Raw genomic sequence first — 57,149 nt, forward strand, 5'->3', positions numbered from 1 at the left:
GCCGCGACGCGCGACCAGGTCCACTCGGGGCTGGTGGGGCTGGGCTACTCCAGCAAGGACGCCGACGAGGCGATCGCCGCCGTGGACCGCGCGGCCAGCCGCTCCAGCCCGGCGAGCTGGACCTCCGCCCGCTCCAGGTCGCCCAAGGCCACCAGGGCGTCGATGAGCAGGTCGAGCCACTGCACGATGCCCGGCTCGTACACGATGTCGTGCACCTTCACCGCCAGCAGCGGTTCGAGGGCCTCGATCGTACGGCCGTGGTCGCCCCTGGCGGCGGCCAGGTGGGCGGCGGCGCTGCAGGCGTGCGCGAGCGAGGCCACCGCCGCGGGGCTCGCGCCCTTGCTCGACAGGGCGGCCTCCACGTGCGACTCCGCCAGCGCCCAGTCGCCCCGGGCGGCCGGGACCAGCGCGGCCAGGGAGTGGCAGACGGGCGACAGCCAGCGCTGGTCGGCGTCGTCGGCCACGGACGCCGCCGTCTCGGTGTGCAGGCAGGCGTCGTCCCAGCGGCCCGCCCGGTACTCCGCCTGCCCCAGCATGGCCATGGACAGCATGCGGAAGGGCACCGAGCGCTCTCCGCACGCCGCGACCGCCGCCGACAGGTCGGCCAGCCCGCCGGCCAGGTCGTCGCTGCAGGTCCGCAGCAGCCCGCGCCCGAGCAGCGCGTCCAGCTCGTCGATCGAGGCGGCCGACGGCGCGGGCAGGTCCCTGGTCGCGGCCAGCGCGGCCTCGATCTCACCCGAGATGCCCAGCCCGATGATCTGGGTGTAGCGGTTGTAGTCGATGCTGAAGCGGTGGCCGGGGGAGCTCGTGGCACGCTCCGACCAGCGGGCCGCCTGCCTGCCCTCGGCCCTGACCAGGCAGAGCATGGCGAGCTGCTGGGCCGCCCGCGCGGCCAGGCCCGCCTGCTGGGGCCCCGCGCGCTCCCAGGCGGTGATGAGCTGCACGCGGGCCTCCTCGATCTGGCCGCGGACCATGGCCAGGTGGCCCAGCGCGTAGCCGCGCACCGCCGGGTGCGCCTGCTCGGGCAGGTTCGCGGTCAGCCGGGCCGCCTCCTCCACCCGGCCGTCCAGCAGCAGCGCCTCCACCGCCTCGGCGGCCAGCGGAGCCGGATCGCCGGACAGCTCCGCCGCCGCCTTGAGGTGCTCGGCGGCGCTGCCGAACGCGCCGAGCCGCACCTGCGCCCGTCCCAGGCCCGCCAGCTCCGCGGCCAGCTCGGGGCTCGGGCCCGCCACCGCCTCGATGCGGTGCCGCAGCCGCGCCTGCTCGCCCTCGGCCACCAGCGCGGCCCGCGCGTGCAGCGCCGAGCGGTGCGCCGGGCCGAGGTCGCGGTAGACGGCCGCCCTGACCAGCGGATGCGCGAACGCCGCCACCGGGCCGTGCGCGGAGGATCGCTCCAGCAGCACGCCCTCCCGTACCGCCTGCTCCAACGCCTGCAGCGGCTCCTCCACGCCGGCCACCCTGGCGGCCAGGTGCAGCGGGCACGACAGGCCCAGCACGCTCACCGCACTGATCAGCTCGCGCACCGGCGGCGCGCACCTGGCCACCTTGGCCAGCACCAGCAGCCCGTACGAGCGCGGCGCCGGCAGCGGCTGCCCCAGGTCGTCCAGCGCCGCCGCGGGCACCTCCTCCAGCAGCGCCCGCAGGTGCAGCGGCACGCCCTCGGTGTGGTCGACCAGCCGCGCCACCGCCCGCTGCGACACCGGGCCGCCGCCCAGGCCGTTCACCAGGGCCGCCACCTCGGGGCCGCGCAGCCCGCGCAGCCGCAGCCGGCGCGTGGTGTCGGAGGCGACCAGCCGCAGCAGCCCCGAGGGGCCCGGCAGCATGGCCGCGTCGCGCAGCATGAGCACCGCCAGCACCCGGTCCACGCGCAGCCTGCGCAGGCAGAACGTCAGCGCCCGCAACGTGGGCACGTCGGCCCAGTGCACGTCGTCCACGATCAGGCAGAGCGGCTCGGCGAGCTGCCGCTCGGTCACCACGTCGAGCAGCGCCGCCCCGACCGCCAGCGGGTCGGGCAACTGCGCCGGATCGTCCAGACCGGGTGACGCCAGCGCGGCCAGCCGCGGCGGCAGCCCGCCGGGCCCGCCGAACAACCTGATCAGCGTCCCGTACGGCAGCAGCGTCTCGCCCTCGTCGCCGTCGGTGAACAGCACGTCCGCCGTCTCGCACGTCTCCAGGAACCGGTGGATCAGGGTCGTCTTCCCGATGCCCATGGCCCCCTCGACCACCACCAGCCTGGGCAGACCGGCTCGGGCACGCCCGAATTCCTCGCGCAGGCACGCCAGCTCGAAATCCCGCCCGACGAACGTGACGATCGGCTCAGCCATGATGGCCTCCCCATCCTGGATATATAACGTTTTCGCGGTCCGGCGGGCGACTCAAGTAAGACTTGCCTGTCTACATGTCCAGAGCCCGGCCGAAAATCAGGGGTTATCCCCAGGTGCCGCCCCGGGCCACGCCTCCTACGATCATGGTTGACCCGGGAGGCGTGATGCGCTTCATTCTCGACCTGGAGTACGGCGGTGACGGGGTTCACGGGCAGGTCACGCGGGAGGGGTGTGACCGGCCGGAGCCGTTCCACGGCTGGCTGGAACTGCTGCGCGTGCTGGAAGGCCCGGAGTCCAGGGGTAATCCCTGGGACGGTCCCTGACGCGCCGGACGCCGGAAGACCGGAACATATGAGGTGTCCCCGTGGGAGGGGCGCAGGTGAAGACCTTCCGGCCGTTCGCGGAGGGACGGCCAGGGTCTTCGCCGCGCAGGGGGCGGTGCCCGTCGGCCCCCCGTGGAGCAGCTGCCACGTCAGCGCGCCGGTCCTCGCCATGCCGGCGCCGGTTCCGGCGGTCACACCGGGGCGGTATTCCGCACGGTAGCCATGCGGCGACCGCCCCGGCGCACCGCCTCCCACCCGCCCCCTTCCGCCCGCGACCACCCGCCCCCTTCGCCGGAGCGCTCGCCCGACACCGGGCCGCTTCCCGCGCCGGGCAGCCACTCGCGAACCGCGATTCCCGAACGGGCGACACCTCCCAACGTGCGGTTCCTCCCGACGGCGGCCCCGTAACGGGCGATCCTTCGGCGAAGTGCGGCCCGGGAGCGTGACCCCCGGAGGGGTCCCTTTTCCCTGAAGGACCTTGGCGAAGTGTGGTGGGGCGGAGAAGAAGGGCGGTCATTGAGGGCAGACGGAAAAGGGGGCATTGGGCACACCCGGGCCTTTACCTTTCAGCCCCTGACGCCATCATTGCACTGTGTGATAGTAATGTGACACTGTGTATCCGGAGAGGTTCGGGAGATCTTCATGTTGGCGTACACGCTCTCGATCTTGGCGGCGGTAGGCGCGGTCGCGCTCACCGCGCTGGTGTTCAGGCGGGTGAAGACGGCAGGCGAGGACCGCGACCCCAACGGCCCGTCCGCCGCGCACGCGGGGGCGATGTTGTCGGCCATGTTCCTGCTGGTCTTCGCCATCGCGATCATCGTGCCGTGGACCACGGCCGACGCGGCCCGGCTCAACACCCACGCCGAGAGCCAGTCCGCGGTCGACGCCTACTGGGCGGCCTCCGCCCTGCCGGGCACCGCGCCCGAGGAGGTGCGGGCCGGGCTGCGCGACTACATGGCGTTCGTGGTCAAGGACGAGTGGCCGCTCATGGCCGACGGCAAGATGCACCCGGTCGGCGCCGCGCGGATGGACGAACTGCGCGGGCGCGTCAACGGGCTCGAACCGCGCGACGCCGAGGAGGAGGACGCCAAGGCCTCCGTGCTCGAGCACCTCAGCGGCATGTCCACGGCCCGCGCCCAGCGCACCGCCGACGCCGCCGCGTCGCCGCCCGACGGGCTGCTGGTCCTGACGGTCCTCACCGGCGTGCTGGTCATCGTCTTCCCGTTCCTGGCCGGCGCCCGGCCACGCGGGCTGGCCATGCTGCCGCTGGTGGCGACGGCGGCGCTGCTCGGGTTCGGCATCTACCTGACGTGGGACATCTCCCGCGCCTTCGCCGGGCCGCTGGCGGTCGGCCCCGAGGCGTTCCAGGGAACGCTGCAGGAGTTCGCCCGGATCGCCGGGGGGATGTGACCGTGGGCGTCAGGCGCGCGCCGCTGCTCCTGGCCGCCGCCCTGCTGGCGGCCATGGCGGCGGGCCCGGCTGCGGCCGAGCCCGACCCGTGGCCGGTCCCCAGGATCTCGGTACGCCCACCCGAGCCGCCCAAGGGTGTCACCGTCGGCCCCAGGGTGCGGGTGCCGAGGGTCTCGGTCCAGAGCTCTCCGGTCCCCAGGGTGTCGATCGCCATGCCGAAGAGGAAACGGCGGGCCACGCCCAAGGTCACCGTGCCCCACGTGACCGTCTATCCCGACGGGGTGTGCACGGGCGAGGTCCAGGTGGGGGAGTGCCCGCGCCGCGCGCCCCGCACGGTGCACCGGGCCGTGCCCCCCGCCGGGCCGGTCCTGGTGCCCGCTCCCGCTCCCGCGCCCGCACCCTCGCCCGAGCCGACCCCCGAGGAGCCGACCCCGAAGGCGACGGTCCGGGGGCAGGCCAAGCGGCTCGAACCGCGGCCCCGCAGGCGAAACCCGATGACCAGCGTCGCGCTCACGGTCGTGCTGGTGACGGCGATCACCTCGACCACGGCCGTCGCCTTCAAAGCCCGCCGGTGATCACGCGACCGACTTGAGCGCCTCGGTCCGGGTCTTGAGCGTGACGCCCTCGTTCAGGGTGTACGCCGACAGCGCCCGCTCCAGCGGGCCGGTGGGCTGCCGCCGGGCGGCGGTTCGCGGTGCGGGGTGGCGTGCTCGTGCTCGTGGAGCCGCTTGACGCCGGCGTCCTTTGACAGTGAAGGCGGGCATAGGCCGAGGGCTGAGTGGGCTCGCCCGCCGCGCCCGCCGAAGGCGATGGCCAGGACCTCGTTGAGCAGGGTCCAGGACTGCGCGGCGGCCGGGCGTACGGCGAGTTGTGAACGGCGCTCAGGTGCGCGACGGGAGGACGACGCAGAACGTCGCGCCCGCGCCGGGGCGGCTCCGCGCCTCGATGCGGCCGTCGTGCGCCTCGACCACCGCCGCCCTGCCGCTCACCTCACCCCCGGCATGCACCTCACTCCGGCCGCACGCCTCGCCCCTGCCGCGTACCTCACCCCCGGTACGCACCTCGCCCCCAGCGCTTGCCTCCGCTCCAGCGCTCGCCTCCGCTCCGGTGTGCGCCGCGGTCTCTGTCCGGCCGTCGTCGGGTAGTTCGTCCACCAGGACGCGGACGGCCGTGCCTGGGGGAGCGTGGGCGACGGCGTTGCCGACCAGGTTGGCGACGACCTGGTGGAGCCGGTGCTCGTCCCCGGCCACCCGCACCGGCCGTTCGCCCAGCACCAGCTCGATGTCCCGCCCTGGATCGCGCGCCCGCGCCCCGTGCGCCACGTCGCCCGCGATGAGGCGAACTCCGTGAGCTGCGTGTCCACCCGGTCCAGCAACAGCACCCCCGCCGCCGCGAACACGGTCAGCACGCTATGGTCCAGCACGCTCTGGTTGCGCAGGCTCTGGCCCAGCACGCTCTGGTAGCGCAGGCTCCGGTCGCGTAGGGAGTAGCCCGCGCCGCGCCGCGTGTGGATCAGTGGCGGGCCCTCCTGTGCGCCCGAGGCGGCCGTGCGCATCCGGAGATCGTTGCGCGCGAGGGCGTCGAGCGGCAGTTCGCGGATGGCGGGTTCGTCGTCCGCCACGAGCACCACGGGGCCTGCGTTCATGACGCCTGTTGTACCGGGTCCGTCTGGGAGCCCCCATAAAACCACCTGCGACGCCGTCGCGGCGGCTGCGACACTGACCGGACCTGATCGAGGAGGGGCGTTGCCCGACGAAGAGGTGCTGACCGGCGGCGGCGTCAACCACGTGGTCAAGGTGGGCGACACGGTACGCAGGCCCGCGGGCCCCTGGACGCCCGCCGTGCAGGCCCTGCTGCGGCACCTGGCCGCGCGCGGGTTCACCGGTGCGCCCAGGAGCCACGGGATCGACGGCGAGGGGCGCGAGATCCTCGACTTCGTGCCCGGCGAGACGGTCGGCCATCCGCTGCCGGACTGGGTGCACTCCGACGGCGTCCTGGCCGCCGCCGGGCGGTTGCTGCGCGACTACCACGACGCCACCGCCGGCTTCCCGGTGCCGCCGGACGCCACCTGGTATTTCCCGCCGGTCGGGCCGGCCGAGGTGATCTGTCATGGGGACGTGGCGACGTACAACTGCGTGTTCAGGCAGGAGCGGCCGGTGGCGTTGATCGACTTCGACACCGCGCACCCGGGGCCGCGGATCTGGGACGTGGCCTACGCCGCGTACCGGTTCGTCCCGCTGGCCGCGGACGGGCCGCCGGTGGGGGAGCAGGGGCGGCGGGCGCGGGTGTTCGCCGACGCGTACGGGCTGGCGGCGGCCGACCGGCTCGCGCTGGCCGGCACCGCGCGAGCCCGCCTGGACGGGCTGGTCCGCCACATGCACGAGCGGGCCGCCGCGGGCGACGCGGCCTTCGCCGGCCACATCGCCCGCGGGGACGACCGCCTCTACCGGACGGACATGGACCACCTCGCCCGGCACGCGTCCCTGCTGACGGCCGCCCTCACCTGACCTCGTCCCGAGTCGCGGCCCTCCGCGGGCCCGGGACGGTCAGGGCAGGTTGTAGTTGGTGTCGAGCGCCGCGCCCCGATGCGGTTTGTACAGGTCGAACCCGCGCGGATCACACTGCAGCCCGCCGTTGACGCAGTGCCGGACCAGGGCCCGCAGGATCGCCGGCTCCCAGGCGTTGAAGAAGTCGTAGTGCCAGGAGTACCCCCGCCCGCTGGACAGCCGCGCCTGCGACAGATCCCCGTCCGCCGGGAAGGCGATCTTGAACTCCAGCATCGGCACCGGCACCGGATGACTTCCGGGGCAGTAGCCGGACACCGGGTAGGCCATGTGCCGCTTGTGGTCGGAGCTGTCGAGGTTGACGCCGTCCCAGCAGCTCGGAGCCTGGAAGCGCACGTTCACCTGGGTGCCCGCCGGGCAGGAGCGCGGCAGGTCGTAGTTGTGGAAGCTGTCCCCGCACTCGAACCCCTCGACGGCGCCAGGCGCGTTCCTGAACTCCTCGAGGCTCTGGCCCGGGCTCCCGACCACGAACCGAAGCCCCTGCGGGAACGTCCTGACCGTGGTGTAGTCGAGGACGCCGGACTTGTAGTAGACCACCTGCGGTCCCACCGGCTGGACGAGCTGGTCGCCCTTGAAGAAGCTGGGGAACCAGTACGCCGACCGGTCGTGCGGGTTCGTGCAGGAGGTGCCGCCGGCCAGCAGCGAGGCGAGCGTGCTGTGGGCGTTCGTGGTGGTGTTGCCGATGAACGTGTGCAGGTGCGACGCGCCCGGCAGCCCCGGCAGCACGATGGGGTCGTCGGGACGGTTGGCGGTGACCGAGCAGTTGGCCTGGAACTCGTGGTGGGTGGCGTGGTCGATGCCGGTGGCCTCGCCGTGGACCTGCAGCTCCCACAGCGAGTACCCGTACGGCGTGCCGCGCTGGGTGCCGGTCAGCCGGACGTGGCGGCCGGTGCCGGACACCGCGATCGTCTGTGTGCCGCCGGTGCCCGCCGCCGTGGTGTGCAGCGTGGTCCAGGAGGTGCCGTCGGCGGAGGACTGGAGGGTGAAGGACCTGGCGTACGCCTGCTCCCAGCGCAGCACCACGCGCGCCAGCCTGGCCTGGACGCCCAGGTCCACCTGGAGCCACTGGGGGTCGGAGAAGGCGCTGCTCCAGCGGGTGGACAGGTCGCCGTCGACCGCGGCGTCCGCCGTGGCGCCGCCGCCCTCCGAGGAGGAGGCGGTGGCGGCCTTGCCCTGGGACAGCAGGGTGTCGGCCGCCGAGGCCGGGGCCGCGACGGCGACCAGGAACGCCGCCGCCAGCAGCACGATGGCGGCGCAGGATCGGATGGGGGACGAACGCGTCATGGCATCTCCTCATGCGGAAGGTGAGATGTCGGAGAGCGCTCTCCCAGTAGAGGTCCGCCGCCCTGGTTGTCAATACGCGCTCAGGCGGAGTCGCGTACGACCAGGGACGGCTCGAAGATCCTGGAGGTGACCGGCTGCCCGGGATCGCCGAGGTGGGCCAGCAGCAGCCGCCCCATCTCGGCCGCCATGTCCTCCACGGGGTGCCGGACCGTGGTGAGCGCCGGTACGCAGGCCGTCGCCGCGCTGCTGTCGTCGAACCCCACCACGGCCACGTCGTCCGGCACCCGCCGGCCGTGCGCGCGCAGCGCCGCCAGCGCGCCCTGCGCCATCACGTCGTTGGCCGCGAACACCCCGTCGAGCCCGTCGTGCCCGGCCAGCAGTCGCTCCATCGCCCGCTCGCCGCTGGGCAGGGTGAACCCGCCCTCGGCCACCGGCACGTACGGATGCCCGTGCACGGCCATGGCCTCCTGGAACCCGGCCAGCCGGTCCTGGGCGGCCGGCACGTCGAGCGGCCCCGAGATGGTCGCCACCCGGCGGCAGCCCCTGGCCACGAGGTGGTCGGCGGCCAGTCGTGCGCCCGCCCGGTGCGCGAGGTCCACATAGCTGATCGGCAGCGGCTCGGCGGGCCTGGCGAACAGCACCGCCGGCAGCCGCGCCTCCGCCAGCAGCCGGGGCAGCGGGTCGGCGCCGTGCGTGGAGACCAGGAGCGCGCCGTCGGCGTTGCCCTGCCGCAGGTAGGTCACCACCTGCCGCCTGGCCTCCTCCGTCTCGGCGAACATGAGGACCGGATGGATCCCGAGCGGCCGCAGGAACCCCACCACGCCGCCCGCCACCCGGCCGAAGAACGGGTCGGCGAAGACCCGGCTCGGGAAGGGGTCCTCCTCCGGCCCGCCGCCCGCCCCCGACACCACCAGGGCCACGGCCCCCGTACGCCGGGTGACCAGCGAGCGCGCCGCCTGGTTGGGCACGTAACCGGTCTCGGCGATGGCCCGCCGCACGGCCTCCTGGATGGCCGGATCGACGTTGCGGATGCCGTTGATCACCCGGGAGACGGTCGCGCGGGAGACCCCCGCCGCCCTGGCCACGTCCTCGAGTGTGGGTGGGCCGCTCATGCCGCCCTTTATAGCACAGAGTTGGAGAGCGCTCTCCGAAGCTCTGGCGGTGTGAGCTGCGGCGATGTCACGGGCGTGTTTCGGGTCGGTCAATGGGGGCTTGACAGGCCGCCCGCAGGGCGGGACGCTTCGGCCATCGGAGAGCGCTCTCCCCCTGTTGTCACCGATGGAGGAGAGTCCGTGCGTTCCTTCACGAGCCAGGGCCTGGTTGTGGCCCTTCTGGTGTGGCCGCTGCTGTGGGCCGGTCCCACGGCCGCCGCTGACACGCCGCTGTCGCAGGGCAGGCCGGCGACCGCCTCCTCCGCGGAGGGCGCCGCCTGGTCGGCCGCCGCCGCGTTCGACGGCGACCTGTCCACCCGCTGGAGCAGCGCCTTCTCCGACCCGCAGTGGATCCAGGTGGACCTCGGCGCCCAGGCCGCGCTCACCCAGGTGGTCCTGCGCTGGGAGAGCGCCTACGGCAGGTCCTTCACCGTCCAGTCGTCGGCCGACGGCACGACCTGGACCACCCTGCACTCCACCACGACGGGCGCGGGCGGCACGCAGACGATCCCGGTCTCCGGCGCCGGCCGCCACGTCCGCCTGCACGGCACCGCCCGGGGCACCGGCTACGGCTACTCCCTGTGGGAGTTCGAGGTGTACGGCACCACGGGCGGGCAGCAGGACGGCTGGACGGAGCTCTGGAGCGACACCTTCGACGGCCCGGCGGGCACGTCGCCGTCCGCCGCGAACTGGATCCTGCGCACCGGCACGAGCTACCCCGGCGGCCCCGCCCGCTGGGGCACCGGCGAGGTCGAGACGATGACCGCCGACCCCGCCAACGTCGCCCTCGACGGCCAGGGCCGCCTGGCGATCACCGCGCTCAGGGACGCCGCGGGCGGCTGGACCTCCGGCCGCGTCGAGACCCGCCGCGCCGACTTCACGCCCCAGCCGGGCGAGCAACTGCGCTTCACCGCCCGGCTCAGGCAGCCCTCCGTGGCCGACGGCTCGGGCTACTGGCCCGGCTTCCGCGCCACCGGCGCCGCCTTCCGCGACGGGTTCACCGGCTGGCCCGGCATCGGCGAGAGCGACATCATGACCGACGTCAACGGGCGCGGCCAGGTGTCGAACACCCTGCACTGCGGCACCGCCCCCGGCGGCCCCTGCGCCGAGTACGACGGCCGTACCAGCAGCCTGGCCACCTGCGCGGGCTGCCAGAGCGGCTACCACGAGTACACCCAGATCATCGACAGGACCAGGACCGACGAGGAGATCCGCTTCTACCTGGACGGCACGCAGACCTGGGTCGTCCGCCAGAGCCAGGTCGGCCTGGCCGCCTGGCGGCAGGCCGTGCACCACGGCTTCTACCTCGGGTTCGACCTGGCGATCGGCGGCTCGCTGCCCGACGCGGTGGCCGGGCACGCCACCCCGACGGCGCGGACCACCCCGGGCGGCGTGCTGAGCGTCGAGTCCGTCTCCGTCGCCAGGAGGGCCGGGACCCTCCCGCCGCCGCTCACCGACCCGCCCGTGCCCGCCGGGCCCAGCGTCGTCACGGTCGCCGGCGGCCAGGGCGACTGGCGGCTCACCGTGAACGGGCAGCCGTACCTGGTCAAGGGGCTGACGTACGGGCCGCCGCAGGCCGCGGCGGACGCCTACATGCGGGACCTGAGCTCGATGGGGGTCAACACGATCAGGATCTGGGGCGTGGACGACGCCCACACCCCGGCCCTGCTGGACACCGCGGCCCGGCACGGCATCCGGGTGATCGTCGGGCACTGGCTCAACCAGGGCGCCGACTACGTGAACGACGCGGCGTACAAGGCGTCGGTGAAGGGCGAGATCGTGGCCCGGGTCAACGCGCTCAAGGGCCGGCAGGGTGTGCTGATGTGGGACGTGGGCAACGAGGTCATCCTCACGATGCAGGACCACGGGCTGCCGGCGGACGTGGTGGAGGCGCGGCGGGTGGCGTACGCGAGGTTCGTCAACGAGGTGACCGAGGCGGTCCACGCGGCCGACCCGAATCACCCGGTGACCTCGACGGACGCCTGGACCGGGGCGTGGGCGTACTACAAGGCGCACACTCCGGCGCTCGACCTGCTGGCCGTGAACTCCTACGGCGCCGTCGGAGGCGTCAGGCAGGCGTGGATCGACGGCGGGCACCGCAGGCCGTACATCGTGACCGAGGGCGGGCCCGCGGGGGAGTGGGAGGTGCCCGCCGACGTCAACGGTGTCCCCGACGAGCCGTCCGACCTGGCCAAACGGGACGGTTACCGGGCCAACTGGGCGGCCGTCGCCGCGCATCCCGGCGTGGCGCTGGGCGCGACCGAGTTCCACTACGGGCTGGAGAACGACTTCGGCGGCGTCTGGCTCAACACCCTGACCGGCGGCTGGCGGCGGCTCGGCCATCACGCGCTCAGACAGGCCTACACCGGGCAGCCCGGCGGCAACACCCCGCCCGAGATCACCGGCATGACCGTCGGCTCACGCACCGCCGTCCCGGCGGGCGGCACGTTCCCGGTCGAGGTGAGCGCCGCCGACCCGGACGGTGACGCCGTCCGCCACAACCTGATGGCGAGCGACAAGCACATCACCGGCGACCGGGGCCTGCGCCACCTGCGCTTCACCGAGACCGGCCCCGGCCGGTTCACGGTGACGGCGCCCGAGCGGCCCGGCGTCTGGAAGGTGTACGTCTACGCCTACGACGGCCACGGCAACGTCGGCATCGAGCAGCGCTCCTTCCGCGTGGTGCCGCCCGGCTGACGGCTCACTTGCCGAAGCCCGCCGTCAGGCCGCTGAGGAGCTGGCGGCGGCCCACCACGTACAGGACGAGGATCGGCAGCGTGGTCAGCACGACGGACGCGAGCACCGCGGGCACGTTGATGCTGTACTGGCCCTGGAACGACCACAGCGCCAGCGGCAGCGTGCGCTTGTCCGGGCTCTGGGTGAGGATCAGCGGCAGCAGGAAGCCGTTCCAGATCTGCAGCGAGTTGTAGACCGTCACCGTCACCACGGCCGGGCGGGTCAGCGGGAACGCCAGCCGCCACAGCGTCACCTGCTCGCTGGCGCCGTCGATCCGCATCGAGTCGAACAGCTCCTTCGGCACGTCCCTGATGAAGTTGGCCAGGATCAGCACCGACAGGGGGATGGCGAAGGCGATCGACGGCAGGATGAGCGCCATGAGCGTGTCGTACAGGCCGAGCTGGATGATGATCAGATAGATCGGGATCACCGTGGCCTGCAGCGGGATGGCCAGGCCCATCAGGAACAGGGAGTTCGTCCAGCGCAGGAAGCGGGCCCGCCCACCGCGCACGATCGCGTACGCCGCCATGAAGCTGAACAGCACCGCGGGCACCACCGCGCCCAGCGTGGCGATGACGCTGTTGATGAAGTACTGCGGGAAGTCCGACTCGATGACGAGCCGGTAGTTCGCCAGCGTCGGCTCGCCGGGGGGCGCGAGCGGGTTCTCGGCGTAGTAGTTGCTCTGCGACTTGAAGCTGGTGATGACGATCCAGTAGATCGGCACGATCACGATCGCCAGCCAGAACACGCTGGTCAGACCGGCCAGCCAGTTGGGACGCTCGCTGGCGCGGCGGGCCGCGCGGCGGTGGTGGGGCTCGGCCGGGGGCGTGGCGGCGCGTTCGTGGACCCTGGTGGGGACGGTCGTCATGCGTCAGGCCCCTTCGAGCTGGCTGTGGCTGGCGTCGCGGCCGCCGAGCCGGCGCAGCAGCAGCGCCAGGACGAGGCCCACGAGGACGAGGATGACCGCGATCACGCTGGCCGGACCCATGAGGTTGGCCTGGAAGCCGCGCTTGTACATGTCCAGGGCGAGCACCCGGGTGGCGTCACCGGGACCGCCCGCGGTCAGCACGAAGATCAGGTCGAAGAAGGTCAGCGAGCCGACCACCATGAGCGTCGAGGACGTGATGACCGTGTACTTGAGCTGCGGCAGGGTGATGCTGAAGAACTTGCGGACGCGGCCCGCGCCGTCGAGTTCGGCGGCCTCGTACATCGAGCGGGGGATCTGCCGCACGCCGCCCTGGTAGATCAGCGAGTGGAACGGGATGAACTGCCAGGACACCACGAAGATCACCACGCCGAAGGCGAGCACCGGATCGCCCAGCCAGTCCTGCACGAGCAGCGGGATGCCCAGCCCGGCGCCGAGCCCGAAGTTCGGGTCGAGCAGCGCCTTGTACGTGATCGCCAGCGCGGCCGAGCTGAGCAGCAGCGGGATGAAGTAGAACACCGACAGGACCGCCCGGTAGCGCTGCTGCCCGGCCAGGAACACGCCCATCAGGATGCTCGCCGGCGTCTGCACCGCCCAGGACAGCGCCATGACCAGGAACGTCACCCACAACGCGTGCGGCAGTTGCGGGTCGGCCAGCACGGCGCTCCAGCTCTCGACCCCGGCGAAGTGGATCGAGCCGAGCCCGTCCCACGAGGTGAAGCTGAGGACCAGGACCCCGATGAGCGGGATGACACCGAAGCCGACGAAGAGCACCAGCGCCGGGACGGCCAGCCAGCCGAGGGAACCACCACGGCCCGCGCGAGCGGCGGGCCGGGTGGTGGTGACCGCGCTCACTTGCCGATGACCGCGTTCAGGTTGGTGGCGAACTGCTGCGGCGAGACCGACATCTGGAACAGCTTGGAGATGTTGTCCAGCAGCACCTCGGCGGCGGTCGGGCTGAGCGCCTGGTCCCAGGACTGGGCGAAGGACTTGGCGTTGCTGGCGATGCCGTAGACGAAGTTCAGGAAGTCCTTGTCCTTGGAGGCGGCGAACTGGGCGTCGGCGCCCTTGACGATCGGCACCGCGCCGGTCTCGACCCACTCCTTGATGGCCTGGTCGCCCATGAGCTCGGTGGAGAAGAACTTCTTGGCGATCTCCTTCTGCTCGGCGGTCGCCTTGGAGGAGATCGAGATGTACTGGCCAGGATTGCCGACGGTGTTGCCGGGGTCGCCCTTGCCGCCGTCGATCGGCGGGAAGTTCATGTAGCCGAGGTTGCCGCCGGAGACGAAGTCACCGCCGTCGGTGGACATGCTGCCGTACGTCCAGCCGCCGTGCAGCATCATCGCGGCCTTGCCCGTGTAGAGCAGCGCCTGGTCGGCGTTGGAGTCGGCGGTGATCGAGGAGAAGCCCTTGATGAACCCGTTGGCCTTGATGAGCTCCTGCATCTTGCCCAGGGCGTCGATGGCGATCGGGTTGCTCCAGGCGTCCTTCTCGCCGTCGAACACGGCCTGGAACACCTCGGGGCCGCCGAGGCGGTCGAAGAGGAACTCCAGCCACATCATGTTCGTCCAGCGCGACTGCCCGCCGAGCGAGAACGGCGCGATGCCCTTGGCGTTGAACTTGGGCACCAGGTCCATGATGTCGCCCCACGTCTGGGGCGGCTCGGCGCCGATCTTCTCGAAGGCGCGCTTGTCGTAGTAGAGGACGATCGGCTGCATGGTCTCGCACGGCATCGCGTAGATCTTGCCGTCGATGGTGGCGGCGCCGAAGGAGGAGGGGAACAACTTGTCCTTGACGGCGGCGTTCTGGTCGAACCAGGAGGTGAGGTCGTCGACCTGGCCCGCCTGCACGTAGCTGCGCAGCGTGCCGCCGCCCCAGCCCCAGATGAGCGTGGGCGCCTGGCCCGCTCCGATGGCCGTCTTGATCTTCGTCTTGTAGGCGTCGTTCTGGAAGGTCGTGCCGGTGATCTTGCCGTTCGGGTTGGCCTTGTTGAACCGCTCGATGGTCCTGGTCCGCACGCCTTCCTGCGGCTGCGTCGACAGGTACCAGTAAGTGGCACCGCCGCCCCCGCCGCCTCCGGCGGTGGCGGCGGTGCCGCCGCCCGCGCCGGTCTGGGTGGGCCCCGAGCCGCCACAGGCGGCGAGCGCGGCTCCGAGGGGAAGGCCCATGGAGAGGCCGAGGAAGGTGCGGCGAGAGGTTGTCCTGGACTCCACGCTGATCTCCGTACTCGAGTGCCGCGGGCTGGGGGCGCGGCTCGTTGATCACTGGATGCGGCGGCCGACGGCCGTGGCGCGGTTGGGTGACCGTGCCACTCGTCCACTCCTCCTAATGTCAGCTCGTCGAAACATTTTCGACATGACCGGAGGCTCGCCAATCTAGATTTCGTGAAAAGTCGTGTCAAGACCTGGTACGTCGGAAAGCCTCTGGATTTCCACAGGGCCGCGTGTAAAGTATTTTCGCGCGCTCCTACCAGGTGATCTGCTGATGAAAGCTTCCGTCCTGAGGTCGTCCATCGGTGTCGAAATATTTCGAAAGAGTTACGACAGAACCGCACCGCTTTAAGGAGAGCAGTAGATGACGGCTCTAGATCGGACCCCCACGGACCGGGCCCTGCGCCCGTGGCAGGACCCGGCGCTCGCCGTGGCCGACCGAGTCGACGCCCTGCTCGCCGAGCTGACGCTGGAGGAGAAGATCGGGCAGCTCGGCAGCCGGTGGATCGGCAACGACATGCGGCAGGCCGAGCCGGAGCCCGGCGCCGAGCCGCTGAACGTGGCGCCGATGCAGGACGTGTTCGCGGCGTCGGGGACGGTCCCCCTCAAGGAGGCCGTCCGCCACGGGCTCGGCCACCTGACGCGCGTGCACGGCAGCGCCCCCGTGACCCCGGAAGAGGGCGCGGCCGAGGTCGTACGGCTGCAGCGGGCGGTCGTCGAGGCGTCCAGGCTCGGCATCCCGGCGCTCGTCCACGAGGAGTGCCTGACCGGCTTCACCACCTACGGCGCGACCGTCTACCCGGCGGCCATCGCGTGGGCGGCCACGTTCGACCCCGAGCTCGTCGAGCGCATGGCCGCCGCCATCGGCGCGGACATGCGGGCCGTCGGCGTGCACCAGGGGCTGTCACCGGTGCTGGACGTGGTGCGCGACTACCGGTGGGGGCGGGTCGAGGAGACGATGGGCGAGGACCCGTACCTCGTCTCGATGCTCGGGGCCGCCTATGTGCGCGGGCTGGAGAGCGCCGGGATCATCGCCACCCTCAAGCACTTCGCCGGCTACTCCGCCTCGCGGGCCGCCCGCAACCACGGCCCCGTGCCGATGGGCCGCCGCGAGCTGATGGACATGATCCTGCCGCCGTTCGAGACGGCCATCGCGCTGGGCGGCGCCGGTTCGGTCATGAACTCCTACGCCGACGTGGACGGCGTGCCGGCCGGGGCCGACCCCTGGCTGCTGACCGAGGTGCTGCGCGAGGAGTGGGGCTTCACCGGGACCGTCGTCTCCGACTACTGGGCCGTCCCGTTCCTGGCCACGATGCACCACCTGGCCGCCGGCACCGGCGAGGCGGGCGTGCTGGCGCTCACCGCGGGCATCGACGTCGAGCTGCCCGACACGCTCGGCTTCGGGCAGCACCTGGCCGAGCGGGTGCGCCGCGGCGAACTGCCCGAGGAGCTGGTCGACCGCGCGGTACGCCGCCTGCTCACGCAGAAGGTGCGGCTCGGGCTGCTCGACCCGGACTGGACGCCGGAGGGCTCGGTCGCCGGGGCCGCCGCCGCGGACCTCGACTCGCCCGCCAACCGCGCCCTGGCCAGGGAGCTGGCCGAGCGCTCGGTCATCCTGCTCGACGCGGGCACCGCGCTGCCGCTGCTCGGCGAGGGCCGCGCCGCCCCACGCCGGGTCGCCGTCGTCGGGCCCGCCGCGCACGACCCGCGCACGTTCATGGGCTGCTACGCCTTCCCCAACCACGTCCTGCCCCGCCACCCCGGGCTCGGGCTCGGCGTCGAGGCGCCCACCGTCCTCGACGCGCTGCGGGCCGAGCTGCCCGGTGCCGAGATCCGCTACGAGCGCGGTTGCGAGGTGCGCGGCGACGACCGCTCCGGCTTCGCCGCCGCGGTGGCCGCCGCCCGCCAGGCTGACGTGTGCGTGGCCGTGGTGGGCGACCTGGCCGGGCTGTTCGGGCAGGGCACCTCGGGCGAGGGCTGCGACGCCGAGGACCTGCGGCTGCCGGGGGCCCAGGCCGGGCTGCTGGCCGAGCTGGCCGCCACGGGCACGCCGGTCGTCGTCGTGGTCGTCTCCGGCCGCCCGTACGCGCTGGGCGAGGTGCACGCCGGGGCCGCCGCGCTCGTGCAGGCGTTCATGCCCGGCGAGGAGGGCGGCGCCGCGATCGCCGGCGTGCTGTCGGGCCGGGTGCAGCCGGCCGGGCGGCTGCCCGTGCAGATCCCGCGCGGGCCGGGCGGGCAGCCGGGCACCTACCTGCAGCCGCCGCTCGGGGCCGACAGCCACGGCATCAGCAACCTCGACCCGACGCCGCTGTTCCCCTTCGGGTACGGCGCCTCCTACACCGCCTTCGAGCTGTCCGGCTTCGCGATCAGCGACGCCGAGGTCCCCACGGACGGCGAGTTCACCGTCTCCGTCACCGTGCGCAACACCGGCGGCCGGGCCGGCGAGGAGGTCGTCCAGCTCTACCTGCGCGACCTCGTCGCCCAGGTCACCCGGCCGGTGCGGCAGCTCGCCGGGTTCGCCCGGGTCCGGCTGGAGCCCGGGGAGAGCGCCGACGTGCGCTTCCTGGTGCACGCCGACCGGACCGCCTTCACCGGCCGCGACCTGCGGCGGATCGTGGAGCCGGGAGACGTCGAGGTGCTGGCCGGGACGTCGGCGGCGGACCTGCCGGGCCGGGGCGTCGTACGATTGACCGGCCCGGCGCGGCAGGTCGGCCACGACCGGCGGCTCGTCACACCCGTGGAGGTGAGCGCCGCCGAGCGAGCGCGGCAAGGGGGTGGAGATGCCGGCCAGTCCTAGGCGCGCCACGCTGGCCACGGTCGCGGCCTCGGCCGGCGTATCGGTCGCGACCGTCTCGAAAGTGCTCAACGGCCGCAGCGACGTCTCGCCGGCCACCCGCTCTCTGGTGCAGTCGCTGCTGCAGCAGCACGACTACGTCGCGCCCGCGCCGCGCCGCGAGCCCGCCGGGCAGGCCACCGTCGAGGTGCAGTTCGACACGGACCTGAACGCCTACTCCACCGAGATCATCCAGGGCGCGGTGGCGGCCGGGGCCGAGGCCGGGGTCGGGATCGTGGTCAGCATCCGGAGGGGCGCCGACCGTACCACCGCGTGGGCCCGCGAGCTGGTCGCCTCGGGGCGGCGCGCGCTGATCGCGGTCACCAGCGAGCTGACCTCGGGCCAGCCCGCCGCCCTGGCCCGGGCCCGGCTGCCGCTGGTCCTCATCGACCCGCTCAACCTGCCACGGACCCGCGTCACCAGCATCGGCTCCACCAACTTCGCCGGCGGCCTGGCCGCGACCCACCACCTGCTTGCCCTCGGGCACCGGCGCATCGCCTACCTGGGCGGTCCCGCGACCGCGGCCTGCAACCAGGCGCGGCTGCACGGCTACCGCGCCGCCATGGAGGCCGACGGGGCACCGGTGCTGCCGGGATACGTGCGGTCGGGCCACTTCCGCTACCACGACGGCGTCATCGGCGGCGCGGCCGTGCTCGACCTGCCGCGCGCGCCGACGGCCATCTTCGCGGGCAGCGACGAGATGGCGATAGGGATCATGGAGGCGGCGCGGGCGCGCGGGCTGCGCATCCCGGCGGACCTCAGCATCGTGGGCTTCGACGACACCCAGATCGCCCAGGTCACCTCGCCGCCCCTGACCACGATCCGCCAGCCGCTGCGCGAGATGGGCGGCGTGGCGCTGCGGACGGCGCTGCGGCTGGCGGCCGGGGAGAAGATCGACTCCCACCACGTGGAGCTCGCCACCGAACTGGTCGTCCGCGGCTCGACCGCCCCGGTCCCGGTCGCCCGAGCCTGACCGCCCTGGTCCCGGCCGCCCGAGCCTGACCGCCCTGGTCCCGGCCGCCCGGACCTGACCGCGCGGGCCTGACCGGTTTGTCAGCCGCCCTGGCCGTTGTGCTTCCAGTAGCCGCCGAAGTACCTCGATCAGCGCCCGCACCCGGACCGTGGCGGGCAGCGACCCGAGGATGGCCGAGATCGCCGGCAGCGCGGTCTCGTCCCCGGCCACGAGCTGCCAGGACGCGCCTCGCGGCCGGTACTCGACCCCGGCCGGCGCGACCACGCCCGCCCGCGGCCCGATGACGTCGCCCACCCCGGCCTTGAGCGCCCACGCCGAGGCCGGCCCGTGGTCGCCGTGCAGGACGAAGTCCACGTCGACCTCGCCCGCCTCCGGCCGGTGCGCCCGGATCGTGTACGTCCGCATGATCGGCCGCACCTCCTCCGGCACCTCCTCCGGCATCGCCTGGTAGTCCCCGTACCGGTCGGCGGCCCCCGGCAGCCGCGGCACGAGCTGCCCGCCCCGGAGGAACAGCAGCTCACCCGCTGGTCGAACCCGCCCGAGCCGAGCCCGGCCGCCTCGGGCCCGCCGAGCGTGAAGCGGGCCACGTGCGGCGTGATGAGCCGCCTGGCCAGCACCCGGGCGTGGACGACGACGGACGTGGGCGGTTCAGCGCTCATCGGTGACGGTCCTTTCGGGGTGGAGATGGTGGCGGCCGACCGGTCCGACGAGCGGGGTGCCGGACACCGGGTCGTCGATGACCCGGCAGGACATGCAACGGCCGACCATCAAAAGTTAGCTAGGCTAACCTAATGCGCTGGCAGCGCCAGGACGCGGGGGTCCGGGAAGACCCCGGGGGTCGCGGCGGTTGCAGCTCAACGTGGTGGAGAGCGATGTCGTGGTCATCGGCGCGGGGCAGGCGGGCCTGTCCAGCGCGTACTTCCTGCGGCGGTTCGGGTTCGAGCCGGTGGTGCTCGACGCGGCCGAGGGCGCGGGAGGGGCGTGGCGTCACCGCTCGCCCTCGCTGACCATGGACAAGGTGCACGGGGTGTTCGACCTGCCGGGCGTACGCCGCAGCCCGGGCGCCGACGGCGGGCGGCCCGCCGCCGAGGTGGTCCCGGCGTACTACGCGGACTACGAGCGCGAGGCCGGGTTCGGCGTCGTGCGGCCGGTCCGGGTCACGGCGGTGCGGCGCGGGACCGGCGACCGGCTGCTGATCGAATCGGACGCGGGGGAGTGGGCGGCCAGGGCCGTCGTCAACGCGACCGGTACGTGGACGCGCCCCTACTGGCCCTACTACCCGGGCGCGCCGGGCTTCGCCGGCCGTCAGCTCCACTATGCCGGTTACCGGGGGCCGGAGGAGTTCGCGGGGCGGCGCGTGGTCGTGGTGGGCGGCGGGGCGTCGGCGATGCACGTGCTGTCCGAACTCGCCGGAGTGGCCGCCGCGACGACCTGGGTCACCCGCCGGCCGCCCGTCTTCAAGGACGGCGACTTCGGCGAGGAGGCCCGGCGGGAGGCCGTGGCCCTGGTGGAGGAGCGCGTACGCGCGGGCCTGCCGCCGCAGAGCGTGGTCAGCGTGACGGGCCTCGGCTACAGCACGGTCGTCCGCGAGGCGCTGGCGAAAGGCGTCCTGGAACGACTGCCGATGTTCGACCGCGTCACCGAGCACGGGATCGCCTGGGACGATCGTGGCTACTGGGCGGCCGACACGATCATCTGGGCCACCGGCTTCCGCTCGGCCCTGGACCACCTGGCCCCGCTACGCCTCAGGGAGCCGGGCGGCGGCATCCGGGTGGACGGCACACGAGTGATCAAGGAGCCCCGCCTGCAACTCGTCGGCTACGGCCCCTCGGCCAGCACGATCGGCGCCAACCGAGCGGGCCGCACCGCCGCCACGAACATCCGCACCCACCTGACCGCCCAACCCTCCCGCCCAGCCCGCGCCCCCGCGCGCCCGCCGCCGTCACCACCGACAGCTCATGCCCGTACGCGTCATGCCGCTTGATCCCCACCCCCGCCCAGTGCTCGCCCGTCTCCGGATCAACGGCCACCAGCACCTCCCCGCCGAAGCCGCCGACCAGGCCGAAGTCGCCGAGCCCGCCGACCACGCCGAGCCCGCCGATCTCACCGGCCGCGCCGATCTCACCGACTCCGCCGCCCGCGCCGACCCGGCCGACCGCACCGACTCCGCCGAAGACCCGGAGCCAGTCGGGTACCCCGGGCGCGTCGGCGGGTACCCATTCCCCGGCGTCCGCCAGTGGCGCTGGGCGGGTGGTCCAGCGGAAGACGGCCTCGAACCAGGCGCGATCCCCGTACCCGATCAGCTCGGGCACCTCCGTCAGCGAGCGGGCCGCGCGTACGCGCGTCACGTGCTCCGGTGGCACCGACAGGACCGCGCCGTCCGGAGTGCCGACGCCCAGCGCCGGATGGACGCGGCCGTCCCACCCCGGCGTGGCACGCCGTTCCGACCCTGTGACCTGCAGTTTCTCCTGGGGCGGCCACGCGCCGAGCCACTGACGGAGATGATCGGTGAGCGACACGGAACTACTATAAAGAGTAGTAAAAATACCGATTGGGCCAGGTGTGTCGTTACTCCGGCGAAGGGGCTCGACACACGGTGTGACGCCGGGTTAGCGTCCTGACATAAGGATCTTTATGGCCATCAGGAGGTCCCACCATGGAAGTTCCCGGCTACACCGAGCTCCGGGAACTCGGACACGGCGGCACCGGCAGGGTGATGCTCGCCGTACGGGACTCCGACGGTTTGGCGGTCGCGATCAAGCACTTGTCCGAGCCGCTGCGCGAGAACGCCGACTTCGTCGCGAGGTTCAGGGCGGAGGCCCTGGCCATCAAGGAGATCGACAGCCCCCACACCGCGCGGGTGCTCGACTACCAGGAGGGTGACGACGACGCCGTCATCGTGATGGAGCTGGTCGACGGCGTCACGCTCCGGCGGCTGCTGGACCACGAGGGCGCGACCGGCTCCGAGGCCGCGCTCGTGGTGCTCAAGGGGGCGCTGCTCGGGCTGGCGGAGGCGCACCGGCACGACATCGTGCACCGCGACTTCAAGCCCGAGAACGTCCTGGTCACCGAGGAGGGCGACAGCAAGCTCGTCGACTTCGGGGTGGCCGCGCACGTCGGCGAGTCGGGCTCGTTGTCCGGGACGCCCGCGTACATGGCGCCCGAGCAGTGGGACGACGCCCCGGCCGGCCCCGCCACCGACGTCTACGCCGCGACCCTGGTCTTCTACGAGTGCCTGACCGGCCACCGCGCCTTCCGCGGCGAGAGCGCGGCCGCCCTCGCCTACCAGCACCAGCACGCCGTGCCGGCGCTGGAGGACGTCGAAGAGCCGCTGCGCCCGCTCGTCGAGCACGGCCTGGCCAAGGACCCGGCGCTGCGTCCCGCGTCGGCGCAGGCGTTCCTGGACGAGCTCGAGGACGTCGCGCGCGGCGCGTACGGGGACGAATGGGAGCTGCACGGGCGGACCGGGCTCGGCATCCTGACCCTGCCGCTCGCCGCCCTGCTGCCGAAAGCGCGGCCGGCCGCGAACGGCGCCGGCGCCACCACCACCCTGTTCCACACCGCGCTCTCGCCCACGCGCAGGCTCGCGGTGACGGCCGCGCTGGTGGTGGCCACCGGGGCCGCGGTCGTCGCGGCGTTCGTGATCTGGCACGACGCTCCCGGTCAGAGCCCCGGTATGGCCCTGCCGCCCGCCATGTCCCCGCCGCTCACCGAGCCCCCCGCCTCACCCGCGCCCGCCCAGCCGTCGGACGCCGAACCGTCGGACGCGTCGTCCCCGACGTGGAGCGAACCCGCCGGGAGCGCGCCGCCCGCCACCTCCGCCGACCGGCCTGCGGCCCCGCCGACGGGCGGCGAGTCCACCCGCGAGCCGGCCCGGTCGAGCCGGCCGGATCCGACCGGCACCCGGCCCGCGGCGAGCGACCCGCCGAGGAGCGACCCCCCGAAGAACGACGATCCGCCCAAGGCCGACCGTCCCCAGACCGATCCCCCCAAGACCGACCCGCCCCAGACCGACCCGCCCGCCACCACGCAGCCCCCGGCCACGAATGACCCCGAGCCGCCCCCCGTCAAGGACCCCGGCCCGCTGGTCTCCCTCTCGGTCGGCGTGTCGCTCGGCCTGCCGGTGCTCGGCGGCGACGGCGACGGGCTGGTGGACGCCGACCTGGGGCTGGGCCTGGGCTCCAGCCTTCTGGGGCTGGTGCTGGTGCCGGGATCCGTGCTGCTCGGACGGCATCTGGTGGTCCGCCGGGTACGCAGGCGCGACAAAGACGGATACAGGTGAGTTTCGTACCCGGTGGTCGGATCCTCTACTATCGTGCGTCGGATAGAGGGCGTTCCCCGGCCTGAATACTTCGTGACCGGAACCTGCCCTGCGTCTCAGGGTAAGGAGAAGAGTGGCGGCAACGTCCTCCGCCGACCGGCCTCGCGGCCACGCCCGCGCGTCAGTCGCCAAGGTCCGGCGGGGCCTGGCCACCGCATTCACCACCGCATTCGCCACAGCATTCACCACAGCGCTCACCGGCGCCCTCCTGTGCGGGCCCGCCGCGCCGGCGCAGGCCGAGCCCAAGCCCACGGTCAAGCGGCTGAAGAAGGAGCTGGCCGCGCTGCAGAAGGACTCGGACAAGCTCATCACCGACTACTACGGCAGCCGCGTCGCCTACCAGAAGGCGGAGAAGGCCGAGAAGTCGGCCCGCGAGAAGCTGGCCTCCGCCCAGGAGGTCTACGACCGGCACTCCGGCGAGTTGCGGGCCATGGCCGTCGCCCAGTACACCGGCGGTGAGCCGGGACAGCTCTCCCTGGTCACCGGCGAGCAGGACCCCTCGGCCCTGCTCGGGCGGATGGCGCTGGCCCAGCACCTGATCGACGCCCAGGACGCCAAGCTGCGCGGCTACGCCGAGGTCAGGAACGCGCAGCAGCGGGCCAAGGACGAAGCGGTGGCCCGCGCCAAGGAGCTCGAGGAGACGGTCGAGGACCTCGAGAAGCGCAAGGGCAAGGCCGAGAAGCAGATCGAGCGGATCAAGGACAAGATCGACCAGCTCTACACGGCGCCGGGGGCGCGTCCCGACGGCACGTGGGTGCCGCAGCTTCCGGGCGGGTCCGACAACATCACGCCGAGGATGCAGCTCGTCAAGCAGCTCATCCAGGAGCGGTTCGAGGTGCCGTACGGGATCGGGTGTTTCCGGGCCGTCCAGGACGGCGGCGAGCATCCGCTCGGGCGGGCCTGCGACTTCATGCTGAGCCGGGGCGGCGCGATGCCGTCGGGGGCGGAGCTCAAGCGTGGCGACGAGATCGCCGCCTGGGTCACCAAGAACGCCAAGCGGCTGGGGATCATGTACGTCATCTACCGGCAGCGCATCTGGCACGTCAGGACGGGCGCATGGCGCACCATGACCGACCGCGGCGGCACGACGGCCAACCACTACGACCATCCGCACGTCTCGGTGTACTAGTCCTTCGCCAGGGCGGCCAGCAGGCGGTCCTCGGTGACCTCGGGGCCGGTGAGCCGGTCGGTGATCGCGCCGTCCCGCAGCACGACCACGCTGTCGCAGTTCTCGACGAGCTCGGCCACGTCCGACGAGATGAGCAGGATGGCCAGCCCGTCGACGGCCAGCTCGTCCAGCAGCGCCTGCATCTCGAGCTTGGTCGCCACGTCCACCCCGCGGGTCGGCTCGTCCAGCAGCAGCACCTTGGGGTGCATGGCCAGCCATCGCGCCAGCAGCACCTTCTGCTGGTTGCCGCCGGAGAGTTCTCCGGCCGGCTGGCGGGGCGAGACCGCCTTGATGCCCAGCCGCCGCATGAACGTCGAGACGATGGCGTCCACCTGCGCGTCGGACACGATGCCCGCCCGTGACAGCCGGGGGAGCGCGGCCAGGGCGATGTTGTCGCGCACCGACAGCGTGGGCACGATGCCCTCGGTCTTCCTGTTCTCGGGCACCAGGCCGATCCCGGCGCGCACGGCGCTCCTGATCGACCACTTGCGGGCCGCCGATCCGGCGACCGTCACCTGCCCGGCGTCCACCGGCAGCACGCCCGCGATGGCCCGCGCCGTCTCGCTGCGCCCGGCGCCGAGCAGCCCGCCCAGCCCGACGACCTCGCCCGCCCGCATCGCCAGCGACACCCCGGCCAGCACGTGGTGGCGGGTCAGCCCCTTGGCCTCCAGCACCGGGACGTCGGCGGGCACGTCCGGCTCGCCCTCGTGCGGCGTGGCCGCCACGGGGTGGAACGGCCGGCCCAGCATGAGCGAGACCAGCCGCAGCCGGTCGAGGCCGGCCAGGGGCCCGGTGTGCACGACCCGGCCCTCGCGCAGCACGGTGACCCGGTCGCAGATCCCGTAGAGCTCCTCCAGCCGGTGCGTGACGTAGACGACCGAGCGGCCCTCCTCGCGCAGCCGTGTCACGGCGCCGAACAGGGTCTCCAGCTCGGAGTGGTCGAGCGCCGACGTGGGCTCGTCCATGATGACCAGGCGGGCGTCCGCCGAGGCGGCCCGGGCCAGCGCGACGATCTGGCGGGCGCCCTCGCCCAGCGACCCGAGCGGGCGGCGCACGTCGACCTCGAGCCCGTACGCGGCCAGCGTCTCCTCGGCGCAGGCGTGCACGGCCGCCGCGTTGATCAGCCCGAACCGGCCCCGGGGTTCCCGCCCCAGCAGCAGATTCCTGGCCACGCTCATCGTCGGTACGAGGTTCGTCTCCTGGTGGATCGTGGCGATCCCCGCCCGCTTGGCCTCGGCGGGCCCCGCGAACCGCACCGGCTCCCCGAGGAGGCGCAGCTCGCCCGCGTCCGGCTGGTGGACGCCGGACAGCACCTTCACGAGGGTGGACTTGCCCGCGCCGTTGCCGCCGATCAGCGCGTGCACCTCGCCGGGACGTACGGACAGGGTGACGTGGTCGAGGGCGGTGACACCCTGGAACGTCTTGAGAACGCCAGCCACCTGTAGCACGGTTGCCTCCGCCTCGATCGTGGTCGAGTAAGGAAACATTCTAGTAACGGGATTGTCACATTCGATCAGAAGCGGCGATCAGAACTGGCCGACATGGAGCCGCACACCCCGTGCGCTCAGGTCGTCGAGCACGTCGCGGGGCGCGGCGTCGTCGGTGACGAGGTGGTCGATCCGGTCGGGCGCGACCGTCTGCACCATCGTGTCCACGCCGATCTTGGTGTGGTCGGCCAGCACCACGACCTCCTCCGCGGCGGCGGCCAGCGCCCGGTCCATGCCCGCGACCTGCATGTTGGGGGTCGAGAGCCCACGCTCGGCGGTCAGGCCGTTGCCCGAGATGAACGCCCTGCGCACCCGCAGCCCGGCCAGCGAGTGCTCGGCCGCGCTGCCCACCAGGGCCAGGATCGAGCCGCGCAGCGTGCCGCCGGTCAGCATCACCTCGATGCGCGGCGAGCCGGACAGCACCTGGGCGACCAGCAGCGAGTTGGTGACCACCGCGAGCTCGGCGTGCCTGGTCAGGCGGCGGGCGAACTCCTGCGTGGTGGTGCCGGGACCGATCACGATCGCGTCGCCGTCCTCGACGAGCGCGCCGGCCAGGTCGGCGATCGCGGCCTTCTCGGCGGACTCCAGCGAGACCTTGTGGGCGTAGCCGGCCTCGCGCGACAGCTCGCCGGGCAGGGTGGCGCCGCCGTGGTGGCGGTTGAGCAGGCCCTCGGACTCCAGCGCGCGCAGGTCGCGGCGGACGGTCACCTCGGAGGAGTGCACGGCCTGGGCGAGCTCGCGCAGCGACACGGCGCCGTTGGCGCGCACCAGCTCGAGAATGCGCTGGCGGCGTTCCGCGGCGAACACGGGCCTGCGTCCGTCGCTCTGCGTGTCGCTCACGTCCCGATCATAGTCGACCGGCCCACATGAGTTCACCTCTGACCGAACGCGAACGAATTTGATCGGGAATCTTGACCGGCTCGGTCCGTCGGTGCTTACTTTGGAGCGTGTCAGGGTCAAAAGCTGTCCGAACCTGATCGGCGCGTGTCGAAAGGACCCCCCGTGCGTAAGCGTCTCGCGTTGCTGCTGGCCGTACTGATGTCGGTGTTATGGCAGCCGCCGTCCCCGGTGTCCGCCGCCCCCGTTGAACGCAACGGGCTGCGCGGCGACTACTACCTCGCCTCGGCGGCGGGCCGGTTCGACTTCGCCGAGCTCAAGGCGAGCATCATCGACCCGAACCTGGAGATGGCCGACCTGAACCCCACGTTCAAACTGCTGACCGGCAGGGAGGACGACGTCACCGTGCGGTGGACGGGGCAGATCACCGCCGAACACTCCGAGACCTACACCTTCTCCATCATCGGCGACAACGGCTTCCGCCTCTGGGTGGACGGCCGGCCGATCATCGACCACTGGGTGGACGACTGGGACCGGGAGCAGGTCGGCACCCCGATCGCCCTCCAGGCGGGCAGGAAGTACGACGTCAAGGTCGAGTACTTCGAGCACTTCGGCGGCGCCAACCTGCGGCTGCGCTGGCAGAGCCCGAGCCAGCCGAAGGCCATCGTCCCCATGGACGCCTTCACCGTCCCCGCGGACTTCCAGCCGGACGGCCCCTACGACGCCCGGATCGACAAGGCCGGCGACGTCGCCACCCTCACCTACCCCAAGCCGCTGAGCCCGCTGCCCGCGAACGCGGCCCAGAAGCTGGGCCTCACGGTCGGCGGCGCCGCCTGGCCGGTGACCTCCGCGGTGCTGAAGAGCCCGGACACCGTCGAGCTCAAGCTGAAGCACCCGGTCCCGTCGAAGGCCGGCAACACCGTGCGCACCTCGTACGACGGCAGCGGCGGCATCACCTACGCCGATGGCGCCGCCCTGGCCGCCTACCCCTTCGCGTACGTGGTCAACGCCTCGTCCTACATCCTGCGGACCAAGTGGTCCGACGAGATGAACCCGGCGAATCCGCTGCCCGAGTACCCCCGGCCGCAGCTCGTCCGGAACCGCTGGCAGAGCCTCAACGGCACCTGGCAGTTCGCCCCGGCCAAGGCGGGCGAGGCCGTGCCCACCGGGCGTGAGCTGCCCGAGCGGATCGTGGTGCCGTACCCGGTGGAGTCGCAGCTCTCCGGCCTCGGCCGGCACGAGGAGCGCATGTGGTACCGCCGTACGTTCGACGTGCCGCCGGACTGGCGCGGCGAGCGGCTGCTGCTGCACCTCGACGCGGTGGACTGGCAGGCCGAGGTCTACGTCAACGGCCAGAAGGTCACCACCCACAAGGGCGGCTACGGCCGGATCAGCGTGGACGTGACCGACGCGCTCAAGCGCGGCGCCCGCCAGGAGCTGGTCGTCGGCGTGTACGACCCGACCGACGGCGGCGCCCAGGCCATCGGCAAGCAGCGCCTCGACCCGAGCGGCATCTGGTACACCGCGGTCTCCGGCATCTGGCAGACCGTCTGGATCGAGCCGGTCGGGCAGACCCGGATCGACCGCGTCGACACCACCCCCGACGTCCCCGGCGAGGCCCTGTACGTCACCGTCCACGGCACGGCCGGCACCGCCACCGTGATCGCCAGGGACGGCAGGACCGGCCGCGACGTGGTCGGCAGGGTCACCGGGCCCGTCGGCCAGAAGCTGCGCCTCCCGGTGCCCGACCCCAGGCTCTGGTCCCCGGACGACCCCCACCTGTACGACCTGGAGGTCAGGCTCGGCGACGACAAGGTGACGTCGTACTTCGGGATGCGCTCCATCGAGGTCTCCGGCAACCGCATGCTGCTCAACGGCCGGCCGGTCTTCCAGATCGGCCCGCTCGACCAGGGCTTCTGGCCCGACGGCATCTACACGCCGCCGACCGACGAGGCCCTGCGCTACGACCTGGAGCAGACCAAGGCCCTCGGCTTCAACGCCGTGCGCAAGCACGTCAAGGTCGAGTCCGACCGCTGGTACCACCACGCCGACAAGCTCGGCCTGCTGGTCTGGCAGGACATGCCGTCGGCCTTCCGCACCTCCGACCGGCCGCAGTTCGAGGCCGAGCTGCGCGAGCTGGTCGACCAGCACCGCAGCAGCCCGTCGATCGTGATGTGGGTGCCGTTCAACGAGGGCTGGGGCCAGTACGACCAGGCGCGCATCGCGAACCTGGTCAAGGGCTGGGACCCCTCGCGCCTGGTGAACAACATGAGCGGGATCAACTGCTGCGGCGCCGTGGACGGCGGCAACGGCGACGTCAAGGACTTCCACATCTACCCGGGCCCCGGCAACCCCGGCAAGCCCACCGGCACCAGGGCGAACGTGATCGGCGAGTACGGCGGCCTGGCCCTGCCCGTCGTCGGCCACACCTGGTCCGGCGGCGGCTGGGGCTACGCGGTCGAGCCCGACCCCGCGGCCCTCACCAACCGCTACGTGAACATGGTCAAGGAGCTCGAGCGGCTGCACGCCTGCGAACGGCTCAGCGCCGCGATCTACACCCAGACGACCGACGTCGAGACCGAGATCAACGGCCTCATGACGTACGACCGGGCGATCACCAAGCCGGACGTCAAGCGCGTCCACGACGCCCACAAGGCGCTGACGAGCGCGATCAACCCCACCTGCAGCTGATCTCTCGTGCGCCCGGGCCCCTGCGGCCCGGGCGCCGCGCCTGATAGGAAAGGAAACGCCATGACCCCCCATATCCGGCCCCATGTCCGCACAGCCGCATTGGCGCTGGCCGTCCTGCTCACCGCGGCCGCCTGCGCCAAGGCCGAGGAGCCGCAGAGCGCGCCCGCCGCCACCAGCACCGCCGGCCAGCAGGTCGTCCAGAGCCCCTCCGGCACCGCCGGCCCGACCTGCACGCTGCAGCAGTTCGGCGGCACCAAGTTCGACCTCAAGACCGCCACGGTCGGCTTCTCCCAGTCGGAGAAGGAGGCCAACCCGTTCCGCATCGCCGAGACCAAGTCCATCAAGGACGAGGCGGCCAAGCTCGGCATCACGAACCTCAAGGTCACCAACGCCCAGTCGCAGTTCTCCAAGCAGATCACCGACGTCCAGCAGCTCATCGCCCAAGGGGTGAAGCTCCTGGTCATCGCGCCGCTCAACTCCGACGGCTGGGAGCCCGTGCTCCAGCAGGCCGCCGCCAAGAAGATCCCGATCATCACGGTGGACCGGAAGATCAACGCCAAGGCGTGCAGCGACTACCTGACCTTCATCGGCTCGGACTTCTACGAGCAGGGCAAGCGCGCCGCCGACCGCATGATCGACGCCCTGTCCGGCAAGGGCAAGGTCGCCATCCTGCTCGGCGCGCCCGGCAACAACGTCACCACCGAGCGGACGAACGGCTTCAAGGACCGCGTCAAGGAGAAGGCCCCCGGGATCACGATCTCGTTCGAGCAGACCGGCGAGTTCGCCCGTGAGAAGGGCCAGCAGGTCACCGAGCAGCTCATCCAGTCCAACCCTGACATCAACGGCATCTACGCCGAGAACGACGAGATGGCGCTGGGCGCGGTCACCGCGCTGAAGGGCGCCGGCAAGGAGCCCGGCACCATCAAGATCGTGTCGGTGGACGGCACCCGCAGCGCCGTCCAGGGCATCGCCGACGGCTGGCTGCACGCGGTCATCGAGTCCAACCCGCGCTTCGGCCCGCTCGCCTTCGAGACCGCCCAGAAGTTCCTGGACGGCCAGGCGATCCCGGACAAGGTGATCATCTCCGACCGCGACTACGACACGAGCAACGCCAAGGACTCCCTCGGTGAGGCGTACTGAGTTGGAACCGGTTCTCGAGGCCAAGGGGATCAGCAAACGCTTCCCCGGCGTGCTCGCCCTCGACGGCGTGTCCCTCGCCCTGCGCCCGGGCGAGGTGCACGCGCTCGTCGGCGAGAACGGCGCGGGCAAGTCCACGCTGATCAAGGTCTTCACCGGCGTGTACCAGCCGGACGGCGGCGAGCTGCGCTACCGGGGCGCCGCCGCCGCGTTCGGCACCCCCATGGAGGCGCAGCACGCCGGAATCTCCACCATCTACCAGGAGGTCAACCTCGTCCCGATGATGTCGGTGGCCCGCAACCTGCTGCTCGGCCGCGAACCGCGCGGCCGGTTCGGGGTGATCGACGCGACCGCCATGTACGGCGAGGCCGAACGCGTCCTGTCCGGCTACGGCGTCGAGACCGACGTCCGCCGGCCGCTGCGCACGCTGGGCGTCGGCGCGCAGCAGATGGTCGCCCTGGCCAGGGCGGTCTCCGTGGACGCCCGCGTGGTGATCATGGACGAGCCCACCTCGTCCCTGGAGCCGCGCGAGGTCGAGACCCTGTTCGGGGTGATCAGGCGGCTGCGCGACAGCGGCATCGCCGTCATGTACGTCAGCCACCGCCTCGACGAGCTCTACCGCGTGTGCGACCAGGTGACCGTGCTGCGTGACGGCCGCCTGGCCCACACCGGCCCGCTGGCCGAGCTGGAACGGCTCAGGCTCATCTCGCTCATGCTCGGCCGCGACCTGAACGAGGTCCGCGCCGAGGGCCTGACTCGCTTCTCCCGCGACCGGCACACCGGCGCCGGCCAGGTCAACGGCCAGACCCCGGCGGTCGAGGCGAAGGGCCTGACCCGGCGCCACGTGCTCGACGGCGTGGACGTCTCCGTTCGGCCCGGCGAGGTCGTCGGGCTGGGCGGGCTGCTGGGCGCGGGGCGTACCGAGACGGCCAAGGCCATCGTCGGCGCCCTGCCCCTGGACGGCGGGCAGGTGCTCGTGGCAGGGTCGCCGCTGCGCGCCGGCTCCACCGCGGCGGCCATCAGGGCGGGCGTCAGCCTGCTGCCCGAGGACCGCAAGGCCGAGGGCATCATCCCGACCCTGTCCGTACGCGAGAACATCGCCCTGGCCGCCCTGCCCTCCCTCGGCAGGGCGGGCGTGGTGTCGGAGGCGAAGATCGACCGGGTGGTCGAGATCTTCATGCGGAGGCTGAGGATCAAGGCCGCCTCGCAGCACCAGCTCGTCTCCGAGCTGTCCGGCGGCAACCAGCAGAAGGTGCTGCTGGCCCGCTGGCTGGCGGTGCGGCCCAAGGTGCTGCTGCTCGACGAGCCCACCCGGGGCATCGACGTCGGCGCCAAGGCCGAGGTGCAGGCGCTGATCGACGAGCTGGCCGAGGAGGGGCTGGGCGTGCTGCTGATCTCCTCCGACCTGGAGGAGCTGGTCGAGGGCGCCGACAGGATCCTCGTGCTGCGCGAGGGCACGGTCGTGGGGGAGCTGTCGGGCGACGAGGTGACCGAGGAGAGGATCATGGCGACGATCGCTGAGCAGACGGTCGCAGGGCAGTCGGATGGCTGAGCCGGCCTCACGGCGGAGCGGCCGCGTCGCCCTGCTGAAACCGCAGGTGTTCGCCTGGGTGCAGGACTACGGGGTGTACGCGGCCGTGCTGGTGCTGCTGCTGTTCAACGTGCTGTTCACGCCGCACTTCCTGGACGCCTCGAACTTCCGCACCCAGCTCGTCCAGGTCACCCCCATCGTGATCGTCTCGCTGGGGATGGCGCTGGTGATCGGCACCCAGGGCATCGACCTGTCGGTCGGCTCGGTGATGGCGCTGGCCGCCGCCGTCGTCGTGCTCTACCTGGGCTACGGCTGGCTGCCCGCGCTCATCGTGGCCGTCGTCGGCGGCGCGATCGTCGGGGCGGCGGGCGGGGCGCTGGTGGCCTACGTCGGGGTGCAGCCGATCGTGGCGACACTGGCGCTGCTGGTCGGCGTGCGCGGCCTGGCGAACGTGCTGGTGCCGCAGCTCGTCGAGTTCCGCAACCCCGACCTGATCGCGCTGGGCAGCAGCTCGGTGGCCGGGATCCCGGTCATCGTGCTCATCGCGGCGGCGCTGACCGTGATCGTGCTGTTCGTGGTGCGGCGGACCACGTTCGGCCGGCAGGTCGTCGCGATCGGCGGCAACCGCTCGGCCAGCGAGCTGTCCGGGCTGCCGGTCAAGCGCGTGCTCCTGATCGTCTACGTGATCTCCGGCCTGCTGGCCGCCCTGGCCGGGGTGCTGGCCACGGCCCGGCTGCAGGCCAGCGACCCGACCTCGCTCGGCCTGTTCATCGAGCTGTCGGCGATCACCGCCGTCGTCGTCGGCGGCACCCCGCTGACCGGCGGCCGGATCAGGGTGCTCAGCACGGTCATGGGCGCGCTGCTCATGCAGCTCCTGTCGGCCACGCTGATCAAGCACAACCTGCCGCAGTCGTGGACCCAGATGGTCCAGGCGGTCATCATCCTGGCCGCCGTCTACGCCACCAGGAAGCGGGGGACTCGATGAACCGCGAGCAGGTCAGCCGGGTGCTCCAGCAGCACGGCGCCGTCATGGTGCTGGGCCTGCTGGTGGTCGTGGGCAGCCTGGGCTTCGACACCTTCGCCACACCCGCGAACGCGGCCAGCGTGGTCGTCTCGTCGTCGTTCCTGGCGATCATCGCGATCGGCATGACGTTCGTGATCATCAGCGGCGGGATCGACCTGTCGGTCGGCTCGCTGTTCGTGCTGGGCGGCGTGCTGGCCGCCTACGGCTCCCAGTACGGCCTCCTCGTGGCCCTGCTGCTGCCCCTGGTGGTGTGCGGGGTGGTCGGCCTGCTGCAGGGCCTGGTGATCGCGCGCACGGGGATGGCCCCGTTCATCGTGACCCTGGCCGGCCTGCTCGGCGTGCGCGGCCTGATGCTGGCCATCTCGGACGAGGGCGCCACCACGTACCTCGTCAAGGACCGCGCCTTCGCCACCCTGGGCCAGGGCGAGATCCTGGGCCTGTCCTACCCCGTGTACGTCACCATCGCCCTGGCCCTGGCCGCCATGGTGCTGCTGCAGCGCACCGGCTTCGGCCAGAACGTCTACGCCATCGGCGGCAATGAGCAGGCGGCGGCCCTCATGGGCGTGCCGGTCGCCCGGACCAAGGTGTACGTGTACGTCATGTCGGGCCTGCTGGCCGGGCTGGCCGGCGCGCTGAACGCCGCCCGGCTCTCCTCCGGCGTGACGATCCTGGGCATCGGGCTGGAGCTGGACGCCATCGCCGCCGTGGTGATCGGCGGGACCCTGCTGACCGGCGGGGCCGGCGGCATCACCGGCTCGGTGGCCGGGGTGCTGCTGCTCGGGGTCATCCAGAGCCTGATCAACCAGGTGGGCAGCCTGACGTCGGCGTTCCAGCAGGTGGTCAGCGGCCTGTTCCTGGCGCTGGTGGTGGTGGCGCAGCGGCTGCTGAGCAAGGCGCAGCGGCTGACCTGACCGGTGTGCCCCCGGCCGCCCGGGGGCACACCGCCGGTGAAAGCCGATTGCAAGATTCGGCGTTCATAATCCGCCTATGCCGTCGATTACCGAGCGCAGAGCAGGAGATCCCGCCGGCCTCGGAGGCTACGAGATCCGGGGACGGCTGGGCGAGGGCGGTCAGGGCGTCGTCTACCTGGGCGTCTCCCAGGACGATCAAGTGGCCGTCAAATGGCTGCGGCCCCACCTCGCCGGAGACGCGGTGGCGGCGCAGCGGTTCGCCAGGGAGGCAGAGGTGGCCCGGCGGGTGGCCCCCTTCTGCACGGCGAAGGTGCTGGCCACCGGCGTGCACGAGGGGCGCCCGTTCATCGTCAGCGAATATGTCGAGGGGCCCTCGCTGCAGCGGGCGGTGACCGAGCAGGGCCCGCGCACCGCGGCGGGCCTGCACCGGCTGGCGATCGGCACGGCCACCGCGCTCGCCGCGATCCACCAGGCCGGCATCGTGCACCGCGACTTCAGCCCCGGCAACGTGATCCTGGGCGGGGAGGGCCCGCGGGTGATCGACTTCGGCATCGCCAGGGCGCTCGACGCGACCTCGACGATCACCTCCATGCCCGTGGGCACGCCGGCGTTCATGGCGCCCGAGCAGATCCTCGCCCAGCCGGTGGGGGCCGCGGCCGACATGTTCGCGTGGGGGAGCACGATGGTGTTCGCGGCCGGGGGCGCGGGGCCGTTCGAGGCCGAGACCGTGCCGGCGATCATCCACCGCGTGCTCCACACCGAGCCCGACCTGTCGCGGCTGACCGGCCCGCTGCGCGAGCTCGTCGCCGCCTGCCTGGCCAAGGATCCCGCCCGCCGCCCGACGGCCCAGCAGGTGGTGCTGCACCTCCTGCAGCAGCCGGTCTCCACCCCCGACGCCCTCCACCGGGCGGCCACCGCCGCGACCGCGGCCCCGCACCTCGCGCCCCACTCCACCCCGCACCTCGCGCCGCCCCCCGGCCCCCAGCCCCCGCCCTCCCGCTCCTGGGAGGCGTCCGGCTTCGCCGCGCCGCCCGCCGCCCGGCAGGCGGCAGGCCCCCGGTGGGCGCCGGGCGTTCAGCCCGTCCCCTTCGGGCCCGGCACGCCCCCGCCTTCGAAGGGCGGCAGGAAGGGGTGGGTGCTCGGGGCGGTCATCGCGGGCGTGGCGCTGGTGGCGGCCGTCGCGATCGTCGTGGTCACCGCCGTCAACCTGCCGCTCCCCGGCCCGCGGCCCAGGCCGAGCACGCCACCGTCCGCCGCGCCGGCGACCCCGTCCCGGGTCCCCACCGCGAACCTGGCCACCATCAAGCTGCCCGACACCGAGGCCACGATCTACGAGAGCCCGGCCGACCCGATCCGGCTCACCACGTACATGGTCAGGAACGCCGGGAGCGGAGACTGGGTCTACTACACCCGCGACTCCCTCACCGGCTCCTTCAAGAGCTATCCGGACATGTGGGAGAGCATGCTCTCGCCCGACGGCCGCCGCCTGGTCCAGCGCGGCAAGAAGTTCGCCGGCGGCTACGACACCGCCCAGATCATCGACAAGGTGACGGGGGAGCGGTTCACGGTCCGCACTTCGCAGCAGCCGCTCAGCGCGTACGTGCAGGGGTGGTCGCGCGACAGCGCCCGCGTGCTGTTCAACGTCGGCAACCCCGTCAAGGGCACCTGGCAGTCGACCGGCTTCGCCATCGTGGACGTCAACACCCGCAAGGCCACGATCGCCTCCCTGCGGGAGGGCTCGCTCAAGGGCATCAGGTACGGCTTCGACCACACCGGCACCGGCGTGGTCGCCCTGTCCAACGACACCGCCCAGCAGGCGCTGCGCTTCTTCGACGCCACCGGGCAGCGTGTCCGCCGCCTGCCCAACGTGGGCGCGGGCATCGCCGACGCGCTGTTCTCACCATCCGGCGGGCGCTTCGTCACCAACTGCCCGGGGCTGCTCAGCGGCACCAACTGCGTCTACGACTCCCGCACCGGCGCCGAGGTGAAGCGGGTCGCCTCGCCCTGCTCCGGCCTGGCCACCTGGTACGACGACGACCACCTGGCCTGCTGGGTACGCCAGGACGGCGCGGCCGGCCGCCAGCGGCTGCAGGTGATCGACTTCGCCGGCGAGGCGGTGCGGCTGCTGGCCGACGTACCGCGGGACACGACCGGCATGGACGTGCTCTACACCTACATCCGGCGCAACTGACCCACCCGGGTCAGCGGACGCGCCCGCGCGGCTTGAGGCGCAGGTTGGGCAGGGCGGGCGCGGGGAGCGGCGCGCCGTCGAACCCCTCGACGGACCCGAACCCCTCGCCCTCCGACCACTCCTTCCGGAACGCGGCGATCTCGTCGTGGGAGCGGCCGACGAAGTTCCACCACATGACGATCTCCTCGCCGAACGGCTCGCCGCCGATGAGCAGCACCCGCCCGCGCCCCGACAGCCGCACCCCCGCGCGCCCCGGCGGCAGATAGCTCAGCGGCCCGCGACCCACCGGCTCGACCTCGCCGTCGAGCAGCAGCAGCCCGTGCTCGAACGCCGGATCGACCGGCACCTCGCACGTGCCGTCCACCGCCACCTCCGCGCCCACGAGCGGGCTGTAGGCGGTGGCCGGCGAGACCACCCCGCCCAGCGTCCCCATGACGACGGTGGCCGCGAACCCCGGCCCGCGCAGCACCGGCAGCGACGGGTGATGCTCGAAACCGGGCGCGACGTGGCGCTGCCCGCCGGGCAGCGCCACCCAGAGCTGCACCCCGTGCAGCACGGTCTCCGGCGACTCCTCCGAGTGTGAGATGCCGCGACCGGCCGTCATCAGGTTGAGCTGCCCGGGGCGGACCTCCTGCAGCGTGCCCAGGCTGTCGCGGTGCAGCACCTCGCCCGCGACCAGCCAGCTCACCGTCTGCAGGCCGGTGTGCGGGTGCGGCGGCACGCGCATGACGGCCCGCTGCGGCCCGTACGCGTCCACGAAGCACCACGCGCCGATCATGCGGCGGTGGGCGCCCGGCAACGTCCGGCTCACCGTCATCGCGCGCGGCCCGCCCAGCGGCACCTCGCGCCCCATCAGCACCTCGCCGCCGGCACCCGTCCCGGCACCCGTCCCGGCGTCTGGCTCGGCGCTCGTCTTCGTGCCCGTCTCGGCGCCGCAGCGGATCTCCCGCGGGTCACGCTCCAGGTTGCTCACGCTCAAACTGTACGGTTCAGCCCAGCGTCTCCCACCAGCCGTCCACCGCCGGGGCGGAGGAGGTCTCGACGGCCTCGCCCGGCCGCGGCACGACGATCGAGACGTCACGGGCCTTGGCCTCACGCCACAGCCGCTCCACCGGCTCCGCCCACGGGTGCAGGGCCAGCGTGAACGTCGCCCAGTGCACCGGCAGCAGCAGCTCGCCGCCCAGTTCGAGGTGGGCGTTGACGGCCTCCTCCGGGTTCATGTGGATGTCCGGCCAGGCCGGGCTGTACGCGCCGATCGGCATCAGCGTCAGGTCGAACGGCCCGTGCGACGACCCGATGCCGCGATATCCCTCGAAATATCCGGAGTCGCCCGCGTAGAACACCCGCCGTTCCGCCCCGGCGACCACCCAGGACCCCCACAGCGTGTCGTTGCGGGTGAACGAGCGGCCGGAGAAGTGCCGCGCCGCCGTGGAGACGAACCGCAGCCCCGCCACCACGGCCTCCTCATCCCAGTCCAGCTCGATGATCCGGTACGCGGGCACGCCCCACCGCTCCAGGTGCGCCCCGATGCCCAGCGGCACCAGGAACGGGGCGTTCTGCGTACGGGTCAGCGAGCGGACGGTCGCCATGTCGAGGTGGTCGTAGTGGTCGTGCGAGATGGCGATCGCGTCGATCTGCGGCAGCCCGCCCAGCTCCACCGGAACCGGGTGGTGCCGCTTCGGGCCGACGAGCCGCGAGGGGGAGACCCGCTTGCTCCACACCGGGTCGAACAGCACCCGCCGGCCCTCGATCTCCACCAGCGTGGAGGCGTGGCCGTACCAGATCACGCGCAGGCCGTCGGCGGGTGGCGGGGTGGACGGCGGGATGCGCAGCGGGACCGGGCCGCCGGGGTGGCGCAGCTCCCTGTCCTTGGCCATCTCGCCGAGCAGGCCCACGGGCGGGGCGGTCATCATGTGCGTGGGCTCCGGCATGGAGTTGTAGAAGAGCCCGTCCTTGAACTGCGGCGAGCGCCGCATCCTCGCCGCCCGGTCCGGCCCCGACGTCAGCGGCCGCACGCCCAGCTCCGCGGGCACCTCGCGCAACGCCCAACCGGCGGCGGCCAGGGCCACCCCGCCCGCGAGAATCCGCCGCGCTCTCCGCATTCCTGCCATCGCCCACACTCCCCTGAGAGACTTGTTCATCCCGCTCAACCCGGCGGGATTCCCCGGTGTTCCCTTTTCTACGATATATCGCGATAGGTCAAACGGTCTTGATCGCCCCGCCGTCGATCACGTAGTCGGCTCCGGTGACGCTCCCGGCGTGCGGTGAGGCCAGCCAGGTCACCAGGGCGGCGACCTCCTCCGGCTCGATGAACCTCCCGGTCGTCATCCCGGTGCCGGCCGGCAGTCCCGCCAGGAACTGATCGAGCTCCAGGCCGTGCGCGGCGGCGACCGCGGCGCCGTACCCGTTGGGGGCCTCCCACAGCGAGGTGCGGACCGCGCCGGGCGAGACCGTGTTGACCCGCACCCCCCGCGGCCCGAACTCCTCCGCCAGCGCCTTGCCGAACGCGGTCAGCGCCGCCTTGGCCGTCGTGTACGCGATCGGCCCGCCGTGCGGCACCCGGGCGCCGACGGAGGAGATGTTGACGACGGCGCCGCCCCGCTCCAGGAGGCTCGGCAGGGCGGCGCGGGTGGCGCGGACGGTGCCGAGGAGGTTGAGGTCGTAGGTCTGGCGCCACACGTCCTCGGTGGTGTCGAGGAACCCGCCGACCTGCCCCTCGCCGCTGTCGCCGCCGCCCACGTTGTTGACCAGCAGGTCGATCCCGCCCAGCTCGGCCAGCGCCCGCTCGACCGCCTCGGCCGGGCCATGGGCGGTGGACAGGTCGGCGGTCACCACGACGGCGCCGGTCTCCTTCAGCTCGGTGGGGGTGGTCCTGGCGACGGCCGCCACCCGCATCCCCTCGGCGCTCAGCGCCCGCACGATCGCCAGCCCCAGGCCCCTGCTCGCGCCGGTGACGACGGCGGTCTTGCCGGTGAGTCGCATGTCCATGATCGCTCCCTAGATGCGTCAGTTGTGACGCTTTGACTCTAGAACTTGCAACACTGATGACGCAACTTCTGGAGAAATGGGGACGATGCCGTAACCTGTCGGACGTGAGTGAGACGACGCGGGCGCTGAGGTCCGATGCCGAGCGGACGGTGCGCACGATCCTGGAGGCGGCCGAGCGCGTGCTCAGCAGGAACCCGGCGGCCAGCATGGAGCAGATCGCCGAGGCCGCCGGGGTGGCGCGCACCACCGTGCACCGGCGCTTCGCCTCGCGCGAGGCGCTGGTCGCCGCGATGACGGCCTGGGCCACCCGCCAGTTCGCCGCCGCCGTCGACTCCGCCCACCCCGACACCACGCCGCCCCTGGTCGCGCTCTACCAGGTGACGGCCCACGTGCTGCGGGTGAAGATCGACTGGGGGTTCGCGATGAGCCGGGCGCCGGCGGCCGACCCCGAGGTGGCCCGGGTGCACGCCGACGTCGAGGAGCGCTGCGAGCGGCTGTTCGCCAGGGCCCAGCAGGCCGGCGTGCTGCGCGCCGACGTGGACCACCTCTGGGCCAAGCGGGTCTACTACGCGCTCATCCACGAGTCGGCGCAGGAGCGCGACGGCGACCCCGACGCCCTCGCGGCACGCCTGGTGGACACGTTGCTACGGGGGGTCGGCACCGGGCAGGGCCTGACCTGAAACCGGTGACCCGGGGGCAGCGGGCCGGGGTGCGCCCCGAACGCGGCGCGCCCCTGGAAACGCGACACCATCACCAGGCCCGCGCTGCCCGCTCCTCGTCGCTCCCGCTCACTCTGCCGGCGCCGATACTGATCATGTCGGGCTCCTTCCTCGGTCATGGCCTCCGATCTTCGGTCTCGTCCCTTTCGCCCGGCCCGCGATGGGGATAGGGCCACGGATTGGGCCGGCAACGGCCCAGCGACTTCGACTGCTGCACCATGACCGGCGCCAGGCGACCGGGGCCGGGACACGAGCGGTGGTGGTGACCCAGCCCGTGCCCGACCTCGTGACTGATCAGGTAGTGGCGGTAGGCGGCCAGGTCGCCGCCGTACTGGGGGACGCCCTCGGCCCAGCGCAGGGCGTTGATCACCGAACGGGTGCCGTTCCAGCACGACAGCTCGCCCCCGGTGCGGAGCGGGCGGCACTGGCGGATGGTGAGCAGGGGGCTGGACAGGGCGACGCGCACCCGTACCGGGCCTCGGTCCACCCGCCGGAACCTGGCCCAGCCGCGGACGTCGTTGAGCGTGCGGTGCACCTCGGCGGCGAACGTACGGGGATCGAACGGCAGGCCCCGCTCCACCTCGACCAGGTAGCGCACCGGGTTCCCGCGGCCGGGCCGGGCGGGCGCGGTGCCGCGGACGACGGCGTACCGGCCGGAGGCGGCGTACGGGACCTTCTCGCGGGGGTGCTCGTGGTGCCCGGGGGCCAGGGGTTTGGGTGGCGGCGGTGTCGGTGTCGGTGTCGGGGTCGGCCCGGTGGGGCCGGTGGAGGGTGCGGTGGACGGTTCGGTGCCGCAGCCGGCCGCGATCAGGAGCAGGGCCAGGAGCATGAGCAGCGGCATCGCGGCCTCCCCACGTGGTCACGGTGGGGAGGTTTTCCACGATACGGGCAGCCTTGTCGTGATTGATGGGCAGGGTGGCCCCGTCAGACCGGTCTGGGCGCGTAAGGGGTGATGTCGATGGGAGGCGTCTCGCCAAGGGCCAGGGCGGCGGCGATCAGGCCGGTGAACGGGCCGGCCGTGAGACCGTACGCGCTCAGGCCCGTCGCCACCACGACGCGATCGGTCAGGGGGCCGATGAGGGCGGGGCCGGGGGCGTACACGGGGCGCAGGCCGACCCTGACCTCCGAGACCGTCGCGTTGACCAGGCCGGGCGCCACCCGCAACCCCGCCTCGATCACCTCGTCCAGCCCGCCCATCGTGATGCGCGGGGCGAATCCGACGTCTTCGACGGTCGCGCCGATGACGATGCGGGAGTCGGGGAAGCCCAGCAGGTACGGGCCGATTCTGGGCAGCACCATCGGCCACCAGGCGGTGTCGACGCCCTCGAGGGTGGCGTGCAGGATCTGCCCGCGCCGGGGGAAGACCGGCAGCTCGACACCCAGCGGTCGGCACACCTCACCGGTCCACGCGCCGGCGGCGACGATCACCATGTCGGCGTCGAGCCGGGCGCCGTCGCCGACCTGAAGATCGCCGGCCCGCCCCTCCGCCATCTCCGCCGCCCGCTCCGGCCCTCCCTGAACGCCCGGCCCGCTCTCCGGGCTGCCCACGCTTCCTAGATTGCCCGTACTGCCTGCGTTGCCGGTAGTGTCCGGGCTGCCCGAGGCTGCGGGGATGCCTGCGGTCCCTCCGCTCCCCGCGCCGGTCGCGGCGTCGTGGTCCAGTGGGGCGGCCTGGCGCCAGGACGTGGTGTCGCCGGTCACGAGGGGGCCCCGATCCCCGGAGGCGCCCCGCCCCGCCGGGCCCCGGCCGTTGCCCGTGCCCTGGGAGACCGGGCCCACGAGGACCTCGCCGCCGGGGGTCAGGGTGGCGGTGCCCGTGATGACCCGGGCACCCCGGGCGATGGCGGCCTGGAGGAGCGCGTCGCGTACCGACCGGCCGTCCACCCGGGCCGCGCCCGGCACGAGGATGGCGGACAAGGCGTCGGACAGCGGCGGGAAGAGCTCGGACGGGGTGGACACGTCGATGATGTCGCCCATCTCCGGCGCGGCGGGATGGCGGCGCCGCAGCAGCCCGCGCACCGGCTCCAGGTCGGCCGGGTCCTCGGCCACCAGCAGGGCGCCCACCTCGGCGTACCCGATGTCCTCGCCCAACTCCTCCACCAGCTCCGGATAGGCGCGGGCGCCCTCGCGGGTCAGCCGGTACCAGTCGTCGTCTTCTGAATGGTCCACCCACGGGCACACGATGCCCGCGCCCGCCTGTGTCGCCTCGCCTTGGTAGCCGCCGTCCACGACGGTCACCTCGGCGCCCTGGCAGCTCAGGTAATAGGCCGCGCCGGCTCCTACGATGCCGCTCCCGATCACCACAACACGCATGAACCAATGATCGCAGCCGGGGTGACCTGGGCCGATGACCGGATGCCTGACTTGCCGTGCGGATCCTCCACCGCGCCCTTCCCCGTGCCTGTGCTCGGCTCCCCGGCGGCGGGTTTAAGGTCGGCGCATGGACGCCGCCGTCACCACGATCGACCTGTCCGAGCCCGCGCGGGCGGCAGCGTCCGACGGGACCACCGTCTGGTGCGCGGAGGCGCGCGGCGTGCGGGCCTACACGGCGTCCGGCACGCCCCACGGCAAGGGCGACGAGAGCGACACGGGCGGCGCGGGTCGCGAGGGCGCTGCGGGTCGCGGGCGTGGTGCGGGTCGCGAGGATGGCGCGCGGTTGCCGGAGTTATGGTCCCTGGCGGCGGTGCCGGGGACGGTCACCGGTGCGGGGGTGCCCGGCATGCTGGCGGAGACCGTGATGATGCCCAGGTCGTTCGCGGGGACGTCGCCGGTGCACATGCTGCGGGACTCGCTGCCCGAGGGGACGCTGGCGGGGGCCTCCCGGGATCGGGTGTACTGGCTCGGCCCGTCGGGCGTACCGCTGGCCAGCGTGCCCTTCGAGGGCCGGGTGCTGGCGGGCGGCGGCGAGATCTGGGCCGTGGGCGCCGACCGGGCGTGCCGGCTGGCCGAGCCGGGCCGCCTGCACGAGCCGGTCGAGCTGCCTGACCTGGACCTGTGCGCGGTCGAGGGGGAGCGGCTGTGGTGGACCTCGAAGCGCGACACCGTGCTGCGCGGCGGGCCGAGGGAGGTGGACCTCGGGCGGCGGGAACGCGGCGGCATGGCCGTGTGCGCGGGCTCCTTATGGGTCAGCGTGACCGGCGGGCTGTTACGCGTGTCGGCGTGGTCGGGTGAGCCGAGGCGGTTCGTGGGGGCGCCGGAGGGGCCGGTGCCGTATCTGGCCTGCGCGCACGGGGTCCTGGCCGGCGGGCTCCGCGACCTGTTCACCCTCGCCCCGGCCACCGGCGCCGATGCGCGGCTGGTCCGGCTCGGGCTGCAAACACCTCTAGCGTTGATGATCGCGGCGGGCAAGCACCTGTGGGCCTTCCCCGCCGACCGCCCACAGGCCCTGATCATCCCCCTCTGAACCAGTACATCCGCAGCCCGCGCAACCGCAGGCCGCGCAACCGTCGCGTCTGGAGCCCGCGCATGCGCGGGCCGCTCATCCCGAGGTCGTGCCGGGGATGTGCGCGTCGATCCGCTCGCGTGCGTGCGGGCAGTCGTCGAAGCTGAGCGGGCAGGCCAGGGCGTGCTCGATCAGCTCCTTGGCCGCCCGCGCCTGGGCGATGCGCTGATCGAGCGCTTCGACGTGGGCCGTGAGCAGGTCGGTGTGGTCCATCGGGTCGGGCGTGGACAGCAGTTGCCGCAACGCGCCGAGCCCGAGCCCCGCCTCCTTGCCCATCTGGATCATCGCGACCCGCCGCACGTCGGCCTGCCCGTAGCGGCGGTGCCCGCTCTCATGCCTGGCCGGGGCCAGCAGCCCGACGCTCTCCCAGTGACGCAGCACGTGCGCGGGCAGTCCGAACCGGGCGGCGAGTTCGCCGATGGTCATGCTCGACGTCATGTGCACATTAAGGGCGATCGCGGCCGCCCGGGCAACTGGCCGGCGTGGAGGGCTATCCGCGCCGGGCCCGCTCCTCTTCCCACCGATCGAGCAGGCGGGGAAACTCCTGGGCCATGAAGGCGTACATGTCGTGCATCAGCTCCAGCCGGGCCCTGCCGCGCCGGTTGTCGCCGACCACGCTCAGCCCCTGCTCGGCCAGCTCCGTGAACGCGGTGAACTCGTCCATCTTCGCCCTGAACGCGCGCCCGGAGACGTCCTCCGCCAGCCGGTAGTGATCCCGGCGCCCGCGCGGCGGCCGGAACCGCTCCACGAGGCCGCCCCGCTCGAGCTGCCCGAGGGCCACGCTCATGCTGCTCTTGGCCACGCCCAGGCTCTCGCAGAGCCGGGGGGCGTCGGCGGAGTCGTCGTCGGTTACCAGCAGCGCGCCGATGACGCGACCGGCCGTCCGGCTGAGCCCGAGCCGCTCGAAGTACAGGCCGACGCTCTCCACGAATTCCTCGACACCCGTCACACGTGAATTCTATATTGTTCGGATCGTTCCGAACAATATAGAATTCCATGGTGCCCGAACCCCAGGACCCGCTGCGCGGCGTCTGCCCCGTGGCCGCCCCGGCCTGGGACGCCGACGCCCGCGACCGCCTTTGGGCCGCGTCGGCGACGGGCGACCCCGCCTGGGCCTGGTGACCAGCATGCCCTGGTGCCGTGCTGCCTCCCGCCGCGGCCGGTCAAAGCCCGAACGCCGCCGCCACCCGCCTCCCCAGGTCGTCCTCGGTCATCGCGGTGCCGATCTCGACGACGCCGAGCCCGAGCCGCCGCGCCTCCTCGGAGAGCCGTTCGGTGAACATGCGGTCGCGTTCGAGGAGGTTGCGCAGCGCCCTCTCCGGATCGCCGGTCCGGCCGGCGATCGACCACAGCGAGCCCCTGCTGTCGAACGCGGCCCGGCGGAAGTCCGGCGTCGGAAGCAGCCACACGGCCCGGCGCGGCTCGGCGAGCAGGGGCGCCACCAGCCGGGGCAGCAGCCGGAAGCCCTCGGCGAGCACGGGAGGATCTCGCGGCAGGCGGAGGAGGTCGTCCACGATCAGGCCGAAGCCCTCACCCTGGAACCAGCGGAACGTCTCCAGCATGGTCTTGGGAGACCGGCTCACCCACCGCTCGTCCATGTCCATGGCGGCGAACGCGCTCAGGAATGGGCTGTCCTCGGGCGTGCTCCGGCGGGCATGGTCCGCCATGGCCTCGTCGGTGTCGTAGAGGCGCAGGCCGTGGCGGGCCGCGATGCGGCGGGCGATGGTCGACTTGCCCGCGCCGGACCCGCCGCCGATCCAGTGGACGTGCCGGAGCCCCTCGCGCAGCCGTCGCTCAGATCGCATCTCTCTCCCGGGCGAATGATCAGACCGCACGCCACGGTAGCTCACCCGAGATCCCAGTCGGGGTCGAGACCGGTCAGAGCGGAGCTCGCGGCCCACACGCGCGCCGCGAGCGCGGGGTCGGCCAGGTGGCCCCGGACGGGTTCGAGGGCGGGCAGGCCGCGGATCCCGAACACCCGCGGTCCCCAGAGCTGGCCGCCGCGTACGGACGGGTCGAGGACGGCCCGGACGGCGGGCCAGGCGGCGGCCTCCTTGCCCTGGAGGAGGAGGCCGGCGGGCAGGCCGCGCAGCCGTTCGCCGGTGGTGCGGAGGCGGACCCCCGGGCGTGAGGGGGTGAGGGAGTCGAGCGCGCCGCCCGGGTGGGTGAGCACGCTCAGCGTCGTGCTGCCGGCGGCGCGCAGGCGGCGGTCGAGTTCGAGGCCGAAGAGCATCTGCGCGAGCTTGGATCGCGCGTACGCGCGCTTCGGCAGGTAGTCACACGTGCTCTGGAGATCGTCGGGATCGAGGCTCTCGGACTTCGCCGTGAAGCTGCCGGTGGTGACGACCCGGCTCGCCGGGGTGGCCGTCAGCAGCGGTGCCAGCCACCGGACCAGCGCGAAGTGCCCGAGATGGTTGGTGGCGAACATCAGCTCGTGGCCGTCCGCGCTCTCGCGCCGTGGCGGATGGTCGAGCAGCACGCCGGCGTTGCAGACGACCGCGTCGAGCCGGTCCAGCCGCAGGGAGTCCGCGGCGGTCTTGAGTGAGGAGAGGCCGGCGAGGTCGAGGCGGAGGTGACGGACGCGCGCGCCGGGGACGCGGGAGCGGATCGAGCCCCGCGCGGCCTCGGCCTTGGCGGGGTCGCGGCTGCCGAGGACGACGGTGGCGCCGGTGCCGGCGAGCTGTTCGGCCACGAAGTAGCCGATGCCCGCGTTGCCGCCGGTGACGAGGAAGGTCTTGCCCTCGGCGGACGGCAGGTGACGTACGTCCCAGGGACTGTGGAGGGAGGACATGTCGGATTCCTTAGTGCTGGAGCTCTTCGGCCGCCCGCCGTGGCATCAGGGTCACGGCGGGGACGGTGACGGCGGTGAGGGCCGCGACGACGACGAGGCTGGTCGTCAGCGCGTGGCCGGCGCCGGAGGCGATCGACTCGAAGAAGATCGAGGTGACGGCGGCCGAGCCGATGCCGGCCGCCAGTTGCTGGATCGCCGACAGGGAGCCGCTGGCGCTGCCGGCCTCGTCCGGGTTGATGTCGCCGATCGCGACGTCGAAGATCGTGCCGTAGCAGGTGCCCATCCCGAGGCCGGTCAGGAAGACGGCCGGGGCGAGGGCCCACAGGCTCAGGCCGGTCCCGGAGGTCGTGACCAGGACGAACAGCCAGCCGCAGCCGATCAGGATGACGGCCAGGCCGGCGAAGACCAGGATGCGGCCCAGCTTCCTGATCAGCGCCATGCACGCCCCCGCCGCGACGATGATGCCCACGGTCATCGGCAGCAGGCCCAGGGCGGCCTCCCGGGCCGAGGCGCGCAGCCCTTGCTGCATGAACAGGGACAGGACGTACACCAGCCCCGTGGTGGCGGCGAAGACGATCAGGCCGACGAGCAGGCCGGAGCCGAAGCCGCGGTTGCGCAGCAGGGACGGCTTGAGCAGCGGGTCGGCGGCGGTGACCTGGCGGCGGGCGAAGGCCGCCAGGAACGCCAGGCCGGCGGCGACCGCCAGGACGGGGATCGCGGTCCAGCCGTCGCCCGACCCCTCGACCAGCCCGAACAGCAGGCCGAACATGGCGGCGGCGAGGAGCCCTGAGCCCACGCCGTCCACGCCGGTGGCCCGGTCGCCGTCGTCGTACGGCAGCAGCCGCACGGCCAGCACCAGGCCGAGCCCGCCGAGCACCAGGTTGACCAGGAAGATCGGCCGCCAGGACAACCCCGCGATGTCGGCGTCGATGAGGAGCCCGGCCAGGATCGGGCCGCCCACCGAGGCGACGCCGAGCAGGGGCCCGAACAGGGCGAACGCCTTGGTGAGCAGGTCACGCGTGAACGTCTTGGTCATGATCGCGATGCCCTGCGGGATCAGCAGCGTCCCGAACGCGCCCTGCGCGGCGCGGGCGACGACCAGCAGGACGGGGTCGGGGGAGAGCCCCGCCACCGCCGAGGCGGCCGTGAAGCCGGCCATGCCGACGAGGAAGAGCCTGCGCTGGCCGTACTTGTCTCCGAGCCGCCCGCCGACCACGAGCAGGACGCCCATCGCCAGCATGTACGCCGAGCCGAGCCATTTGATCAGGCCCTCGCCGCCGTGCAGTTCGGCGGCGATGGTGGGCGCGGCGATGTTGGTGACCGTGGCGTCGATCATGTCGAGGGCGTCGGCGAGCAGCACCAGGCCCAAGATCGACCACATCCGGCGGGTGGACGGCGGGCCGGCCGTCACGGGGGTTGCCATGGAGTGCCTCCATCGAAAAGAAAACTGAACTTACTCAGAAACTATAACCACTTCAGATTCAGATGTGTTCCAGGTTTCGGCTACGATGGGGGCATGGCGACGACGATGGGGCGCCGCGAGCGCAAGAAGGCACAGACCCGCCAGGCGCTGTCGGACGCGGCGCTGCGGCTGTTCTCCGAGCACGGCTACGACGGCGTCACCGTGGCGCAGATCGCGGAGGAGGCCGACGTCTCCATCGCGACCCTGTTCGCCCACGTGCCGGACGGCAAAGAGGCGCTGATCTTCGACGACGGCGCCGAACGACGTGTCTGGCTGGTCGCCGCCGTCCGCGACCGGCCCGCCGGCCAGTCCGTGCTGGAGGCCCTGCGCCGCTGCATGGCCGGCCGGGGGCCTTTCACCGACGACCTCCCGCCCGGCCTGCGGAGCAAGCGCGACCTGATCGTCGGCACGCCCGCGCTGCGGGAATACTCGCGCAAGCTCTGGATCGCCAGCGAGGGGGCCCTGGCCGAGGCGATCGCCGCCGAGAGCGGCCGCGACCCCTCCGACATGACCGTCCGCGCGCTCGCCCGCTACGTGCTGGAGATCCCCGAGCTGGCGGGCACCGAGCCCGACCCCCTCGCCGCGATGAACGCCATTTTCGACCTGCTCGAATCCGGCTGGCCCCGATCGCCCGGGAAGCCCTGACCCGCCGCCGCGCCGTGAAGCGAACCGCCGGCGGACGGCAGCTTCAAGCTCGTGAGGTAGGTCTCGATGTGGGTGCGGGCGCAGAGGCTGTTGCGGTACTGGCCGTGGCCCACCCCGGTGTACTCGGGCACCATGGTCTTCGGGACCTGCGCGGCGACGCGTGGTTCCACGCCGCCGGGGTGCACGACGAGCACCGGGTCAGGAAGTGAAGTGGCCGCGGCTGACGAGCTCGACCGTCACCAGGACCGCGACGGCCTCGGCGGCCAGGAGCGCGACCAGCACCACGAGCTGCACCAGCCCCGCCTCGAGCGGGCTCGCCCCGCCGAGCAGCATGCCCACGAACGCTCCGGGCAGCGTCACCAGGCCGACGGTCCTGGTCTGGTCGAGGGCCGGCACCAGCGCCTGGGCCGCCGCCGGCCGGCAGATCTCCATGGCCGCGTCCCTGGGCATGAACCCCAGCGACAGCGCGGCCTCCACCTCTCCCCGCCGCTGGGTCAGCTCCTCCACGGCGCGCCGCCCCGCCAGGGCCGTCGCCGTCAGGCAGCCGCCCAGCAGGATCCCGGCCACCGGGATGACCACGATGCCCGCCCCCGAGATCACCTTGAACCCCGCCAGCAGGCCCAGCACCGGCGCGGTGCCCGCCGCCACCGGTATCCCGGCCCACCACCAGCCCCTGCCCGAACCGGTGACGCGGCGACCGGCGGTGTACGTGGCCACGGCGTACATGAGCAGGATGAACCCGGCGATCGCCGCCGAGTAGGCGACCACCCACGTGATCAGCGCGGACACGGCGGCCAGTTGCAGGGCCGCCCGCAGGCAGGCCGTCACGACGGCCCGGCCGTGACCGAGCCGCCCCAGCCAGGCGGCGAGGCCGCCGAGCGCGATCAGGGCGAGCATGGCGACGGGCAGCAGCGGGGTGACGGAGATCAGCGATGACGACGGCATGGCCAGCAGTCTGACGACTTCGGGCGCCGGAAGGGTGGGCAGGGGCGGGTAACAACCCTGGGCAGCCCTTCCGCGACGGCACCGCCCGGATCCGGCTGCCCAAGGGCCGGTGGAACCTGTACACGGAGATCCACGGGCGCGGGCTGGGCACCACGATCGCCCACGACGCGCTGACCGTCGGCGGGGCGGACCAGGAGGTGACCGTGGACGCCCGCCGGGCCAGGACGGCGCGGATCACGCTGGACGACCCCGCCGCGGCCCCGCGGCCCCGGAGCGAGGTGCAGCTCGAGTTCGGGCCCTGGGGGATGGCCTTCTCGCAATGGTCGGTCGAGGACGTGAGGTCGAGGTTCTCCTTCGTCCCCGTGCGGCAGAAGGGGCTGCGCTCGTTCCTGCGGACGTTCTGGCTGAACGCGGACGACTCCTACGATCTTGTCGCCCGCTACACCGACGGGTTCCCCGCCGACCCCTCCTGCGCGGCCAGGCGGGCCGATCTGGCCGAGGTGACGGCCGCGTACCGGGGGTCCGGGGTGGCGGCCAAGGGCACGCCGCTGACCGGGCCCCGGCTCGGTGACGACCCGTCCCTGTTCCTGTCGCCGGTGAACGGCCCGGTGAACGGCCCAGCGGACGGGGAGATCGGCCTGCCGGGCACGCGCACGTACCACCGGAGCCCGGGGTTCGTGTGGGACAGCGCGCTCGAGGTCGGCGACTCCTTCCTGGCCGACGGCGGCAGGGCCGTCGGGCGCGGGCACAGCCGTGAGGTGTGGAACGCCGCGGTGACCGGGCCGTCCGTCGCGGGGCTGGGCGCCGGGCGTACCGGGGACGAGGTGACGGTCGCGGCCGGGGCGCTGTTCGCCGACGGCGGCGCGGGCCGGGCCGGTACGGACGGCGCGGCCACCGGCACGGCCACCCTCACCCAGGGTGGCCGGACGCTGGCCGAGACCGGCCTCGCCGGCTGCCGGCCGGACCCGCCGGAGCGGTGCGTACGCCGTGCGCGCGTAGGGGTGTCACATCGCGGCGGTCCGCCGCGTCTTCAGTGTGGTGGCCGGCATGCCGTGCCGGCCGCCTCGACTGCGAGGTGAATCCCCTTGATCCACATCTGGCGGATCGCGATGGACGCCAGCGAGGTGTCCCTGTCGTCGAAGAGGTCGCCCCTCGATGCTCCGGCCTGCTTCCACGGCTCCTTCTACCTGAGCCCGGACGGCCGGCTGGCGGGCTTCGCGCTGCGGATCCCGGCCGGCGAGGACGAGCTGGTCTGGGAGTCGGTGAGCCTCGAGCCCGCCGCCGCCCCGAACCGGCTCACCGGGCGGGCCCGGCTGGCGCTCGGCCACCGCGTGATCACCGCGGAGGTCTCCGGGCTCTGCGCCGAGCTCCCCTCCCGCTCCCTGAAGATCGTCCTGGAGACGACCTTCCCGGCCAGGAGCCTGCGCTGGCCCGCCCGTACGGGCCGGTCGACGCTCCGGCTGTTCACCGAACTCCATCCCGGTTGCGCCCGCTGACCTCCCTCGCGTACAGTGTTCGCAACAAGGAACGCTGTGTGCAAGGAGATAGTGATGACCAAGGCCGCGAGCTGGGACATGCAGGGCACCTGGGACAGCAGGGGCGCGTGGGGGGCCAAGGGGCACTGGGAGGAGCGCGACGGTCGGAGGCCGGGCCTGTCGGAGGCCGGGCTGGGCCGCATGCGCGAGGTCCTGGCCCGTCATGTGGACTCCGGGGCGGTGCCCGGACTGGTCGCGCTGGTCGGCCGGGGATCCGACACCCACGTCGAGGCGCTGGGGACGATGCACGCCGGTGGCGGCCCCGCGATGCGGCGGGACACGATCTTCCGGATGGCCTCCCTGAGCAAGCCGCTCACCGCCGCCGCCGTGATGATCCTGGTCGAGGAGTGCCGGGTGCGGCTGGACGACCCGGTCGAGACCTGGCTGCCCGAGCTGGCCGACCGGCGGGTGCTGGCGAGCATCGACGCCCCGATCGGCGAGACCGTGCCCGCCCGGCGCTCGATCACCGTGCGCGATCTGCTGACCTTCACCTTCGGGTTCGGGGTCGTCCTGGCGGCGCCGGACACCTACCCGATCCAAGTCGCCATGCGCGAGCTGGGCCTGGACACCACCTCGCCCGCGTTCGGGCCCGACGAGTGGATCCGCCGCCTGGGCGAGTTGCCGCTGATGTACCAGCCGGGGGAGCTGTGGCAGTACCACACCGGCTCCGACGTGCTGAGCGTGCTCGTTCCCCGGGTGACGGGGCAGTCGCTGGGGGCGTTCATGCGTGAGCGGCTGTTCGAGCCGCTCGGCATGGCCGACACCGGCTTCCACGTGCCGGCCGGCAAGATCGACCGGCTGCCCACCAGCTACGCCCACGACCCGGAGAGCGGCGAGCTGGTCGTCTGGGACGAGGCGGCGGGCGGCAAGTACGCCACGCCCCCGGTCTTCGAGGCGGGCGGCGACGGCATCGTCTCCACCGTGGACGACTACCACGCCTTCTACCGGATGCTGCTGAGCGGGGGGACGCTCGACGGCGAGCGCGTCCTGTCGCGGGCGTCGGTCGAGCTGATGACGATGGACCACCTGACGCCGGGGCAGAAGACCGAGAAGGACGCCTTCGGCGACCACTTCGGCCGGCACGGCGGCTACGGCTTCGGCATGGCGGTCCGCACCCACCGCCGCGACCTCGCCTCGCCCGGCCAGTTCGGCTGGGACGGCGGCCTGGGCACCACCGCCTACGCCGACCCGCGGGAGGGCCTCGCCGGCGTGCTGCTCACCCAGGCGGCCATGGACACGCCCGACACCGCGCGCCTGCACCGCGACTTCTGGACCACGGCGTACCAGGCGATCGACTGAGCCGTGGAAGTTTCACCCCCGGCCGCAGGTCACTGACAACCCTTCCTGACGATGGCGGCGCGGGCCTTGACAGGGCCCCGCCGCTGCGCCAACACTCTCTCTCCACCGCAAGTGTGTGACATAGCACTTCGGGGTTCGGAGTGTTAGCGCTAACAGGGAGGATCCGCAGTGAGACGATTAGCGTCCGTCATCCTGGCCGGGCTCGTCGCCACCGGCCTGTTCCTCATCCCCGCCGCGCCCGCGTCGGCGGCCCCGGTCAACCTGGCCCTCTCGGCGAGCCCGTCGGCGTCCTACACCTCCTCCTGGGAGAGCGTCGCCGCGATCAACGACGGGATCGACCCGCCCGGCTCGAACGACACCGTCAACCGCCGCTGGGGCACCTGGCCCAACACCGGCGAGCAGTGGGCACTGCTGACCTGGTCGCAGTCCCAGACGCTCAACTCGGCGCAGGTGTACTTCTTCGACGACAACGGCGGCGTGCGGGTGCCCGCGTCCTGGAGGCTGCAGCGGTGGACCGGCAGCGCCTACGCCGACATCCCCGGCACCTACCCGACCGCGGTCAACGCCTACAACACCGTCACCTTCTCCTCACCGGTGAGCACCACCAGGCTGCGCGTCCTGCTGCAGAGCGGCCAGGCCTCGGTCGGGCTGCTGGAGGTCAAGGCCATCGGCGAGGGCGCGCCGCCGCAGAGCGGCTGGAACCCGCCCGCGAACCTGGTCACCCCGCTCAACCAGGTATGGCAGCACGTCGAAAGCACTTACCCCAACCTGTACGGGTTCCGCAACTACGGCTGGGACCAGGTCATGGCCAACGGCGGCTCGATCAACTACTGCGTACGCTGGGACACCGGTGCCACGGTGACCGCCGCCCAGCGCGACCAGATCCACGCCACGCTGGCCCGCCAGTTCAAGAAGTGGATGGACCTCATGGTCGGCCACAACGCCTGGCCGTACACCAACGTGCCGGTCAAGGTCGTGGGCTGGGCCGTACGCGACCGGAACCAGCTCCAGTGGAGCGACAACTCCGTCGACATCTACGTGAACAACATCCGCGAGAACGCGCCCCAGTGCGCCGAGCCGTGCGGCCGGTTCTTCAATCAGAACGGCCAGTACCCCAACTGCCCGGGCGGCCCCTCCCACCATTACGACATGTCGCTCTGGTTGACCGCCGGGTTCGGCGGCGGCGCGGGCGGCGACTGGGGACAGCGCATCGGCAGCGAGTACTACATGTCCAACCTCAACACCGACAACGTGCACATCCTGCTCCACGAGATGGGCCACTCCTTCGGCCTGGACGACTTCTACGACTGGACGCCGACCGGCGTGGGCGGCTTCCTCATGAAGGCCGGCAGCGCCGCCCAGATCACGGAGTTCGACGCGTGGATGTTCCGTGACTGGTGGCGCCATCTGAGGAGCCGGTATGGCATCTAGGGTCGCGGCGGTCCTCTGTCTGATCCTCGCGCTGCTCGCCACCCCGGCCGAGGCGGCGATGGCCAAGACGGTCTACATCCCCTCCCGCTGGCAGAGCACCGGTGAGGTGCCGTGGGTCAGCGCGCGGACGAGGGAGTCGGCCAACTTCATCCTGCTCTGGGGCGACCGGTCGGGGACGAACCCCGCAAGCGCCCCCGAGCCGTACCGGTTCGATCCCGGCAACGTGCTCGGCCAGCTCGAGAACCTCTACTCCTTCTACGTGAACACCATGCGGTTCACCCCGGAGACCGGCCTGCTGGCCCAGCACAAGATCATCGTCATCGTCACCAGGACCTGGTCGAACGCCCCGCTCGACGCCTGGGCCACCGGCGGCTCGGTGGACGGCAGGGTCGGCGTCATCAACATCGCCCCCGGCGCCGCGCTGTCCGGGTCGTGGGGCCTGGCGCACGAGCTGGCCCACGTGTTCCAGAACTACACCTTCCTCGGCCGTTCGGGGTTCGGGTTCACCCACGCGAGCGCCGGGACGTTCTGGGAGGCCAGCGCCGAGTTCATGGCGATGCAGGTCTATCCGAGGACGGCGGCCGGCGACCTGACCAGGTTCATCCGCACCGAGAACCTGGCCTACAGCAGCAGCCGCCACCACTACGGCGCCTGGATGCTCCTGCAGTACATCAAGGAGCGCGACGGGCCGGCCATGTTCAACCGGATCTGGAACGAGGCCAGGAACACCGAGCACCCGCTCGAGGTCTACCGCCGGATCTCCGGAATCGACCAGACGGAGCTCAACCGCCGGCTCGGCGAGTACGCCCAGCGCAACGTCACCTGGGACTACGCCAACCGGGCCGACTTCATGCCGTTCCTCACCAGCCTGTACCCGTTCGTCACCGCCTACAACGGGGTGGCGGTGGAGCCGGTCAACGCCTCGGCGGGGCACTTCCGCATCTCCGACGCCCTGGCCCCCTCCGACTACGGCTACAACAAGATCCGCCTCGTCCCCGGCAGCGACGGCGGCCTCATCCGCATGCGGTTCCGCGGCCACGTCAACGCCGCGGCGCAGTCGGGCTGGTCGTACGGGTTCGTCGCGGTCCGCAACGGCACCCCCCGCTACGGCCCCGTCCACAACTCCTCGAACGGCGAGGTGACCTTCCAGACCCAGCCGGGCGAGAGGGACGTCTACCTCGTGGTCGTCGGCGCGCCGGGAACCGTGCACAAGTACGCCTTCCTCGACGGCTACCCGCGCAACCACCGCTACCCGTACCAGTTCCGCCTGCAGGGCGCCACGCCGTGGGGCTTCGAGCCGGGCCACGCGCGCCCGCCCGCCCCGGGCAACGGCCGCTGGCACTCCAACGGTGGCGGCTGGGTGGACAACCGGGCCAACGTCGCCGCCACGGCCTACGTCGGCCCCCGGGCCGCCGTGTACGGCAACAGCACGGTCAGCGGCAACGCCCGCGTCGAGGACCTGGCCTGGATCAACAGCGGCGCGACCGTCGGCGGCAACGCCGTGGTCAAGAACAGCGCCCTGGTCCAGGGCGGGGCCAACCTCAACGGCAGCGTGGTCATCGGGGGCGACGCCGAGCCGGCCACGGCGTGCGGGTCGGGGACGTACCTGATGTTCAACCCCGACCGCCGCTGCGACGGCGGGGGCGGTGAGGCGGACGTCAACCCGTCGCACCCGATCTTCAGCGACAACGACCTGGCCTTCGGCGGGGGCGGCGAGCCGGAACCCGCCGCCAACCTGGCCGCGAGCGCGACGCCCTCGGCGTCGTACACCTCGCCCTGGGAGAGCGTCGCGGCGATCAACGACGGGGTCGTGCCCAGCCCGCGCTGGGGCACCTGGCCGGAGACCGGCACCCAGTGGGCCGAGCTGATCTGGCCCTCGACGCAGACGATCAGGTCGGCGGAGGCGTACTTCTTCGACGACGGCGGCGGCGTGCGCGTGCCGGCCTCGTGGCGGCTGCAGTACTGGAACGGCGGCGCCTACGCCGACGTGCCGGGCGCGAGCGCCTACGCGACGGCGGCCGGCGTCTCCAACAAGGTCACGTTCGGCGCCGTGAGAACCACGCGGCTGCGGTTCGTGCTGCAGAGCGGCCAGGGTTCGGTCGGACTCCTGGAGGTCCGCGCCTTCGTCTGACGGCCGCGCGCGCCCGCCGCCCCGCCCTCACCGGTGGTGCGGGGCGGCGGGCGCCCCACCGACCGGGCGCGCCTCACCCGAGGGCGCGCCCCTACCGGCAGGGCGCGCTCCATCCGCGGGTGCGCCTCATCCGGCCGGGCGCGCCGAGAGCCTCAGGAGGGTCTGCTCGGCCGCCCGGGTCATCTCGGCGGGCACGCCCAGATCGTCCAGGTACGCGCCCGTGTCGCGCATCTCCTGCGCCCGCCGCACGGCGTGCGTGCGGGTGCCGGTCAGGAACCGGTCGATGACCGCCTGCCCGTCGCCCGCGAGCTGCCGGGCGACCTCGGCGCGGATCCACCCCTCGTCACCCGCGGCCCGCCCCGCCGCCACCGCCTCGCAGACCACCGAGGCCAGCCCCTTCATGAACACGCTGCGCAGCAGCTTGCGGCCCATGGCCGCGCCCGGAGGCCCGTCGAGCACCTCCACCGGCGCGCCCAGCGGTCGCAGCAGCCCGGCGATCGCGTCCGCGCCCGGCCCGCTGGCCAGCAGGGGCACCTGGTGCCCGTGCAGCGGCACCGGGCCCAGGATGGCGACGTCGGCGAAGGCGCCGATCGTGCTCCCCAGGCGTTCCATGACCGCGGGGGCCGCGGTCGTGAAGTCGGCGTAACAGGCGCCGTCCGCCAGATGGGGCCGGCACGCGGCGGCCACGGCCGGGGCCGCCGAGGCCGAGGTCAGGACGAGCGCGTACGCCGCCCCCTCCACGGCCTCGCGCGGCGTCGCGGCCCTGGTGACGCCCTCGGGGGTGGCGGTGGCCGCGGGATCGTACCCGAGCACCTCGTGGCCGGACCTGACCAGCGCGGCGGCATAGACGCCGCCCGCCTCGCCCAGGCCGATGACGGCACAACGCATGATTCATCAATCCTTGATGCTAGAAGTTCGGAAAAGTCGTCAAAGGTCCTGCGCGCGGCCGAGCGCGGCGGCGGCGCGGCGCAGTTCGGGCACCCAGCCGAGCATCTCGCTCTCCGGATGGCGTTCGGCGGGTCCGGAGACGCCGACCGCGGCCACCGCCGGGCCGTCGGCCGGCGGCACGACCGCGCTGATGCCCGAGGAGCCGAGCACCCGTTCGTTGAGGGAGTAGTGGTAGCCGCGTTCCGCGATCAGCTCCAGCTCGGCGCGCAGGTCCGCCTCGCTCGTGGGCTTGCCGCCCGCCGTGCCCAGGTCGCGGACCGAGGCGATGAGGGCGTCGAGCTCGTCCGGCGGCATGGCGGCGGCGAGCACCTTGCCCGCGCCGAGGTGGAGCGGCAGCCGGCGGCCGATGGGCAACTGGTAGCGCAGCGGGTCGGCGCCGTCGACGCGGACGATGACGATGCGCTCCAGGCCCGACCTGATGTGCAGGGTCGTGGTCAGGCCGGTGGTGGCGGCCAGCTCCTGCAGCACCGGGGTGGCGGCGCGGCCGAGCCGGTCGGTGACGAGGAAGCCGTGCGCGGCGGCGAGAGTGGCCGGGCCGAGATGATAGGTCTGCCGCTCGGCCACCACGAACCCGCGCCGCTGGAGCACACCCAGCAGGCGCAGGGTGGTGGCGGGGGACAGCCCCGCCCGCCGGGCGACGTCCGAGAGCCGCAGCGGCTTGTCACTGCGCTCCAGCACCTCGATCACGTCGAAGGCGCGCTCGACCGAGCGCATGGACGGCTGTGGCTGCCCGGAGGTCATCGGCGGAACCCCTTCGCCCTCGCGGTGCCGGATCTCCGGCA

48 protein-coding genes and 2 pseudogenes are annotated in these 57,149 nt (G+C 72.7%); 26 read left to right on the forward strand and 24 right to left on the reverse strand.

The genetic code is table 11. From position 1 onward, the window contains the following. Positions 1-33 precede the first annotated feature (33 nt). On the forward strand, positions 34-768 hold the full coding sequence (locus AB0I15_RS55450; protein WP_358116202.1) for a hypothetical protein: 735 nt from the start codon (positions 34-36) through the stop codon (positions 766-768). A 1,094-nt stretch (positions 769-1,862) separates the two neighbouring features. Here AB0I15_RS55450 and AB0I15_RS55455 read toward each other — a convergent pair. Then, positions 1,863-2,324, reverse strand: a pseudogene (locus AB0I15_RS55455) (ATP-binding protein); the annotation flags it as partial. 164 nt (positions 2,325-2,488) lie between these two features. Here AB0I15_RS55455 and AB0I15_RS55460 point away from each other — a divergent pair. From AB0I15_RS55460 to AB0I15_RS55470, 3 genes are all read left to right on the forward strand, one after another. Then, complete coding sequence (locus tag AB0I15_RS55460; protein WP_358116066.1) at positions 2,489-2,647, forward strand: hypothetical protein; 159 nt, start codon at positions 2,489-2,491, stop codon at positions 2,645-2,647. A 642-nt stretch (positions 2,648-3,289) separates the two neighbouring features. After that, positions 3,290-4,057: a hypothetical protein gene (locus AB0I15_RS55465; RefSeq protein ID WP_358116069.1), complete on the forward strand. Its 768-nt coding sequence runs from the start codon at positions 3,290-3,292 to the stop codon at positions 4,055-4,057. Positions 4,058-4,059: 2 nt separating this feature from the next. After that, on the forward strand, positions 4,060-4,632 hold the full coding sequence (locus tag AB0I15_RS55470; RefSeq protein ID WP_358116072.1) for a hypothetical protein: 573 nt from the start codon (positions 4,060-4,062) through the stop codon (positions 4,630-4,632). Here AB0I15_RS55470 and AB0I15_RS55475 read toward each other — a convergent pair whose 3' ends face one another. Together AB0I15_RS55475 and AB0I15_RS55480 are read right to left on the reverse strand one after the other, a co-directional pair. Further along, positions 4,633-4,821 carry a hypothetical protein gene (locus AB0I15_RS55475; protein ID WP_358116075.1) on the reverse strand — a complete coding sequence of 63 codons (189 nt, stop codon included), beginning with the start codon at positions 4,819-4,821 and terminating at the stop codon, positions 4,633-4,635. It abuts the gene before it with no gap. 117 nt (positions 4,822-4,938) lie between these two features. Further along, complete coding sequence (locus AB0I15_RS55480; RefSeq protein ID WP_358116078.1) at positions 4,939-5,379, reverse strand: ATP-binding protein; 441 nt, start codon at positions 5,377-5,379, stop codon at positions 4,939-4,941. A 423-nt stretch (positions 5,380-5,802) separates the two neighbouring features. Between AB0I15_RS55480 and AB0I15_RS55485 the strand changes: the two genes are divergently transcribed. Then, entirely contained in the window at positions 5,803-6,564 is a 762-nt protein-coding gene (locus AB0I15_RS55485; protein ID WP_358116080.1) for an aminoglycoside phosphotransferase family protein, read from the forward strand. Positions 6,565-6,603: 39 nt separating this feature from the next. Here the strand turns inward: AB0I15_RS55485 and AB0I15_RS55490 are convergent, their stop codons facing one another. Both AB0I15_RS55490 and AB0I15_RS55495 read right to left on the reverse strand, forming a co-directional pair. Continuing rightward, the gene (locus AB0I15_RS55490) at positions 6,604-7,905 is read right to left on the reverse strand and encodes a DUF1996 domain-containing protein (RefSeq protein WP_358116083.1); all 1,302 of its coding nucleotides are present in this window, start codon (positions 7,903-7,905) and stop codon (positions 6,604-6,606) included. 80 nt (positions 7,906-7,985) lie between these two features. Further along, on the reverse strand, positions 7,986-9,017 hold the full coding sequence (locus AB0I15_RS55495; protein ID WP_358116086.1) for a LacI family DNA-binding transcriptional regulator: 1,032 nt from the start codon (positions 9,015-9,017) through the stop codon (positions 7,986-7,988). A gap of 180 nt (positions 9,018-9,197) precedes the next feature. Between AB0I15_RS55495 and AB0I15_RS55500 the strand changes: the two genes are divergently transcribed. Further along, positions 9,198-11,753 (forward strand): discoidin domain-containing protein, encoded by a 2,556-nt coding sequence (locus AB0I15_RS55500; protein ID WP_358116089.1) that lies wholly within the window; start codon positions 9,198-9,200, stop codon positions 11,751-11,753. Positions 11,754-11,757: 4 nt separating this feature from the next. On the opposite strand, the gene AB0I15_RS55505 is transcribed toward AB0I15_RS55500, so the two are convergent. Genes AB0I15_RS55505 through AB0I15_RS55515 form a run of 3 tightly spaced genes read right to left on the reverse strand, consistent with a single transcriptional unit; the run spans position 11,758 to position 14,930 of the window. Next, on the reverse strand, positions 11,758-12,660 hold the full coding sequence (locus AB0I15_RS55505) for a carbohydrate ABC transporter permease (protein WP_358116092.1): 903 nt from the start codon (positions 12,658-12,660) through the stop codon (positions 11,758-11,760). A 3-nt stretch (positions 12,661-12,663) separates the two neighbouring features. Beyond that, on the reverse strand, positions 12,664-13,572 hold the full coding sequence (locus tag AB0I15_RS55510; RefSeq protein WP_358116095.1) for a sugar ABC transporter permease: 909 nt from the start codon (positions 13,570-13,572) through the stop codon (positions 12,664-12,666). After that, a complete protein-coding gene (locus AB0I15_RS55515; RefSeq protein ID WP_358116097.1) occupies positions 13,569-14,930 on the reverse strand; it encodes an extracellular solute-binding protein in 1,362 nt (453 codons plus the stop codon). The genes AB0I15_RS55510 and AB0I15_RS55515 overlap by 4 nt, the downstream gene beginning before the upstream one ends. Positions 14,931-15,291: 361 nt before the next feature. Between AB0I15_RS55515 and AB0I15_RS55520 the strand changes: the two genes are divergently transcribed. Together AB0I15_RS55520 and AB0I15_RS55525 are read left to right on the forward strand one after the other, a co-directional pair. Then, positions 15,292-17,724 carry a glycoside hydrolase family 3 N-terminal domain-containing protein gene (locus AB0I15_RS55520; RefSeq protein WP_358116100.1) on the forward strand — a complete coding sequence of 811 codons (2,433 nt, stop codon included), beginning with the start codon at positions 15,292-15,294 and terminating at the stop codon, positions 17,722-17,724. Beyond that, a complete protein-coding gene (locus tag AB0I15_RS55525) occupies positions 17,708-18,733 on the forward strand; it encodes a substrate-binding domain-containing protein (RefSeq protein WP_358116103.1) in 1,026 nt (341 codons plus the stop codon). The genes AB0I15_RS55520 and AB0I15_RS55525 overlap by 17 nt, the downstream gene beginning before the upstream one ends. Positions 18,734-18,901: 168 nt before the next feature. Here the strand turns inward: AB0I15_RS55525 and AB0I15_RS55530 are convergent. Continuing rightward, positions 18,902-19,222, reverse strand: a pseudogene (locus AB0I15_RS55530) (siderophore-interacting protein); the annotation flags it as partial. A gap of 358 nt (positions 19,223-19,580) precedes the next feature. Here AB0I15_RS55530 and AB0I15_RS55535 point away from each other — a divergent pair. The 3 genes from AB0I15_RS55535 to AB0I15_RS55545 all read left to right on the forward strand — a co-directional run bounded on the left by AB0I15_RS55535 (position 19,581) and on the right by AB0I15_RS55545 (position 24,183). Further along, the gene (locus AB0I15_RS55535; RefSeq protein ID WP_358116106.1) at positions 19,581-20,717 is read left to right on the forward strand and encodes an FAD-dependent oxidoreductase; all 1,137 of its coding nucleotides are present in this window, start codon (positions 19,581-19,583) and stop codon (positions 20,715-20,717) included. A gap of 672 nt (positions 20,718-21,389) precedes the next feature. Continuing rightward, a complete protein-coding gene (locus AB0I15_RS55540) occupies positions 21,390-23,015 on the forward strand; it encodes a protein kinase (RefSeq protein ID WP_358116109.1) in 1,626 nt (541 codons plus the stop codon). Positions 23,016-23,127: 112 nt separating this feature from the next. Then, the gene (locus AB0I15_RS55545; RefSeq protein WP_358116112.1) at positions 23,128-24,183 is read left to right on the forward strand and encodes a hypothetical protein; all 1,056 of its coding nucleotides are present in this window, start codon (positions 23,128-23,130) and stop codon (positions 24,181-24,183) included. On the opposite strand, the gene AB0I15_RS55550 is transcribed toward AB0I15_RS55545, so the two are convergent. Together AB0I15_RS55550 and AB0I15_RS55555 are read right to left on the reverse strand one after the other, a co-directional pair. Then, positions 24,180-25,661, reverse strand: a complete 1,482-nt coding sequence (locus tag AB0I15_RS55550) for a sugar ABC transporter ATP-binding protein (protein ID WP_358116115.1) — start codon at positions 25,659-25,661, stop codon at positions 24,180-24,182. The genes AB0I15_RS55545 and AB0I15_RS55550 overlap by 4 nt on opposite strands. A gap of 87 nt (positions 25,662-25,748) precedes the next feature. Beyond that, positions 25,749-26,549 carry a DeoR/GlpR family DNA-binding transcription regulator gene (locus AB0I15_RS55555; RefSeq protein ID WP_358116118.1) on the reverse strand — a complete coding sequence of 267 codons (801 nt, stop codon included), beginning with the start codon at positions 26,547-26,549 and terminating at the stop codon, positions 25,749-25,751. Between the two features lie 162 nt (positions 26,550-26,711). On the opposite strand from AB0I15_RS55555, the gene AB0I15_RS55560 reads away from it, so the two are divergent. The 6 genes from AB0I15_RS55560 to AB0I15_RS55585 all read left to right on the forward strand — a co-directional run bounded on the left by AB0I15_RS55560 (position 26,712) and on the right by AB0I15_RS55585 (position 36,031). Beyond that, positions 26,712-29,237, forward strand: coding sequence for a PA14 domain-containing protein (locus AB0I15_RS55560; protein WP_358116121.1), 2,526 nt, complete (start codon positions 26,712-26,714; stop codon positions 29,235-29,237). Between the two features lie 60 nt (positions 29,238-29,297). Beyond that, the gene (locus tag AB0I15_RS55565) at positions 29,298-30,377 is read left to right on the forward strand and encodes an ABC transporter substrate-binding protein (RefSeq protein ID WP_358116124.1); all 1,080 of its coding nucleotides are present in this window, start codon (positions 29,298-29,300) and stop codon (positions 30,375-30,377) included. Then, complete coding sequence (locus AB0I15_RS55570; protein WP_358116127.1) at positions 30,364-31,926, forward strand: sugar ABC transporter ATP-binding protein; 1,563 nt, start codon at positions 30,364-30,366, stop codon at positions 31,924-31,926. The genes AB0I15_RS55565 and AB0I15_RS55570 overlap by 14 nt, the downstream gene beginning before the upstream one ends. Beyond that, the gene (locus tag AB0I15_RS55575; RefSeq protein WP_358116130.1) at positions 31,919-32,890 is read left to right on the forward strand and encodes an ABC transporter permease; all 972 of its coding nucleotides are present in this window, start codon (positions 31,919-31,921) and stop codon (positions 32,888-32,890) included. Before AB0I15_RS55570 ends, AB0I15_RS55575 begins: the two co-directional genes overlap by 8 nt. Next, positions 32,887-33,840, forward strand: a complete 954-nt coding sequence (locus tag AB0I15_RS55580; RefSeq protein WP_358116132.1) for an ABC transporter permease — start codon at positions 32,887-32,889, stop codon at positions 33,838-33,840. The genes AB0I15_RS55575 and AB0I15_RS55580 overlap by 4 nt, the downstream gene beginning before the upstream one ends. 76 nt (positions 33,841-33,916) lie before the next feature. Beyond that, positions 33,917-36,031 carry a serine/threonine-protein kinase gene (locus AB0I15_RS55585; protein WP_358116134.1) on the forward strand — a complete coding sequence of 705 codons (2,115 nt, stop codon included), beginning with the start codon at positions 33,917-33,919 and terminating at the stop codon, positions 36,029-36,031. Positions 36,032-36,041: 10 nt separating this feature from the next. On the opposite strand, the gene AB0I15_RS55590 is transcribed toward AB0I15_RS55585, so the two are convergent. The 3 genes from AB0I15_RS55590 to AB0I15_RS55600 all read right to left on the reverse strand — a co-directional run bounded on the left by AB0I15_RS55590 (position 36,042) and on the right by AB0I15_RS55600 (position 39,019). Continuing rightward, positions 36,042-37,004, reverse strand: a complete 963-nt coding sequence (locus AB0I15_RS55590) for a pirin family protein (protein WP_358116137.1) — start codon at positions 37,002-37,004, stop codon at positions 36,042-36,044. Between the two features lie 16 nt (positions 37,005-37,020). Next, on the reverse strand, positions 37,021-38,142 hold the full coding sequence (locus AB0I15_RS55595; RefSeq protein WP_358116139.1) for an MBL fold metallo-hydrolase: 1,122 nt from the start codon (positions 38,140-38,142) through the stop codon (positions 37,021-37,023). Between the two features lie 88 nt (positions 38,143-38,230). Continuing rightward, a complete protein-coding gene (locus tag AB0I15_RS55600; RefSeq protein WP_358116141.1) occupies positions 38,231-39,019 on the reverse strand; it encodes an SDR family oxidoreductase in 789 nt (262 codons plus the stop codon). Positions 39,020-39,123: 104 nt separating this feature from the next. On the opposite strand from AB0I15_RS55600, the gene AB0I15_RS55605 reads away from it, so the two are divergent. Beyond that, positions 39,124-39,699, forward strand: a complete 576-nt coding sequence (locus AB0I15_RS55605) for a helix-turn-helix domain-containing protein (protein WP_358116144.1) — start codon at positions 39,124-39,126, stop codon at positions 39,697-39,699. A gap of 154 nt (positions 39,700-39,853) precedes the next feature. Here AB0I15_RS55605 and AB0I15_RS55610 read toward each other — a convergent pair whose 3' ends face one another. Together AB0I15_RS55610 and AB0I15_RS55615 are read right to left on the reverse strand one after the other, a co-directional pair. Continuing rightward, positions 39,854-40,579, reverse strand: coding sequence for a DUF3152 domain-containing protein (locus AB0I15_RS55610; protein WP_358116147.1), 726 nt, complete (start codon positions 40,577-40,579; stop codon positions 39,854-39,856). Positions 40,580-40,662: 83 nt separating this feature from the next. Further along, the gene (locus tag AB0I15_RS55615) at positions 40,663-42,051 is read right to left on the reverse strand and encodes an FAD-dependent oxidoreductase (RefSeq protein WP_358116149.1); all 1,389 of its coding nucleotides are present in this window, start codon (positions 42,049-42,051) and stop codon (positions 40,663-40,665) included. Positions 42,052-42,178: 127 nt separating this feature from the next. On the opposite strand from AB0I15_RS55615, the gene AB0I15_RS55620 reads away from it, so the two are divergent. Beyond that, positions 42,179-43,141 carry a hypothetical protein gene (locus AB0I15_RS55620; protein ID WP_358116152.1) on the forward strand — a complete coding sequence of 321 codons (963 nt, stop codon included), beginning with the start codon at positions 42,179-42,181 and terminating at the stop codon, positions 43,139-43,141. 75 nt (positions 43,142-43,216) lie between these two features. On the opposite strand, the gene AB0I15_RS55625 is transcribed toward AB0I15_RS55620, so the two are convergent. Next, complete coding sequence (locus AB0I15_RS55625) at positions 43,217-43,606, reverse strand: MerR family transcriptional regulator (RefSeq protein WP_358116154.1); 390 nt, start codon at positions 43,604-43,606, stop codon at positions 43,217-43,219. 64 nt (positions 43,607-43,670) lie between these two features. Further along, positions 43,671-44,129, reverse strand: a complete 459-nt coding sequence (locus tag AB0I15_RS55630) for a MarR family transcriptional regulator (RefSeq protein ID WP_358116156.1) — start codon at positions 44,127-44,129, stop codon at positions 43,671-43,673. Positions 44,130-44,176: 47 nt separating this feature from the next. Between AB0I15_RS55630 and AB0I15_RS55635 the strand changes: the two genes are divergently transcribed. Continuing rightward, complete coding sequence (locus AB0I15_RS55635; protein ID WP_358116159.1) at positions 44,177-44,302, forward strand: hypothetical protein; 126 nt, start codon at positions 44,177-44,179, stop codon at positions 44,300-44,302. A 41-nt stretch (positions 44,303-44,343) separates the two neighbouring features. Here the strand turns inward: AB0I15_RS55635 and AB0I15_RS55640 are convergent, their stop codons facing one another. Genes AB0I15_RS55640 through AB0I15_RS55650 form a run of 3 tightly spaced genes read right to left on the reverse strand, consistent with a single transcriptional unit; the run spans position 44,344 to position 47,394 of the window. After that, positions 44,344-44,985 carry a shikimate kinase gene (locus AB0I15_RS55640; RefSeq protein ID WP_358116162.1) on the reverse strand — a complete coding sequence of 214 codons (642 nt, stop codon included), beginning with the start codon at positions 44,983-44,985 and terminating at the stop codon, positions 44,344-44,346. Positions 44,986-45,026: 41 nt separating this feature from the next. Next, a complete protein-coding gene (locus tag AB0I15_RS55645; protein ID WP_358116164.1) occupies positions 45,027-45,971 on the reverse strand; it encodes an SDR family NAD(P)-dependent oxidoreductase in 945 nt (314 codons plus the stop codon). Between the two features lie 10 nt (positions 45,972-45,981). Continuing rightward, positions 45,982-47,394, reverse strand: a complete 1,413-nt coding sequence (locus tag AB0I15_RS55650; RefSeq protein WP_358116166.1) for an MFS transporter — start codon at positions 47,392-47,394, stop codon at positions 45,982-45,984. Positions 47,395-47,487: 93 nt separating this feature from the next. Here AB0I15_RS55650 and AB0I15_RS55655 point away from each other — a divergent pair, with 93 nt between their 5' ends. Next, on the forward strand, positions 47,488-48,078 hold the full coding sequence (locus AB0I15_RS55655; protein WP_358116168.1) for a TetR family transcriptional regulator: 591 nt from the start codon (positions 47,488-47,490) through the stop codon (positions 48,076-48,078). A 198-nt stretch (positions 48,079-48,276) separates the two neighbouring features. On the opposite strand, the gene AB0I15_RS55660 is transcribed toward AB0I15_RS55655, so the two are convergent. After that, positions 48,277-49,023, reverse strand: coding sequence for an ABC transporter permease (locus AB0I15_RS55660; protein ID WP_358116170.1), 747 nt, complete (start codon positions 49,021-49,023; stop codon positions 48,277-48,279). A gap of 203 nt (positions 49,024-49,226) precedes the next feature. Between AB0I15_RS55660 and AB0I15_RS55665 the strand changes: the two genes are divergently transcribed. The 5 genes from AB0I15_RS55665 to AB0I15_RS55685 all read left to right on the forward strand — a co-directional run bounded on the left by AB0I15_RS55665 (position 49,227) and on the right by AB0I15_RS55685 (position 55,419). Continuing rightward, positions 49,227-50,102 (forward strand): hypothetical protein, encoded by an 876-nt coding sequence (locus AB0I15_RS55665; RefSeq protein WP_358116172.1) that lies wholly within the window; start codon positions 49,227-49,229, stop codon positions 50,100-50,102. 6 nt (positions 50,103-50,108) lie between these two features. Then, complete coding sequence (locus AB0I15_RS55670; RefSeq protein ID WP_358116174.1) at positions 50,109-50,519, forward strand: hypothetical protein; 411 nt, start codon at positions 50,109-50,111, stop codon at positions 50,517-50,519. Positions 50,520-50,573: 54 nt separating this feature from the next. Continuing rightward, positions 50,574-51,857, forward strand: coding sequence for a serine hydrolase domain-containing protein (locus AB0I15_RS55675; RefSeq protein WP_358116176.1), 1,284 nt, complete (start codon positions 50,574-50,576; stop codon positions 51,855-51,857). Between the two features lie 168 nt (positions 51,858-52,025). Further along, positions 52,026-53,288, forward strand: coding sequence for a hypothetical protein (locus AB0I15_RS55680; RefSeq protein ID WP_358116178.1), 1,263 nt, complete (start codon positions 52,026-52,028; stop codon positions 53,286-53,288). Continuing rightward, positions 53,278-55,419 carry a DUF6055 domain-containing protein gene (locus tag AB0I15_RS55685; protein WP_358116180.1) on the forward strand — a complete coding sequence of 714 codons (2,142 nt, stop codon included), beginning with the start codon at positions 53,278-53,280 and terminating at the stop codon, positions 55,417-55,419. The genes AB0I15_RS55680 and AB0I15_RS55685 overlap by 11 nt, the downstream gene beginning before the upstream one ends. Positions 55,420-55,545: 126 nt before the next feature. Here AB0I15_RS55685 and AB0I15_RS55690 read toward each other — a convergent pair whose 3' ends face one another. Both AB0I15_RS55690 and AB0I15_RS55695 read right to left on the reverse strand, forming a co-directional pair. After that, positions 55,546-56,307, reverse strand: a complete 762-nt coding sequence (locus AB0I15_RS55690) for a DUF1932 domain-containing protein (protein ID WP_358116182.1) — start codon at positions 56,305-56,307, stop codon at positions 55,546-55,548. Positions 56,308-56,346: 39 nt separating this feature from the next. After that, positions 56,347-57,108, reverse strand: a complete 762-nt coding sequence (locus AB0I15_RS55695; protein ID WP_358116184.1) for an IclR family transcriptional regulator — start codon at positions 57,106-57,108, stop codon at positions 56,347-56,349. Positions 57,109-57,149 lie beyond the last annotated feature (41 nt).

Origin of the sequence: Nonomuraea sp. NPDC050643 (genome assembly GCF_040654715.1) — a bacterium.
In the GTDB taxonomy this organism is placed as follows: domain Bacteria; phylum Actinomycetota; class Actinomycetes; order Streptosporangiales; family Streptosporangiaceae; genus Nonomuraea.

Excerpts from the sequence above, each read along its gene's own strand:
- AB0I15_RS55625 (WP_358116154.1), bottom strand. The coding sequence starts at position 43,606 with ATGACCATCGGCGAACTCGCCGCCCGGTTCGGACTGCCCGCGCACGTG.
- AB0I15_RS55610 (WP_358116147.1), bottom strand. The coding sequence starts at position 40,579 with ATGCCGCTGCTCATGCTCCTGGCCCTGCTCCTGATCGCGGCCGGCTGC.
- AB0I15_RS55615 (WP_358116149.1), bottom strand. The coding sequence starts at position 42,051 with ATGCGTGTTGTGGTGATCGGGAGCGGCATCGTAGGAGCCGGCGCGGCC.
- AB0I15_RS55575 (WP_358116130.1), top strand. The coding sequence starts at position 31,919 with ATGGCTGAGCCGGCCTCACGGCGGAGCGGCCGCGTCGCCCTGCTGAAA.
- AB0I15_RS55620 (WP_358116152.1), top strand. The coding sequence starts at position 42,179 with ATGGACGCCGCCGTCACCACGATCGACCTGTCCGAGCCCGCGCGGGCG.
- AB0I15_RS55495 (WP_358116086.1), bottom strand. The coding sequence starts at position 9,017 with ATGAGCGGCCCACCCACACTCGAGGACGTGGCCAGGGCGGCGGGGGTC.
- AB0I15_RS55685 (WP_358116180.1), top strand. The coding sequence starts at position 53,278 with ATGGCATCTAGGGTCGCGGCGGTCCTCTGTCTGATCCTCGCGCTGCTC.
- AB0I15_RS55475 (WP_358116075.1), bottom strand. The coding sequence starts at position 4,821 with ATGCCCGCCTTCACTGTCAAAGGACGCCGGCGTCAAGCGGCTCCACGA.
- AB0I15_RS55690 (WP_358116182.1), bottom strand. The coding sequence starts at position 56,307 with ATGCGTTGTGCCGTCATCGGCCTGGGCGAGGCGGGCGGCGTCTATGCC.
- AB0I15_RS55585 (WP_358116134.1), top strand. The coding sequence starts at position 33,917 with ATGCCGTCGATTACCGAGCGCAGAGCAGGAGATCCCGCCGGCCTCGGA.
- AB0I15_RS55525 (WP_358116103.1), top strand. The coding sequence starts at position 17,708 with ATGCCGGCCAGTCCTAGGCGCGCCACGCTGGCCACGGTCGCGGCCTCG.
- AB0I15_RS55505 (WP_358116092.1), bottom strand. The coding sequence starts at position 12,660 with ATGACGACCGTCCCCACCAGGGTCCACGAACGCGCCGCCACGCCCCCG.
- AB0I15_RS55635 (WP_358116159.1), top strand. The coding sequence starts at position 44,177 with ATGGTGCCCGAACCCCAGGACCCGCTGCGCGGCGTCTGCCCCGTGGCC.
- AB0I15_RS55650 (WP_358116166.1), bottom strand. The coding sequence starts at position 47,394 with ATGGCAACCCCCGTGACGGCCGGCCCGCCGTCCACCCGCCGGATGTGG.
- AB0I15_RS55645 (WP_358116164.1), bottom strand. The coding sequence starts at position 45,971 with ATGTCCTCCCTCCACAGTCCCTGGGACGTACGTCACCTGCCGTCCGCC.
- AB0I15_RS55660 (WP_358116170.1), bottom strand. The coding sequence starts at position 49,023 with ATGCCGTCGTCATCGCTGATCTCCGTCACCCCGCTGCTGCCCGTCGCC.
- AB0I15_RS55465 (WP_358116069.1), top strand. The coding sequence starts at position 3,290 with ATGTTGGCGTACACGCTCTCGATCTTGGCGGCGGTAGGCGCGGTCGCG.
- AB0I15_RS55695 (WP_358116184.1), bottom strand. The coding sequence starts at position 57,108 with ATGACCTCCGGGCAGCCACAGCCGTCCATGCGCTCGGTCGAGCGCGCC.
- AB0I15_RS55540 (WP_358116109.1), top strand. The coding sequence starts at position 21,390 with ATGGAAGTTCCCGGCTACACCGAGCTCCGGGAACTCGGACACGGCGGC.
- AB0I15_RS55675 (WP_358116176.1), top strand. The coding sequence starts at position 50,574 with ATGACCAAGGCCGCGAGCTGGGACATGCAGGGCACCTGGGACAGCAGG.
- AB0I15_RS55490 (WP_358116083.1), bottom strand. The coding sequence starts at position 7,905 with ATGACGCGTTCGTCCCCCATCCGATCCTGCGCCGCCATCGTGCTGCTG.
- AB0I15_RS55640 (WP_358116162.1), bottom strand. The coding sequence starts at position 44,985 with ATGCGATCTGAGCGACGGCTGCGCGAGGGGCTCCGGCACGTCCACTGG.
- AB0I15_RS55595 (WP_358116139.1), bottom strand. The coding sequence starts at position 38,142 with ATGGCAGGAATGCGGAGAGCGCGGCGGATTCTCGCGGGCGGGGTGGCC.
- AB0I15_RS55460 (WP_358116066.1), top strand. The coding sequence starts at position 2,489 with ATGCGCTTCATTCTCGACCTGGAGTACGGCGGTGACGGGGTTCACGGG.
- AB0I15_RS55580 (WP_358116132.1), top strand. The coding sequence starts at position 32,887 with ATGAACCGCGAGCAGGTCAGCCGGGTGCTCCAGCAGCACGGCGCCGTC.
- AB0I15_RS55520 (WP_358116100.1), top strand. The coding sequence starts at position 15,292 with ATGACGGCTCTAGATCGGACCCCCACGGACCGGGCCCTGCGCCCGTGG.
- AB0I15_RS55600 (WP_358116141.1), bottom strand. The coding sequence starts at position 39,019 with ATGGACATGCGACTCACCGGCAAGACCGCCGTCGTCACCGGCGCGAGC.
- AB0I15_RS55655 (WP_358116168.1), top strand. The coding sequence starts at position 47,488 with ATGGCGACGACGATGGGGCGCCGCGAGCGCAAGAAGGCACAGACCCGC.
- AB0I15_RS55565 (WP_358116124.1), top strand. The coding sequence starts at position 29,298 with ATGACCCCCCATATCCGGCCCCATGTCCGCACAGCCGCATTGGCGCTG.